Genomic DNA, 57,671 nt, shown 5'->3' on the forward strand with positions numbered 1-57,671 from the left:
CGTTCGAGTTCGTCTTCCCATCCCGGCATGGTCAGCCCTCCAAGAGCCGACCACCCATGAATCATTGAAAAATCGATTCGGGAATCCTATAAAACGCGACAAAATCAAATAATCTGCCAAAGTAGTGTTAGGACGCGGACTCATTAAGGCGCAGCCACAACCGGATTGACGCGAGTTGAACAAATGCAAGGTAGTTGGCGGCGAGCCTGTCGTAGCGTGTCGCCACCCGACGGCATTGCTTGATCCTGTTGAAGAACCGTTCGACTTGATTGCGAGCGCGGTAGAGGTACGGGCTAAAGCAGATCGGATTGTTGCGATTGCTTTTCGGCGGGATGTTGGCCCACGCGCCCTTCTTCATGGCAAGCTCCCTGATCCAGTCGGCGTCATAGCCTCGGTCGGCGAGCAGCATTGATCCGGATTTAAGACGAGACAGCAGTTTTCCGGCCAGTCGAACGTCGTGCGCCTCGCCGGGACTCAACGCCAGCCGTACAGGCAGACCATTGCCATCGACCACCGCGTGGATTTTGCTCGTCAAGCCGCCGCGTGACCTTCCCATCGATTGGCGCTGGTTCCTTGTGATGCAGGCCCCATGTTGATGTACGCGAACAATAGACGTGTCGATCATCTGCACGGCAGCATCATGAGCGCCAGCCAGTGCACTCATGAGCTTCGCCCACACGCCCGCCCGTCGCCAGCGAACGAACCGATTGTAGCAGGTCGTGTACGGACCGAAGCTTTCTGGCAGGTCGCGCCATGGTGCTCCAGAGCGCAAGACCCAGAAGATGCCATTGAGGACACGACGGTCATTCACTCGAAGGTGCGTCCGGCGGCTAGTCCACCTTTTAACTCCATGGCGATCATGCCCCCGAAGGAACGCATCTGGCGGCTCGCCAGCATCTTCTGCGGATGGCTATCGAGACCAGGAAAATAGACTCGCTCCACGGACGGATGGCCTTCAAGGTCATGGGCGAGCTTAAGGGCAGTTTCGCAATGGGGGTCCATGCGCAGGGTTAGAGTCTTCAATCCGCGCAGGATCAGGAACGCATCAAAGGCCGAGATACAAGCACCGTTCATCTCTTTGATTCCCACGAACCGGAACTGATCGATATGCTCCTTGCGCGCAACAATGGCGCCGGCGAGTAGATCCCCATGCCCGCCAAGATATTTCGTCGCCGAATGCACGACGATGTCCGCGCCGAGCGTGATCGGCTTCTGGAGGTAAGGTGTACAATACGTGTTGTCGACGACGAGCAAGACACCCACCCGACGGCAGATTTGTGCGATCGCGGCAATGTCGACCACGCGCATGTTGGGATTGGACGGCGTCTCGGTAATTACCATCCGAGTTTTGGTCGTTAGGACGGCAGCGAGGTTCTCCGGATCGGTGAGGTGAGCAAACCGTGTGACGATACCAAAACGCTCGATCTGGTGATGCAGCAGCCCAAAGGTGCATCCGTAAAGGGTCTTCGGCGCGCATCACCTCAACCGCAAGCTACAAATGCTTGGCCACGACGCTCGCCTGTTGCCGGCGAAATACGTGCGCCCCTACTCGAAGGGACAGAAGAATAACTTCCGAGATGCGGAAGCCATCGCTGAGGCTGTCCAACGCCCGACCATGAAATTCGTCGCAACCAAGACAGCCGATCAGCTCGACCTTCAGGCGCTGCACCGCGTCCGCGATCGATTGGTCGGTCAGCGTACCGGCGTCATCAATCAGATCCGTGCGCTTCTGCTGGAGCGTGGCATCGCCGTACGCCAAGGCCTGCATTCCCTGCGGTCCGAGTTGCCGGGTATCCTCGCGACGCGCACCGATGTGCTCTCGCCTCGCATGTTACGCATCATCGAGGATCTGGCGGGAGACTGGCGCCGGCCGGATGCGCGTATCGAGGGGCTCTAGCGAGATCGAAACGCTGGCCCGTCAAGATAAGGCCTGCGAGCGACTGATGACGGTGCCCGGCATTGGCCCGCTTATCTCCAGTGCAATGGTGGCCGCGATCGGCACTGGAGACGTGTTCTCGAAAGGGCGCGACTTCGGCGCCTGGCTTGGACTGGTGCCGAAGCAGGATCGACCGGCGACCGCACGATCCTCGGAAATATATCAAGGCGCGGCAATCGCTACCTACGCGCGCTGTTCGTCCAAGCCGCATGGGTCGTGTTGGTCAAGGTCAAGTGCTGGGAGCGCTACGGCCTCAAATCCTGGATCGAAGCCGCCAAGAAGCGATTGCATCACAACGTGCTGGCGATTGCGCTCGCCAACAAGCTCGCCCGCATCGCTTGGGCGGTTCTCAACAAGGGACGCGCCTTCGAGTGTGTCAAGACTGAGGAGACGGCGTCCTGACCTGGCCGATCCTCGCGCCGTGCTCAGGGCCGTCAAGGCGCGGCCTGGCAGCGGCAGAGCAAGAACGTCAGGACAGCACGACGGCCGGCCTTGACGGCCCCTTGCGCGCGGCGCGTCTGCGCGCGCAGGCCGGGACGAAGGAACGAGCGCCAGGCACGAACAAAGGAACAGCGCGAAGTGAGGAGCTATCGAGATGACGTAACCAACATCCCTTACCCGCCGAGGTCTGCGAGAGGATGAGACAACAATGGAGGATCGGTCTTCCCGGCGCATGCGAACACTGGTGACCCGAATGGCCCGATGAGGCCTGTCCGCTAACCAGCTCGAATGCGCGCTGATATCCAGGATGGCCGGGAGCACAGCACGCTCCAATCAGAGGCCGGATACATTGATGCAAGACCGCATCTGACAGGTTGACGAAACCTCTTGCAACGCGCGGCCGGACCATACATTCGGGTCAATCGCGTCGATTTGCCCGCGTCTTCTCGATGTCCGCTATGGCCCCAGCTGCCGGCGTGCCGGACACGATGGCAATGTTCGCCTTCGGGCCACTAGCGGTCCAGACTTTGCTTGTTAATCATTCCGCTCTATCTCGGGCTTGTCATGCAAAACAGCGTTCAACAGCGAATTATGAACTTCTATCTTTCCATTGTAGCTGATGAGTCCAAGTTTGCGGAACTTGTTCATGAAGAAGCTCACGCGGGATCGGGTCGTTCCGATCATCTCAGCCAATGTTTCCTGGCTGATATCCAATAGAATAGGCTGAGGTATACCTTCCTTTCCGAAATGTGCGAGCAGAAGGAGAAGGCGCGCGAGTCGCTTCTCGCTCGAATTAAAGAGCTGATCGATCAAATCTTCTTCAACTCGGCTGTTCCGGGTCAAGAGATACGCCATGAACAACTCCGAGAATTTCGGCTCGGTATGAAGGGTGGCAATCATCGCTTCTTTGGTGATTGAGGTAATCACACATTCTTCCATCGCCGTTGTGGTCGCGATGCGCAATGGATGACCATTGAGGCATCCCTCGCCGAAGAACTGACCCGGTTCTAGAATCCCGACTACCGCTTCCTTGCCTTGCTCGGATAGGACAGTGAGCTTGACCTTACCCTTTTGAATGTAAAAAACCGTATCCGCCGCGTCACCTTGCTCAAAGACGTGCCGATTTTTCTCCAATTTCAAGATCGTCTTGCCGGCCCCTACCTTGGCGAGAAAGGTTTGGGGATCGAACTCGTTATTGGCTGGCTTCCCCACAGGAGCCTCCTTTGCTCCGATGAACGGGCGCGGCCTCAAATTATAGCGGTTCCAACGCCGTAATGAAGCAGCTACTTTGGATAGTGAGGGGAATTTGACTGGCTGGAGGGAGTCCCGCAAGGGAAACCGGGACTCCTCGTGGGCCAGACGTCGGACTGGCGGCTTTGTTTCGGAAGCTGACCAATATTGACCAGCGGCTCCAGAGCCCGGAAGAGTATGCTGCTGCATCACCGCCCCGTATAGGCTTCTACCGGTGACTGAGAGTATCGCGCTCCCGCCTGATCCAAGGCGAGCATCATGCCATCCGTCCATCCCGATCCACTTTACAGCCGGGCCGAAATCGGAATCCTAGCGTGCCCTAAGTGCCACAAGCCAATGAGGCTGTCTTGCATCGAACCGGCCGCATCTGGCTATGATGTACGCACTTTCGAGTGTGCGAAGTGCGATTCCAGCGAGCGCTTTCTGGTCGCCATCTAATCGCGACCGCCGTGCTGGCGCGGAATAAACCGACACCTTGCTACTGGCGCGGTGGTCGTCCCGACGGAGGAAAGAGAACATCTGATCAGCTAGATGGGAGCCACGGAGTAATTCGGGCTTCACCAAGTCTTGATGTGCAAGCGCCGGGAACAGGTTAGATGTAAGCGCGTACCGATGCGTTGATGTTGGGCCTCTGACAGGAGATTTCAATGCATAAAGAGGGAAGACAAATAGTAGAGACGGCGGTCGAGGCGAGAGGCGGTCTTTTAGGCAGGCCGGTTCTCCTGGTGCTGCTCGTTAGCTGCGTTCTGGCAGTTGCCGCACTTATCGTTACGTATTCGGGCGCGTGAAAAAAGCCTTTTGAAGAACGCAATTCTCAAACGCGTCCGATACAATAGCTCGACCATTGCCCGGGAGCTTTGCTGCAAAGCAGGCGTCTCGCCGGCTATCAAAATATCTCACAGGCCGAAACCAGTCCTCAAGACAAGGATACCCTCGTGATGGGGCGGCGCCACTATTTCCCCTCGAGGAGGTGCCCGAGAGCCTTTAACGGGCGCAATCTATCAGAAATGATCTTCAGGATAGCCAACATGGGGACGGCCAAGATCGCGCCAGGCACGCCCCACATCCAGAACCAGAACACCAGCGACAAGATGATCAACACCGGGTTCAGCGTGAAGCGCCGCGCAAGCAGCATGGGCGTCAGTGTTTCACCCTCGACGAGATGAATGCCAAAGTAGATGACCGGCGGCAGCAAGGCCCACCATAAGCTTTCGAAGCTCAGCATTCCGACCAGCACGAAAATTTCCATCAGGGTCTTCTCGGCCTGCGCGTCTACCGATCTGACACGCTCGTCGGCCCCCGAGAGCGACTCTTTGATATTCGACTCTTGCTGGAGCAATAGCAGCAATCGCTCGACCAGCATGCCTACTTCGATGTTAGACCGATCGATGCCTTTCGACTTCGCCAATTCGGCAATGAAGGCGCGTGCCCGCTCGCGCACGGTTTCTGACCAAACCTGGGCCTTGCGATCGAGGATGAGGTCCCGACAGGAGGCGCTGACCTTAAGGTCATCAAGCCTTCCGATCCTGACGATATCGATGGTGGGCTGTCGCCCCCGCACCCGATCGATGACGTTGTCCAGCGCCACGTGCGTTTGCGATGATAGAAGGACGCGATGCTGCGGGTTCCGGAGCAGATATTGGACAATGATCTCTTCGATCAGCCTCGTCTTTCCCGTGCCCGGAGGGCCTTGGATCGCTAAGATGTCCTGCAGCCCTAAGGCCCTCGACAAGATCTCCTGCTTTTCCAGATCGAACGAACCCGAGGTAGCGGGTGGGACGGTCAGGGCGGCCGCTGGTCGTGCCGCCAAGGGCTCAACCAGCAAGGACTTAAGCCTTGAGCTCGCCGCCCGATCGTAGTTGATGGAATCGAGCGCTCGGCGCTGCCGCTCAATGGCCTTTTCCGCTGCAATCGTGTTGAGCTCCAGGCGTCCCTGTCGTGGGATCAAACTCGAGTCGCCGAAAGTCGCTATGACCACGACTTCTTGAAGATTGACGTCAACGATGTCGCAGAAGACATGTGCGCCGGAAGCGATTTTGATCACGCGCGATTGGCCGATCAACTCGAGGCCTACCGGCAGTTCGGTCGACAGCGTCACCGCGTTATCTGTGCGCTTCGCGTCAGTGTAGACGATTGCGTTTTCGCGACTCTCCTCGTAATCGGCCTTGTTGCGAAGGAATGAATACCATAGCCGAAACACCCGCTCGCGCCGCTGGGTAATCGCCCGCTCTCTCCTCTCCTGCTCGAAGGCCTCTATCTGAAAGACGAGCTCCCGGACCTCCTCGGTTGCTTGCTCGACGTCCGGTGGTTCTCCGAAGGAGAACATGATGGGAGCGCGAAAGCACAGTTCCCGCTCGCGCTCGACGTTAGCTGCTCCCCCTTGCCATGCTCTTCGGATAGACCATCGCTCGCTGTTCTTAGACAACCTGCGCGCCTCGAACGTCCACGTCACCGCAGTAATACGGAGCAGCTCGTCGGTGCCCTCCTTCGCGGGGATATACTGCAACCCGACTTCCACCTCGTGCAATTCGTGGAGGACGAACGTCTCGGCATCTCCAGGATCATTCCGATCGATCTGCCGGAGAATGCGCTGCATGCACTCCGCTTCGAACCGGATGTAGCAAGTGAATTCTGGCCGAGATTTCGCTGCCGATACGGCGGCGATCGCATCAAGGTCCGCCAACAGGCCGCTCGCGAGGGGAGGCCGCTCGGAAGGGATGTGCGAGAGTGCCAGCTGCAACAACGATGAAGGGACCGAACTCTGGTCCAGACTGGCGAGCAGCTCAGACAGCTCGCCGTAATCGGCCGGCATCTTCCCGGAAAGAGAATATACCGCCACAGCAGCCCACGAGAAGCAATCCCGAGAACAGCTCCACTCTCCGCCGTCATCTTCGGGAGGGGTGAACGGAGCCGAACGGAACTGCGCGAAGGTTAATCCGAGGGACGGTCGCTCGAACTGCTTTGCTATACCGTAGTCGGAGAGTTTCGGTACGTCTTTATCATTGATGAGGATGTTCTGAGGCTTTATGTCACGATGGTTCCATCCTCGGTTCTGAGCATAGACCAACGCATCGAGTATGGGGCGGCCTATGGACGGATAGAACTCCCGCCATTCGAATGGCCCCCGGCGCGTAATGAGATCAACAAGATTGGTCGGTACCCATTCAAGGACCATGTAGAAGCCGGCCTCGTCGGCTCCGGCATCCAGCAGCTCCACGATATTTGGATGCTGGCAGAGTTCGTTCAGGGCGGCGTATTCTCGATTGAAGCTATCCTTGAAGCGGAGATCGGTGTCGCCCCCTCCTGCCTTCATTCTCTTGATTGCGCAAAACCTACTAGTATGCAGGTCGACCGCCTTGCTGACGGTCGACATGCCCCCGTGCCTGACAGGATCGTTGGTGAGAGCGTAGCGGCCATCAATGATGCGCGGCGCTGCGGCCTGATTGAAGCTCGAACTCAACTGCTGGAGGGCCCCCGAACCCGCCTGAAGGGAAAAAACTATCTCCGATTGTAACTCACTATTTCTCGCCTATTTTGAACCGCTCTACAAGTCACAGCAAAGCCTTTGTGACCAAAGTCTACGTACTAAGTCCGACCTGCGCGGAGCCATTTTCCTCATGTGGTGTTGCCCGATTATAGCTTTTCCACCAAATGAACCTCCACCGGAAACCCCATGAGTTGAATACGATCAGCAACGGATCGAAGACTGACCTTGCTGAAGAAGGGAATGCTGATGACGCCGGATTTCTTGTACCGGTCCCGCATGATCCCGAATACCACCGTAAACTCACTCGGCACAGGCTTCGAACGTCCATCAGGAAGAATAGCGTCAAAACCTGCCTTCTTGGATCTTGTCTGCCGCTTCTTGACCTCTTTCCGGAGATCGATCCGGAATTTTTCGTCACGCACGAAGGACTCGGCCGACACGACACCCTGATTCCACAGGTGGCTGATCGGCGCCGATGAGTGGCCGTCTTTGAGATGGATGAATTGCTTTGTCGTCGAGAGGAAATCACAGGGTTCGAGGTTGGCGCCCGGCGCGCTTGCAGGCGACAGCTTTACCTGATCCAGATTGAGTAGATTCTTATGCGCGTCGAGCTCAGTGATGAATTCGCGCTCGCTCTCGGTTTTGGTAGACGCGACAAATGGCTTTTTCGCCACCAGCTTGGCGAAGTCATTTTCTACAGCCGCGTGAAACGCCTTATCGACCACGAACCAGTCCCCCGCAAACAGGACATATGTATCGCTCTTATAGGTGAGTTCGTAGACAAAGCAGTCATACAGCTTTCGCCTCTGCTTCTTGTCGCCCTCGCCATCGGTGATCACACGTATCTCGTGGCTGCCGCGAAGTTCAGCCATATCGGCGATTTCCGCGATCTGTCCAGCCCTAAGCTCCTCGACGTAATCCTCAATCGCAATCTGCGTATAGACTTGCTTGCGCCCCGACTTTAACCCGATACCGAAATACCCAACCTCGGCACTCTCTTCGGGGCTTAGGATGTCCGGCAACGTGATGTGAAGGTCCGACGCATGCCCTTTTACCAATTCTTGCAGCTCCACAAAGGCTAGCGAGTCCAGTTGCTCGAGAAGATCCTGCTGCCGAACCGGAGATATGAAGTCGATAAAACCGAAATCCACCTTGTAGTCGGTGGCCTGATGGAGTTTGAGGGCCGTCTTGCATTTCTCGATGACGTCAGCAGGCGAGGTCTTCGTATGCAAGGTCAGAGCGTCTTTGCCAGCCAGCGACCTTGCGAAGGAATTGTCCTTCGGTGATCCGGCGGCCAGCCTCAATAGGTCCCGATCGACGTCAATTCCGAATCCTTGCAAATCGGCATCGCGACTTGCCTGAATGCGTTTCTGAAAAGTTGTGGCATCAAGCGTGGCGATATCCAGGCTGCGTAGATTTGAGCGAGCGACCGCATTCAGAACGACCTTCAAACCAAAACTTCGCTCAAGGGCGTCGGGATCGAGCGAATGATGGCCGGTCCCGAAAGTAAGAACCACAGTGCGCTTCGCAAATCGCTTGTCGTCGGGGATTACCTCCAAGAAGAGCACCGCAGCACAGCTTTGGTTTACAAGCCGACGGAGCCCTCCCGTTGCAAATCCGCTGACAAAATCGAACCAAGTCGGCGGTACCGCAGGCGCCTGGCCAACAAACAACCTTCCAGCTTCGGAAGGCCGTTCTTCAAGCTCATGGCCGTCCCGTAAGGAATCGTCGATGGTACGCCCACTTCGAAGAAGCCTTACGGAAAGGCTCATCGACTTGTTTGCTTTAACTCCCCCATCAGCCATTTGCGACCTCAGCCAATAAGCCTTTAGAGCGAACGGGCTTCAAAATAGTGACCGCCCCCGCCGTAACTAAGTCATTAGCAACCCACGGTTGGCAAGCCCCGAACTTGCTCAATCGATCATTGGACGGACTGTGGCCCTGCGTGCCGAGTCGCGGGCGCGGCAAGGCCCGAGAAGCCGCGGCGTACTGGGTGCCTCGCCTTCGTGGGGCGTGACGACAACATGGTGAAGCCTGCCTACTTCACCGACCGCACCAGTTTCGCACCACAAACGACACGAACAAACCACGACGAACGCGATCAAGTTCAAACAAAAACGCAGCAAAATCAACGAAGCTGGTCGATAGTCTGCCGCTCATAACGGTCTGGTTGCATGTTCGAACCGGCTGACCGACCAGTGGAATCTGCGCCGCCATGATGCGAGGGTTGGCTCGCCGCATCAGTCTTGCCCCCCGAAGGCGGCGGACAAATGTCCGACGTGTTAGCGCCGGGGACATCCTTTCCGTACTCCAAAGAAGCCGAATTCCCTACGCGCGGTGAGGAATGCTTTTCGCCTGTAGCTTTATCTGTTCATTTTGCTTCGCCAAGACTTCGCTCAAAAAGCCAAGAGTGGCGAGGCATTATGCGTTTGCGTCCCCAGAGCATGCAGCCACCCTATTCTTCGACCGAGGTCGCGGCAGCGATTGGCGTCTCTCTAGATACATTCTATCGCACGCGCCGCCTCAGGCACGAGCGCGATGGCTTGCCTTCGCCGATCAGCGAGCGAGGACCGCTGAAATGGGAACGTACCGGCTTCGATGCTTGGCTTACCCGATACCATCCTATGCGCCCAAAGACGATTGCTAATGACGCATTCACGCCACCGCCGGCAGCAAGCGACGAGGAACACCGCGAGCGGCTGCGCAGAGCCTACGGCCAGCACGACGCTTGACAGACTAGATCGCGCTAGATTCCAATGGGTGCCATCTCTCATTGGCACTCAGGCTCTTTATGGCCGATCCCAAGTTTCCCCATGTGAAGTGGCGTGATGGCCGTCCTCGCTCGTCGCACGGCGCTTATGCCAGGGCACTCGGCTTTGTCGATGCCGACCTGCGCCATCCGCCGTACGATGAAAAGGGACGTCCGGTCGGTGCGTGGTTCAATCTCCAAGAAGCCTCAGACTTTTCAGACAAACGAAAGTCGGAAATTGAGGCGGCTCGCCGTGCCGGTAAGCTGCCGAAGAAAATTACGATCCGGAAGCGTTCTACGATCGAAGATCTTCTGGACGATTGGAGCAAGTCGGTTGAGTTCAAGGCGTTGTCGTCCGCCTCACAATCTTCCTATCGAAAATGTATCTCCGCTATCTTGTACCGACCGCAATCACGCGAATCCGCGGCAAAGATGCGTGCCGAAATCCGTGCTGCCAAGCTGCTCGGCGTGGCCGAGCCCGCACGAGAGCTCGAGGCGATCGCGACTGCCACTCCGACATCGATCGGCAAACCGGAGTTCCGCGCCTTCTATAACTATGCGAAATCGGCTCGCGGCCATCATATGGCGCTCTCGATGATCGCCACGCTCTCAGCGGCATTCACTTGGGGGCAGGAAAGCGTCTTGTGGCGTCTCGGACCCAACCCGCGAGAAGGCATGGAGTTCGATCATCCAGACGGACGCATCGTACAGGTTGCGATGTCCGAATTTTCCGCGTGGGTCGCAGCAGCCGATGCGATCGAACGGCCTTCGGTCGGGGACAGCTTCCATCTGGCGTTGTTCACTGGGCAACGCCAGACTGACCGTTTAATTATGCGCAATGAGGGCGACGTCGAGGGCCGGCACGCGTTCCGGCAGAGCAAGACTGGCGAGCTTGTCGACATCAAGGAGGCGCCACAACTCAGCGCACGGCTAAATGCCTCGCGTGCACGGATAAAGGAACTCAAGCTTCGGCTTCAACTGGATAAGGTGCCACCCGAGCTCGTGGTCAACGAGGACAATGGTGAGCCTTATGACGAGAGTACCTATCGCCATTGGGTGTCGACCGCACGGGCCGTCGCTATCTTCGGCTTTCTCGCGCGCGACAACGCGCGCCAGGCAATTGTCCGCGCAGAGCGACTGAACGCCGAACTGATTAAAAACGTCGACAAGCTGTTCGCCCCCTTTCCTCTCGATGAGGAGAAAAAGGCGCAGCGCGCCCGAGCGGTCGATCAGCGCAAGCGCGCATTAGCGGAATGGCTGGATGCGCAGACCGCACGCGACAGCAATGGCCATGAGACAGCATGGCGTCTAAGGCCTTGCCCCGCGCTCATGTTCGTCAACGGCGCCGGCGAACTCGACCAAAAGCACGACCAAGACCTACGTGATACCTGCGTCATGCTTCTGGATCGGGCTGGCTGTGACTTGCTGACGATCTGCGACATCACTGGGCATTCATACCGAAGCGCGCAGACCATCGTGAAGCACTACCGCGCCCGCAATGCGGCTCGCGCCGATTTCGGTATCGACAGGCTTGAATTGCAGGTGCGGAAGGAAGGCATGAAGAGCTGAACGCGGACCGGTGGGTCTCGTGTTAGAGTGGTGGATGGGCTTCGGTCCTGTTTATCCGACTCGTCGCACGGCGTGCGACGTACGACCATTAAAAGCGTCGCATGAGACCCGGTTTGTTCTGTCGAGGAATTTAAAAAAGCCCTTGCGGGCCAATCGCTTGAGGGTGGTGGGCGCACCAGGGCTCGAACCTGGGACCCGCTGATTAAGAGTCAGCTGCTCTACCAACTGAGCTATGCGCCCGAAAGGCGGTCAAATGCCTTGCGAGGCCGGTCGTTTAGCAAAGCGATCCGGGGATGGCAAGCGATGCGGTGAAGGTTTTTCCACCATCCCCAAAAAGCGAAAAGCCGCTGGATTCCAGCGGCTTCGCCAAGGTTAACCTCCGGGTTGATCCCCGCAAAACCCCTGATCGCTCAGAGCCGACCCTCGCGATCCCGGTCCGGGCCGCCATCGCGGTCGAAACGATCGCCATGGAAGTGGTCCATGCCGCGCTCCATCATGCGATCCATGCCGCGTTCCATGAAGTGCCGGGGCGGGCCGTCCTCGCCGCCGCCGAACGGGCCGCGGTGGCGGGTCAGCACGGCGAGGCGCCGCTTCTGGCCCTCGTCCAGGGTCTTGTAGAGCGGATCGGCGGCATCGGCGATCTTCTTCAGGGCCGCGGAGGTCGCGCCCATGTCCTCGGCGCGCTCGCGCAGGCGGGCGACCGGATCCTCCGGCTTGTCCGCGCTACCGGGGCCGGCATTCATGCGCGCATTGGCGCGGTCGATGCGCAGCTTGGCGAAGTCGCGCACGGCGGCCTCGACCGGCGGCCACAGCTTCTCCTGGTCGGCATTGAGCTTGAGCCCGGCATGGACCGCGGCGATCCGCGCGTCGACGAAGGCGGCGCGGTCTTCCGGGTTCATGCGGATGTGGCGGAAGTGCTCCATCCACGGGTGATGATATTGGGCATAGACCGCGCCCGAGCCGGCGATGCTGAGCACGGCGATGGCGGCGATGGTGAACTTCCTCATAAGGACCTCCTCTGGAAGGATGCCGTGAAGATGAGCGCCAAGCGCCTTACGCGCAACTTACAACTTGGACAGGGAAGCCGTTCTGACAGAGATGTAACTGCCGTGAATGTCTGTTCAGATGCATACTGAAATGATTTGCAACAAAAAGGGCTTCCGTGCCGGCACGGAAGCCCTTTGTTCATGCATGATTTATCCATGCACGACGTGAGCTGGTTCGTCGTGCGGTTAATTCGTAGTGCGCTCAGTTCGTGGTGCTCTTGGCTTCCTTCTGGAACTCGTCGATCAGCGGCTGGCCGACGCGGCTTGCGGCGTCCTTGTAGACCGGCTCCATCGCCTTGCGCATCGCCTCGTCCTGCTCGGCCGTGAGCTTGATGATCTCGCTCTTGCCGCTCTTCTTGATCTCGGCAAGCGCGTCGTCGTTTTCCTTCTGCGACTGCGCGTTGTTGAAGTCGGTGGCTTCCTTCATCGCCTTCGAAAGCTGGTCGCGGATGTCGACCGGCAGATCGTCCCAGAACTTCTTGTTCACGATCACGACGTAGCCGATGTAACCGTGATTGGTCTCGGTGATGTACTTCTGCACCTCATGCATCTTCTGCGTATAGATGTTCGACCAGGTGTTCTCCTGCCCGTCGACGACGCCGGTCTGCAGCGCCTGATAGACTTCCGAGAACGCCATCACTTGCGGCAGCGAACCGAGCGCCTTGAACTGGGCCTGCAGCACGCGCGAGGACTGGATGCGGAACTTGACGCCCTGATAGTCAGCCGGCGTGATGAGCTTCTTGTTGGCGCTCATCTGCTTGAAGCCGTTGTCCCAATAGGCAAGGCCGGTGATGCCCTTGGAGTCCAAAAGCTTGAGCAGGCGGACGCCGAGCGGTCCCTCCGTCACCTTCCGCAGCGTCTTCAGGTCGGGAAGGATGTAGGGCAGATCGAACACCTCGAACTCGCGGATGCCGAGCGGGCCGAATTTGGAGTTGGACGGCGCCAGCATCTGCACGCTGCCGAGCTGAAGCGCCTCGAGCTCTTCCTTGTCCTTGTAGAGCGTCGAGTTCGGATAGACCTCGATCTTGACCTTGCCGCCGGTGTACTTCTCGGCGAGCTCCTTGAACTTCTCGGACGCCTTGCCCTTCGGCGTGTCGGTGGCGACGACATGGCTGAACTTGATGATGATGGGCGATTGGGCCGATGCCAGCCCAGTCAAGCCAAATGCCAGTACCGCGACGGACGCCGCGATCGCGAAGGTGCGCATAGTCTCTCCCTGTTGTTATTCTCTTGGGCTGCCCAATGCGGGCGCCTATCCAATAGCCGGGAGCATCAATAGCGGCTGGGACGCTGAGCCGCTATTGGCCGTTAGCAGGGCAGCTATTCATCATGAACGCCGCTGCGCCCCCTCTCCCGCATGCGGGAGAGGGTTGGGGAGAGGGTGTCTCCGCAATGGGACAATCCCAGTGAGGAAAGAACCCTCCCCCGCCACGCTCCGCGTGTCGGCCTCTCCCGCAAGCGGGAGAGGCGAAGTCAGCAGCGTCAGCTCGCCGCAGCCGTCGTCACGGTGTCGCGCTGGCGCTTCATGACGATTTTGTTGAGCGCGCCGAGATACGCCTTGGCCGAAGCCACCAGCGTATCCGGATCCGCCGCCCGCGCCGTCATCGCACGTCCCTCATGCGACAACCGCACCGAGACTTCCGCCTGAGCGTCGGTGCCTTCGGTCACCGCGTGGACCTGGTACAGCTCGAGCTTGGCCTCGTGCGGCACCAGCCGCTTGATGCAGTTGAACACCGCGTCGACCGGACCGTTGCCCTCGGCCTCCTCGATCTTGATCTGGCCGTCGACGTCGAGCTTCATGGTCGCGCGCTGCGGACCATGGGTACCGGCGATCACGGTCAGCGAGGTCAGCTTGATGCGGTCGTGCGACGCCGCCATCTCCTCGTCGACCAGCGCCTCGATGTCCTCGTCGTAGATGTCCTTCTTGCGGTCGGCGAGCGCCTTCATCCGCGTGAACGCATCTTCCAGCTGGTTCGGGCCGAGCTTGTAGCCCATCTCCTCCAGCTTGTGCACGAAGGCATGGCGGCCGGAATGTTTGCCCAGCACCAGCGAGGACTGCTTCAGGCCGACCATTTCGGGTCGCATGATCTCGTAGGTGGAGGCATCCTTCAGCACGCCGTCCTGGTGGATGCCGCTCTCATGCGCGAACGCGTTCCGGCCGACGATGGCCTTGTTGTACTGGACCGGAAACGAGGTCGCCGCCGACACCACCTTCGAGGCGCGGGTCAGCTGCGTGGTGTCGATCTTGTTCCAGTACGGGAATTTGTCGTTGCGGACGTTGATCGCCATCACGATCTCTTCCAGCGCAGCGTTGCCGGCGCGCTCGCCGATGCCGTTGATGGTGCATTCGACCTGGCGCGCGCCGCCGACCACGCCGGCCAGCGAGTTCGCCACCGCCATGCCGAGATCGTTATGGCAGTGCACCGAGAACACGGCCTTGTCGGAGTTCGGCACGCGCTCGATCAGCGTCTTCATGAAGTGGGTGTATTCGTCGGGCGTGGTGTAGCCGACGGTATCAGGAATGTTCACCGTGGTGGCGCCGGCCTTGATGACGGCTTCGACGATGCGGCACAGATAATCCATCTCGCTGCGGGTGCCGTCCTCGGCCGACCATTCGACGTCGTCGATCTGGTTGCGCGCGCGCGCGACCATCGCGACCGAGGTCTCGAGCACCTGCTCCGGCGTCTTGTTCAGCTTCACCCGCATATGCAGCGGCGAGGTCGCGATCACGGTGTGAACGCGGCCGCGTTTTGCGAACTTCACGGCTTCGGCGCAGCGGTCGATGTCGGCCGGATGCGCGCGCGACAGGCCGGCGATCACGGCGTTCTTGGAGCGGCGGGCAATTTCGCTGACCGCCTGGAAGTCGCCTTCGGAAGTGATGGGGAAGCCGGCTTCGATGACGTCGACGCCCATATCATCCAGCATCTCCGCAACCTCGAGCTTCTCCTCGAAGGTCATGGTGGCGCCGGGGCACTGCTCGCCGTCGCGCAGCGTGGTGTCGAAAATGATGACGCGGTCCTTCTCGGACTTGTTCGCGGTGGCCATTATCAGATTTCCTTTTGAGCTTTTGCGCCGTTCAGTGGTCTGGGCGCTTGAGGTGTCCGGTGATCTCGACCAACCCCTGAGCGCCCAGGCGCATGCGCCCAGCCGGCCCTCAGGGGCAGCTAAGAAGGAGCTCGCCAATAATAAGGGTGAGCAAGGACGCGGCCGGGATCGTGGCGGCGGCCAGAGCCACCTCCCCCGAAATCCCATCGATTTGGCCGCGAATCAGCATTGCCAGACCCTTTTGAGCCCTCAAATCCTCGGTCAAAACCGTTGACGGTTGGTTGCCGGGAGGCTCGATAGGCCCGTTTCTAGACGAGAAACGGGCACAACTGCAACGCCAAAAGATGGTCAGCAGAGGTGACCTGGTTGCAAGTCAGCACTTCCCGGTCCAGCGGGAAGCCTCTGATTTGATGCCCCCCGCGGGATCACCGCGGGGCGCTGCAAGCGCGTCAGGCGTGGGCCGCAAGTTGGTTCTGAACCTGCACGCCGGGGTCGGTGATCACGGTGCCGCCATGGCCGTCGCTCGACAGCGCGAAGTCGGCCGCCGTGTACTGGCCGAGCAGCGAGAGCGATACGGTGTGCGAACCGTCCGACACCTTCAGCTTGCCGCCACTGTTGCCGGCATTGGCGGTGTAGGCCACCGTCGTGCCCTGACCGAACTGGATGTCGGAAAGATCCAGGTGATTGCCGTCCTGCCAGCCGGAGATGAAGCCGCTGAAATCGGACGCGTGGTCCAGCACCAGCGTGGCGTCGCTCCCTGCGAAGGTCGCGTTGTGAACCGAGGCACCGCCGAAGGCATGGGCGGTGCCGCCGTTGCCGATCACCGTGCCGTAGGTGACACCGCCGGCTGCGACATACTGCGCACCGGACAGGATCACTGTGTCGGCGGCGGTGCCGTAGACGTATTGGTTGCCGCCGTCGATCGTGGTGGCGACTGCTGTGCCCCAGTCGATCTGGATGCCGCCGCTGTTCACAATGGTGCCGGTGGCGGTCGCAGCCTGGTAGACATTCTGCTCGCCGCCGCTGTTGACGACGGTGTCGGTCGCCCGGCCGTGGACGTTCTGGAGGCCGGCCGCGTCGATGACGGTGTCGTCGGCGGAGCCGAAGACGTCCTGGGTGCCACCCTCGATGGTGGTGCCATTGGCCGCGGCGCCCTCGACGACGTTCTGCTCGCCGCCGGCCCCGATCGTCGTGGCGGTTGCGATGCCACCGGCGTGGATGGCCTGCTCACCTAGCACAATAGTGTGGTCGGCGTGGCCGTAAACGAACAGTCCGGCCCCCTGCTCCACCGTCACGGTCGTGACAGCGCTGCGCACAGCGAGGCTCGCGCCGCTCTCGACCGTGACATTGCTATAGCTGGCATCGCTCTCGAAGGCCCAGGCACCGCTTTTCACGTCGACCTTCTCGATGCCGGTGCCCTTACCCAACGTTCCGTTTCCGGTGCCGGACAGGTTGATGGTGTCGTTGCCATCGCCACCGTCGATGATGCCGGTGATAGTCGAGCCGGTGACGAGGTTGATGCTGTCGTCGCCGGCGCCCAGCAGCACGTCGCCGGAGACGATGCCGCTGTTGGTGAAGCTGTCGTTGCCGTCGCCGAGATCGATCGCCGAGCCGCCGGTCGCCACCATCAGCCCACTGTTGGTCAGCGTGTCGTCGCCGCCGTCGGTCCTGACGCCGCCGAGGATGCCGCCGCTGTTCGTGATGGTGTCAGCATAGCTGCCGACGATGTTGATCGCCTCGCCACCGAGGATCCTGGCGTTCATCACCGCCGCGTCCTCGTCCGACACGCCGGTCGGGCCATGGCCGTCGCCGCGGATCTGGCCTTGGTTGTGGACGGTGGTCGCGCCGAGCGCCGGGCCGTTGGAGGAATTGTCGACCTGGATGGCGCGGCCGTAACCGTAGATCATGCCGCCCGCGTAGTTGTTGATCTCGCCGCCGCCCGCCGCGATACCCTCGGACACGTTGGCCTCGCCATCGTGGTAACCGTTGGCGCCGATGCCCTCGACCAGGCCGAAATTGTTCAGCTTGAGCAGGCCGTCGGCATCGATGGCGTCGCCGTCGCTGTCCTCGTATCCGGCCGAAGCACCGATGATGGTGCCACGGTTGGTGACGTAGACCGTGTTGGCTTCCGTCGCATCGTTGTCGATGTTGATGCCGGAGCCGTTGCGGCCGATCAGGGTCCCGGCGACTTCGTTGGTGATCGCCATGCCCTTCTTGTTGGTGATGGCGTGGCGGGACCCTTCGATCAGGCCGCCGTTGGTCACGATCCCGCCGGCGCTGCCGGCATAGTCGACCGCATCACCGCCATAGTAGCCGTTGGCAACGTCATCGGCAGCCGACTGGATTCTGCCGCCATTGTTGATCACCATATTGGGGCCGCCGCGGATCACGTCGGAATTGGCCCGGCTGTTGGTGATGATACCACCGGCGTTGCTGTTACCGTTGTTGGTGACCGTGACCGAGCTGACCTTGCCGATGTCGACGAAGTTCAGCGCATAGTTGAGACCGCCGTCGATCCGCCCGACATTGGTCACGGTGACCACCGACCCGGAGCCGAGGGATCTGAATCCGACGCTGCCGTAAATGATGCCGGTCGGGCCATTGTAGAGCCTGAACGAACCCGTCACGCCGGTACCGCTCACCGCCTGGTAGTTCGGGCTGTCGAGTCCGATGATCCCGGCATTGTCGACGATCGTCGTGCCGCCGGTCGACTGACCGCCCGACCACAGCAGCGCGCCGGTGAACGTGCCATCCTGCGGGTCGAAAACGGCAAGCTTCCCGCCCAGGTCGATGGTGAGATGGTCGCTCCCCCCGATGGTGAGCGTCGACGTGACCGTCTGGCTGACGCCGATGTGCAGCGGATCATCGTTGACGATGATGCCGGTCGCATCGGGGTAGGTGCTGACGATGGTCGTGCCATTGCTCGAAGTCGCATCGGTCAGATGCAGGCTGAAGCTGTCGTTGCCCTCGAGCACGTTGTCGCCTGACGTGGTGATGGTGACGGTGGCGGTGCTTTCACCGGCCTTGATCACGCCCGAGAATGTCAACGGCGCCGTGCCGCCGAAATCGGCCGCATCAGTGGAGCCGAGCGAGATCACGCCGCTGAACGAAAGATCCCCCGCGGTGCCCTTGGTGCGCTCCACCACGAAGGTGAAGGTCCTGACATCGCTAGCGTTGCCTTCCGATTGCGAAACCGTCACGGAGTTCTCGGCAAAGCCGAAGAACTGAACCGGCTCATCGTTGACGATGGTGGCGTCGACCGTCGCCTTGTCGCCGATATAGATGAGGCCGCTCTCGCTCGTGACAGTATCGAGGATGGCGTAGAAGTGCTCATCCGGCTCGTAGGTGGTGTCTCCGCTGATGTGGAACGTCACGGTCGTGGTCGAGGCGCCGTCGGCGAAACTGCCGCTGAACGTCGGCAACTTGCCGCCGAAATCGCCGGCGTCGGCGTAGCCGTACATGCCCGGCAGGTCGGCCACCGTGCCGGAGAAGGTGGTGACCCCCGAGGTCGAGCCGATGCGGTTCAGCGTCAGCGTCAGCACCGTGTCGCCGCTGTCGCCTTCGGCGACACTCACTGTTGCGGAGGCAAACTCGATCTTTTGCGCGGTTGGGTCGGTGGTGAAGGCCTGGTTCGAGAACGGGAGGTCGGGGGCCGTGCCGTCATGGCTCTGGTCGCCGTTACCGCCCTGGAGATTCCAGTTGGCCGCATCGTAGATATGGGCCTTGTAGTCCTCGATGCCGGCAAGGCTCGACCGGTCGCCGGTATAGACGGCGATGTCGGGGCTGCCGTTCAGCTGCTTGGCGTCGACGCCCTGGGTGAGGCCGGTGCCATTGAGCGTCCCGCGTCCGAGGCTGGCGTTGAAGATGGCATTGGTGATCGCGGTCAGGAACACCGGCGCGGTGGCATCGCCGGTATAAGCATAGACGACCTCGTTCGCGTCGGCGATGTCGCGCGCGTTGGCGGTGTCGAACGTCACGGATCCGACATTGGACGACGCCGAACCGCCGGCACCGAGGCCAGCCATGCTGATGATCGTGCCGGCCGCGACGTCGCTGGTCGCGGTCCAGCTCCAGGTGTTCTCGTCGGTCGCGAAGCTCGTGCCGCTCCATGCATTGTCGGTGAAATGGATGACGGTGCCGGCCTTGATGTCGGAGAACGAGACGAAGGCGATGCTGTCGTCCCCGTCCGCGTTGAAGCCGGTGAATGCGATCGAGCCGGCGGTGAGCGTGTCGGTCATGGTTGTTCTCCTTATTGCCGTCCTGCTCGTGGACGGGGGTTCAGTCGTCGCGAGGCTGGATTTTCAGGAGATCAGGCGGCCGCAACCGGGCACACGAATTCCGATTTTAGGAAAATTCACCTCGTATCATAACTTATGTTGCATAATGATATGTCTGTTACATGAAGGCGGGGGCGTTTTGCACCAGTTGCAAACGGAAAGCCCGCGACAAATGCGCGGCCCGGTGCCGGAATTCTCATCCCACGCAAGGCTGCATCGCGCTGCCTCGAAGAGAGGCGCTCCGAGGGATCGCGGCTAGGGGAAAAGACGGATTTGCGCGCTCCGCCGTTGCGGGCAGCGCCATGCGTCGAGCGACAACGGCGCGGCGACTACCCCGCGCGGCGGGCGCGGGCCCGGCTCTCCCAGCGGTCGAGCATCTGGCCAAGTTCGCCGGTGGCTGGAGGTGCCACCTCATTGGTGTTGGCGGGCGCATTGGCGCTGAGCCAATCCGGCTGCGCGTAGCCGCGCATGCGACGTGCTTCAGCACGGCGTTGGCGGGAGATGTAGTCGCGTGTGAAATAGCCGGCCGCGAACGCGATCCCGAGCAACACGATCAATATGACGCCACCCACGCTCAACTCCGAATTTGTCCGGGGAGAGTTGTGCGCAGCAATGAGGGCGGGGTCAAGGCATGACATGCGCCACCATTCTGACGCGAACGAACGGTGGTTCGCGGCCGTGGAACTGCCATGCGCGGGTTCGGGAGCGTCGTTTGGGACGGAGCTGCGACGAATTCGCGACATCTTTTCGGCATCGCGCAAAGGATGCGAATCCAACGCTCGCAACTCGTCGCGGACCGGACTAACCTCCGCGGTTGCTGAGCCGGATCAACCGGCTGGCCGAACATGACCGGGAGGACGCGAATGACACGCCAAGAGGCTCGTGACCACGAGCCGCGTGACCAGGATGCTGCGCTTTCACGACGAACACTTGTCCGGGGCCTCGCGCTCGGCGCCGCCGCCACGATGGCCGGCCCGGCACTGGCCCAGACCGGCCCTGCCGCACCGCCGACGACGATCACCACGCCACCGCGCGATTTCGGCCCCAATGGCGCGCCGACGACCTATTTCTGGGACCCCGACATCATCGCGGTCGATCCGTCCTTCAACGATCTCGCCCAGCCCAACACCGCGATCAAGCGCCTGCACACCGGTCTGTTGTGGGCCGAGGGCCCGGCGTGGAGCGCGCAAGGCCGCTATCTGCTCTGGAGCGACATCCCGAACAACCGGCAGCTGCGCTGGAGCGAGGATGACGGTCGCGTCAGCGTGTTCCGCTCGCCCTCCAATAATTCCAACGGCAACTCGTTCGACTTCCAGGGCCGCCAGCTTTCCTGCGAGCACCTCACTCGCCGGGTGACGCGCTATGAGCACGACGGCACCGCTACGGTGCTCGCAGACTCCTACCAAGGCAAGCGGCTGAACTCGCCGAACGACATCGCAGCCCATCCCGACGGCAGCTACTGGTTCACCGATCCGCCCTATGGCGGCCAGCTCTATGAAGGCGAGCCCGACGGTCCGGGCGGCCCGAGCAATGCGCCCGGCAAGCTCAATCCGCGGATCGGACAGCCGGCCGGCTTCGCACCTGGCAAGCGTGAGCTGCCGACCAACTGCTATCGCATCGATCCCAGCGGCCGCATCGACCTCGTCGTCACCGAAGAGCAGGTGCCGGATCCGAACGGCCTGTGCTTCTCGCCCGATTTCAAGAAGCTCTATGTCGTCTCGACCGGCAAGGGACCGGGCGACACCGGCCCCGGCGGCAACGGCGAGATCTTCGTGTTCGACGTCGGCACGGACAACAAGCTGTCCAACGGAAAGCGCTTCTCCGACTGCACGATCGACGGCGTGAAGTGCGGACCGGACGGCGTGCGCTGCGACGTCAACGGCAATGTCTGGGCCTCCAGCAATGCCGGCCGCGCCGTCGGCTACAGCGGCGTCACCGTGTGGTCGCCGGAGGGCAAGCTGCTCGGTCGCATCCGCCTGCCGGAGGTCTGCGGCAACATCTGCTTCGGCGGCCCCAAGCGCAACCGCCTGTTCATGGCCGCGAGCCAGTCGCTCTACGCCGTCTACACGGCGACACAGGGCGCGGGGCCGGGCTGAGCGGCACGAGCTCAAATGCGAAGACGGCGCCGGCGTGCCTCGCCGGCGCCGACTTGTTTTGGTCGCTTTACCCGAGCCGGAGCAACAGAGGTGACTTCCGGACAAAGCGCGTGATAATTGAACCATGGTAGACAAAATTCGCGTTGTTGTTCTCTATGGCGGCAGGTCCGGTGAGCATGAGGTCTCGCTGAAATCGGCGGCCTCCGTGCTCCATCATCTCGACCGCACCCGCTTCGAGGTGATCCCGGTCTCGATCGACAAGGAGGGCCGGTGGCAATGGAACGATCTTCACACGCTCGATCAGGCGAACGCGGCATCCTTGACGATCCTGGCGGGCGCGCCCGAGATGCGGCTCGCCAGAGGAGCTGACGGGCGCGGCGTGCTCATGCCGATCGCGCCGGGAGACCCGATCGAGATCGACGTCGTCTTTCCGGTCATGCATGGGCCGCTCTGCGAGGACGGCGCCGTACAGGGCCTGCTGGAATTGGCCGATGTCGCCTATGTCGGCTCCGGCGTTCTCGCCTCCGCCGTCAGCATGGACAAGGATGTGGCCAAGCGGCTCGCTGAATTCGCCGGCATTCCGGTCGCGCCCTACCGCGTGCTGACCCGCAAGGCCTTCGTTCAGGACCGGTCCGCATCGCTTGCGAAGGCGGTCGAGGGCCTGAGCCTGCCGGTGTTCGTCAAGCCGTGCAACATGGGCTCCAGCGTCGGCATCCACAAGGTGAAGACATGGGATGCGCTCGGCGCGGCACTCGACGATGCGTTTCGCTATGACGTCAAGGTGCTGGTCGAGCAAGGCATCGACGCGCGCGAAATCGAGGTCGCGGTGCTCGAGGGCGAGACGCTGTTCGCGAGCGTCGCCAGCGAGCTGAACCCCAACGCCCATCACGAGTTCTATTCCTACGAGGCAAAATATCTCGATCCCGACGGCGCCCGGGTCGACCTGCCGGCCCGGCTCGATGCGCCACAGATGGAGCGCGTGCGATCGCTGGCGACGCAGGTATTCGCGGCGCTCGAATGCAGCGGCTTCGCGCGCGTCGACTTTTTCCTCGACCGGCAAACCGGAAAATTCTGCTTCAACGAGATCAACACCCTGCCCGGCTTCACCTCGATCAGCATGTATCCGAAGATGATGGAAGCCTCGGGCGTGCCCTATGCAGAGTTGCTGACGCGCCTCGTCGATCTGGCGCTGGACCGGCACCGACAGCGGCAATTGCTGGAACGGGGTTACGCGAGCTAGAGCACCATGACATTTGGTCATACGGGCATCGGAGGACCCATCCAGCGATTTGCTGGTTAGTCTCTCGCCGAAACTGCCCGTGCGGCAAAGACGTGCTACGCCGCTCCCCCGCGGGGCCGGAGGAGCCAGATGGACGATCGACCAAGACAAATCGATAGCCTGATGCAGGACGACGGCTTCGTCCGGGTCCGGGGCGCGCGCGAGCACAACCTCAAAAACGTCGACGTCAGAATTCCGCGCAATGCCCTGGTCGTGTTCACGGGTGTGTCGGGCTCCGGGAAATCCTCGCTCGCCTTTGGAACGATCTACGCCGAGGCGCAGCGGCGCTATCTGGAATCGGTGTCGCCCTACGCGCGGCGCCTTTTCCACCAGATGCAGATTCCCGAAGTCGACGACATCGAGGGCTTGCCGCCGGCGGTTGCGCTCCAGCAGCAGCGCGGCGCGCCGACAACGCGGTCGTCCGTTGGTAGTGTAACAACCATCTCCAACCTGCTCAGAATGCTCTACTCCCGGGCCGGCGACTATCCGCGGGGACAGCCGATGCTCTATGCGGAATCGTTTTCTCCTAACACGCCGGAAGGCGCCTGCCCGACCTGCCACGGCATCGGCAGGATGCTCGATGTCACCGAGAAATCCATGGTGCCCGACGACACCAAGACGATTCGCGAGCGTGCCGTCGCGGCCTGGCCGAGCGCCTGGCAGGGACAGAACCTCCGGGACATCCTGACGACGCTGGGCTACGATGTCGACAAGCCCTGGCGCGAGCTCCCGAAGAAGGACCGCGACTGGATCCTGTTCACGGAGGAGCAGCCCACCGTTCCGGTCTATGCCGGTTACGACGCAGCCGAAGTCAAACGGGCCCTGCGCCGCAAGGAGGAGCCGAGTTACCAAGGTACGTTCACCGGCGCGAAGCGCTACGTGATGCAGACCTACGCGAAGTCCGAGAGCGCGATGATGAAGCGCCGGGTCGCTCAATTCCTGATCACCCGGGACTGCCCGACCTGCCACGGCACGCGGCTGAAGCCCGAGGCGCTCAAGGTCAAATTCGCCGGTCTCAATATCGCCGAGATGTCGCACCTCCCGCTCAAGCAGCTGCAAGAGTTGATGAAGCCGTTCGCAACGGCGCATGGAGCATCAGAGAAGGTCGTCGTCGCCCGGCGCATCTGCGAGGATTTATCGGCGCGACTGAACGTCCTGCTCGATCTCGGCCTCGGCTATCTCGCCTGCGAACGCAGCACGCCAACGCTGTCGCCCGGCGAATTGCAGCGGTTGCGTCTGGCGACGCAGGTCCGCTCGAACCTGTTCGGCGTCGTCTACGTGCTCGACGAGCCGTCTGCCGGCCTGCATCCTGCCGACACCGAAGCGTTGCTGCGAGCGCTGGACCGGCTCAAGCACGCGGGAAATTCGATCTTCGTCGTCGAACACGAGATCGAGGTGATCAGGCATGCCGATTGGTTGGTGGACGTCGGGCCTGACGCCGGCGAAGGCGGCGGAAACATCCTCTATAGCGGACCGCCCGCAGGGCTCGGCGAGATCGAGCAATCGCGGACCGCCCATTATCTTGCCCATCCGCGAAACAAGCTGCGGACGGTCCGTCGCGAGGCGAAGGGGCATCTCAAGGTCAGAGGCGTGAGCCGCAACAACCTTCACGGCCTCGACGTCGATATCCCGCTGGGTGTCATCGCCAGCGTCACCGGCGTGTCGGGCTCCGGCAAATCGAGCCTGATCAGCCAGTTCCTCGTCGATGCCGTGGCCGGCCATCTCGGCCACACGCTTCCCATTGACGCGGACGACGACAGCCTGGCGCCCACGGTCGAGACATTGGGCGGCAAGATCGTCGCCGGCCTCGACGAGGTCGATCGCCTCGTGGTGGTGGATCAGAAGTCGATCGGCCGCACGCCGCGATCGAACCTTGCGACCTATACCGGCCTGTTCGATCATGTGCGGCGCCTGTTCGCGGCAACGCCGCAGGCGAAGTCCCGTCGCTACGATGCAGGGCGCTTCTCGTTCAATGTCGCGAAGGGCCGCTGCGCGACCTGCGAGGGCGAAGGTTTCGTCTGCGTCGAGCTTCTATTCCTGCCCAGCGTCTATGCGCCCTGCCCGACCTGCAAGGGTGCACGCTACAACGACAAGACGCTCGAGGTGAAGATTCGCGGAAAATCGATCGCGGATGTTCTGGCCATGCGCGTCGATGAGGCCTTCGACTTCTTCCGCGACGAGTCCACATTGAACCGGTCGCTGTCCGTGGTCCGCGAGGTCGGCCTCGGCTATATCCGCCTCGGTCAATCCGCCACCGAATTGTCCGGTGGCGAAGCCCAGCGCATCAAGCTGGCGACCGAACTGATGCGCCCGCAACGCGGACACACGCTCTATGTCCTGGACGAGCCGACCACAGGCCTTCACCCGCGCGATGTCGAGCGGCTGATCGCCCAGCTCGAGCGGATCGTGGACGCGGGCAACAGCGTCGTCGTGGTCGAGCATGACATGGATGTCGTCTCTCATAGCGACTGGATCATTGATCTCGGCCCCGGCGCTGGCGACGAGGGCGGCCATATCGTCGCCTCGGGGACGCCGCATGAGGTCGCCAAAAGTGGCGGCAAGGCCGGTGGGAAGACGGCGCGCTATCTTGCCCGCCGCTTGACCCAGTGACGAACCTGATCCCAGGTCATACAGCCACCCATTTCGCAATTGCGTTCCGGGCCGCGGAGGACGGACCCAGACTTTCGCGTTGTTGACTTTCGGGTTCCCGCTCCCAATACTTCGCGAAAAATAACTGGACCGATCAACAGACGGTTTTGAGGGAGGATAGGATGCCGACTTCACGCAGGCAGCTGCTGAAGAGCTCGGCGGCTGCCGCCGCTGCGCTCAGCCTCGATTGGACACGGGCGCAGGCGCAGGCCGAGAATTTGCGCATCGGCCTGATCTACGACCTCACCGGGCCGTTTGCCGCCGGCGGCTCGGTCGCCTCCTCGATCGGTGCACAGATCGCCATCGATCTCGCCAACGAGAAGGGCGGGATCGGAGGCAAGACCAAAATCGTGCCGGTCGCCGCCGACTCCCAGAGCAAGCCGGATGTCGCGATCAACGAGGCCGAGCGCCTGATCAGCCAGGAAAAGATCGACATCATCAATGGCGTCTATGCGAGCTCGCACGCCGTGCCGCTCGCCGCCAAGGTCGAGCAGCAGAAGAAGATCCTCTGGATCACGACCGCGGTCTCGACCGCCGTGTTCAAGGACAAGAACCTGCAATATGTGTTTCGCGCGCAGATCCATTCCGACCAGTACGGCCAGGCTTTTGCGGGCTTCCTCGCCGAGCACGCCAAGGGCAAGCTCGGCATGGAGCCGGGCGAGGTCAAGGTCGCATTGATCCACGAGGATGGGCCTTATGGCGTCGGCGTTGCCGCGGCGGACGAGGCCTATGCCAAGCAGGCCGGCATCCAGGTGGTGATGCGCGAGGGCTACTCGGCGTCCGCACCCGACCTCTCGGTGCTCGTGACCAAGCTCAAGCGCGCCAAGGTCGATGTGATCTCGCATGCCGGCTACAACCCCGACATCACCCTGTTCCTGCGCCAGGCCCGCGAGAGCGGCCTGCGCTTCAAGATGCTGTTCGGGGCAGGCGCCGGCTACAGCCAGCTCGACAAGCTGCGCGCGACCTTCGGTCCTGACATCGACAATTTCTGCAACATCGATCCGGTGCCGGCGCAGCTGCTCGATCCCGCGAAGCTCGCGCCGGGCATCGGCGACCTCACCAACGCCATGGTCACGCGCTACAAGGCCAAGACCGGCGCGACCGACGTCCCCCCACATTGCTCGATGGGTTTTAACCAGACCTGGGTGCTGCTCAGCAACGTGCTCCCCGTCGCCAAGGAAAAGTATGGCAGCTTCGAGCCCGAGGCCATCCGCAAGGCTGCACTCGACGTCGACATTCCCGCCGGCGGCACCATCCAGGGCTATGGCGTCAAATTCTTCCCGCCGGGCACGCCGATGTCAGGCCAGAACGAGCGCTCGACCCCGGTCGTGATGCAGAACGCCGGCGAGCACATCTCCGTGGTGTGGCCGACCAACATCCGCACGCAGGACCCGGTATTCCCGCTGCCGAAGGGATCGACCTACGGGGCGTAGTGCGAGCTACGAGCAACGCTGCGCTCCCTCGCCCCGTTCTTACGGGGAGAGGGTTGGGGTGAGGGGCTGTCTCGGCGTTGACGGTGAGAGACGGACTCGCGGAGAGCCCCCTCACCCGAAAGCTTCGCTTTCGACCTCTCCCCGCAAGCGGGGCGAGGTGAACTACGGCGGAGACCACGCCCTCACAACACCACCCGCCGCCCCTCCTCCGCCGCCCAATAGCCGGCGTAGTTCACCTTGATCGTCTCATACGCCAGCGCGAGGTCCGACAGCGGCTGCCGTCCCGTCGCCGCGCATTCCATGAAATCCTGGATCTCCTGCAAATAGCCGCGCGTCCATTCCTCTTCGAGGCAGACATATTGCCAGCCGGTTTTGCGGTCGACCTTTTCGGTGATGTAGACGCTGGCGAGCTTTTCTTCGCTGGTCTGGTAGCTCATCAGATGGTTGTTCGGCGTGATGTTGGCGAACAGCGAACCGCCGCTCGTATAGGTCTCGACCAGATTGCGCACGCCGCCCATGATCATGTCGCCGGAGAGCACGGTCGCCTTGGTGCCGTCGGAGAAGGTCGCCGTCAGCGTGCCCCAATCCTCGACATCGACCGGATTGGCCTTGATGTAGGTGCGCTCTTCCGGCTTCAGGCTAGCCGTGACGTTGCCGACATCGCCGGTGACGCTGGCAACGCGGATGGTCTCGCCGCGGGCCTTCGCCTCGACCTGCTTGAGATAGAGGATCGCCGAAAGCGGATGGCAGCCCATGCGGATCAGCGAGCCGCCGCCGGTCATCGCCCATTGCGCGGCATGGGCTGCGTGCGAGCCGGAATGGCTCTCCTCGCCCTTCATGAACAGGATTTTGTCCTTCGTCGCCCTGATGATCTCGGCGGTCTTGGTCACCGCCGGCGCGTAGATCCAGTCCTCGGCATACATGAAGAGTTTTCCGGTATGCTCGATCGCGCCGCGGGTCGCGTCCATCTCCTCCAGCACGCGTTCATACATCAGCGCCTTCGGCACGTACTTGCCGATCGGCTGTGCGTCGCCCTCGCGGCCGAAATAGCCGGCGAAGGGTTTTTCGCAGATGACGTGCTTGCCGGCCTGCATAGCGGCGACGATCATCTCGGCATGAAGATTGGGCGGCGTGCAGATGTCGATGACATCGAGCTCGCGGTCCGCGATCAGTTCGGCAAAGCTGCGATAGACCTTCGGTATCCCGTGATGCCTTGCGAAATCGACGACGCGATCGCCGCGCGCGGCCACCGCCGCGACCTCGACGTCCACCCCATAGACGCGCCGGAACGCATACATGTGCAGCTCCGACACGAAGCCGCAGCCGACGAGTCCCACACGAATCCTGGCCATAGCGCCCCCCTTGCCTTGGGCGGCACTATAGCGCGCTCGCGGGCCTAATCCACCGAGACCCGCACCACGCCGGCGCTCATCATGCCGAGCGCGCGGGCAGCAGGCACCGAGAGATCGACGATCCGACCACGGATGAACGGGCCGCGATCATTGACGCGGCACTGAATCGTGCGCCCGCTATAGGAGACCCTGAGCACGCTGCCGAAGGGCCGTGTCCGGTGAGCGCAGGTCAGCTCCCCTTTGCCGGCTTTTCCGTATCCGTAATATGAGGCAAGGCCGCTTTCGGCATTTGCAACGGAGATGAAGGCGAGAGATGAAGTCGTCAAACAAAGCAATAAAGTCGTCTGCGCTCGCACGGCACCGCTCCCGGTTGGCCCGGCCCCGCGCCGCAAACGTCGCGTTGTTCCCTTAAGTTCCAGGAACTGCCGGGCGGCGCCCGGCAGTGCCATCACACTTTGTTACTGTTTGTGGAACACCAGCGCGCGGATCTCGATGCTCTCGCGCGGCGCTGCATCAGCCGGGGTGGTCGGGTCGACGAAGGCCGTGTGCGGTCCGAAGCGGGTGCGGCCGTCGGTTGCGGAATCATAGCACTTGAGCAGCAGAGCCTCATCCGGCGTCATCTCGGGGAAATAGAACCAGCGATGGTTCGGATTGTATTTCACCGAATAGGTCTCGCCGCGGCGGTTGGGATAGATCAGGTCGGACGCGACCAGATCGTCAGGCTTAACCGTGCTGCCGTCAGCCATCGCCAACGGTGAATCACGCAGGGGCCCACGGATCGGCCGCCAGAGATTGATCACCTGTACGCGTCCCCTAAGCAACGCGTCAGCTTCATCAGGCAGATGCTCGCGCACGCGGTTGGCGCCGGAGACGGCGGTCTGGTCGACGTGGACGCGCGTCGCGGGCTGGCGCGGGCCACCGTCGCGAATATCCGGAGCGCCCGCGACGCGCCTGCGTACGGTGTGGTCGAAGATGAAGACCCGGTCGGCCTTCAATGTCGCCCGCAAGAAGGCTTCGACGGCGGGATAATAGACCGCCTTGATTTCCGCCTCGTTGTAAAAGTCCTTCACCTGGTTCGGATGGCGCACCAGCGCAAAGCCTTCGCGATCGAGCGAGAAATTTTGCGCGATCAGTCGCGCGTCGAAGATCGGCACCTGATGCGGCTCCGGCAGCAATGTGCTCTTCGGTTCGCCCGGCGGCGGATCGAAGGCGTAGGTGCGCGGCTTGCCTGATGTCGGCGCGAGGTAGTTGAGTTCGGCGGTGACGAAGGGAAGCGATTCGATTTTTGTTTCTTGCAGGCCCATGGCCGGTCTCCCGATGTGGTCGTCTGAATGATTTTTGCGGCGGCGAGACGCAGTGCAAGAGGCGCGATGCAAATAGCAATGGTGGTGTTGTCGAAGGCTGAGAAAGCAGAAGGAACGTTTCGCGGAAGGCGATTGCGCTGGAACGCGTCTTCCTGCTTCACAGATGCTTGAGCGCTTGTGAGGTCTCGTGCCCCGGACGCAGCGCATCACGAAGTGGTGCGCTGCAGAGCCGGGGCCCATCTAACGGAGAGCATTCCGTGCGGCATGGGTCCCGGCTCTGCGCAGCAGCGTTGCACGCTGCAGCGCGTCCGGGACACGAGAGTGCCGCTACAATCCCGCCTTCGCGATCGCATCCGCAAACGAGCGATCGACGATCTCGGCCGCATCGAGCTTCTGCTTGATCAAACCCCAGCGGAAATAGAGATCGATCGTGCTCTGCTCGTCCGCGACCACGCCGTCGTCGATCGGCGCGATCCGGATTTTTGCACGCGACAGCCAGTTCAGCGGCACGGCGGTCGGGATGTTCATCAGCCTGCCCCACGTCGCGGCATAGCTGTCGATATTGTTCAGCGACCACGCCCGCGCTGCTGTGAGCCGGCGGATGAAGTCCGTCAGCTCCGCGCGTTTGTCGCGGATGGCGTCGGGCCGTGCCACCTGAAAGCTCAGACCCGGCGTCAGGCCCTCCGAATTGATGATGCGGCGCGACTTGAACAGCACCTCTTCCTGGCTCACATACGGCTCCCAGGTCGACCAGGCGTCGACCGAGCCTTGCGTGTAGGCGATCTTGGCATCGGATGGCGCGAGAAACGCGATCTGCACGTCGCTCGCAGCCCAGCCGTTCTTCTCGAGCGCGGCGAGGATGAGCTGATGGCCGATCGAACCGCGGCCAGTGGCGATCTTCTTGCCGCGCAGATCGGCAAAACTCTTGATCGGCGAAGTCTCCGGCACGAGGATCGCGAGCCCCTCGCGCGTCTGGCGGATCGCGGCGATCGCCTTCACCGGCGCGCCGGAGGCGGCGGCGAAGGTGAAGGGCGCGTCGCCCACGAGTCCGGTCTCGATCGCGCCGGCACTGAGCGCCTCCAGCAGAGGCGCCGCCGCCGGAAACTCCTTCCACTCGATCTTGTAAGGGATGTCTTTCAGCACACCCGCCGCTTCCATCACGGCCTGCGCATTGCCCTTCTGGTCGCCGACGCGCAGCGTGGTTTGCGCTGCCGCCAGTTCCAGCGAACCGAACAGCAGCGCGCCGGCCAGCATGAGACGGATCATTCCGCCGCCTCGCCGCGAACGCCTTGACGCTCCGCGATCAGCTTGCGCGTCAGCGGGATCAGCTCGCGGCCATAGTCGATGGCATCGGGCAGCGGATCGAAGCCGCGGATCAGGAAATGGCTGACGCCGAGGTCGTAATAGTCGGCAAAAACCTCGGCGACCTGCTCGGGCGTGCCGACCAAAGCGGTGGTGTTGCTGTTGGCGCCGGTGAGCTTTGCGATCTCGGTCCACAGCCGCTTGTCGATGCGCGCGCCCTGGTCGGCCGCCGCCAGCAGCCGCTTGGCGCCCTCGGTCGCGTGATTGGGCCGGCGATAGCCGGTCTGGTCCTGCAGCGCGGTGGCGCGTTCGAGGATCCCTTCGGCCTTCTGCCAGGCCTTCTCCTCGGTATCGGCGAGGATCGGCCGCACCGACAGGCTGAAGCGCGGGCTGGGACGCCCATGCTTCGCGGCTGCGGCGCGCACACGCCCGGTGACATCGCGCACCTGGGCGTAGGATTCGCCCCACAGCGCAAAGGTGTCGGCATGCTTGCCCGAGACCTCGATCGCAGCATCGGAGCCGCCGCCGACGAAGGTGTAGATGCCGCCCTTCTGGAGCGGCTTCACCTGCGAAAAACCATTCTCGACGTTGTAGTACTTGCCGCTGTAGTTGAACGGCTTCTCGCTGGTCCATTCCAGCCGCACGATGTCGAGGAACTCGCTGGTGCGGGCGTAGCGCTCGTCCTTGTCGTCGAGCGTGTTGCCGTCCTGCCTGAGCTCGATCGCGTTGCCGCCGGTGATGACGTGCAGCGAGACGCGGCCCTCATAAAGCTGGTCGAGCGTGGCGAGCTGGCGCGCGAGCAGCGTCGGCGCGGTGAAGCCAGGGCGCTGCGCGATCATCACCTTGAGCTTTTTGGTGATCGTCAGCACGTGCTGGGCAATCTGGAGCGCATCCGGCGTGGTCGAATGGAACGCCAGCAGTGCGCGGTCGAAGCCGGCAAGTTCGTGCGCCTTCGCCACCGTCTCGATATACGCGGGATCGAGCACCGGACCCTGGCGCACGATGGTCTCGGAAGCATTGCTGTTTGCGATAAAGCCGATGAACTCGACCGACATCGGGAACTCCTTGTAAGTGATGAGTCAGACGCCCAGCGCTGCGCGCCCGGCTGTGATTTTGGTGGTGTCGTCCTGCGGGGTGTGGACGCGGCCGCAGAGCACGTCGCGGTAATGCCGCTCCAGCGGATTTTTGCGCGACAGACCGTGATTGCTGGTCAGCGACAAGGCCTCCTCCACTGCGGCTACGGCGTTATTGGTCACCGTCAGCTTGATGATGTTGGACTCGATCGCGCTCAGCTGCAAGCCGTCGTCGAAATCGGAGGCGAAGCTGTCGATCAAACGTGCGTTGATCGCGAGCCGCGCCTCGATGCCGCCGAGGATCTCCTGGGCGCGCGGCAAGGTCGCCAGCGGCGCGCCGAGACTGCCCGGCACCCGCGTCTTCAGGAAGGTAACCAGCCAGTCCCGCGCCGCACGCGCGATGCCGTCATAGATCGCGGCGACGAAGAGAGTGTGGACGGTCGCCTGCGCGACGTCCGGCGCGCGCCAGTCAGCAGGCTTGCGGACATCGATCTCGGCGTCGAGCGCGATCACGACGTCGTCGAAAATGACGTCGTGGCTGCCGCTGGCACGCAGGCCGTGGTGGTCCCAGGTCTCGACGATGCGCGTGCCCGGCAGGCCCGCCGGCACCAGGAACTGGCCGACGCGCGGCTCGGCTTCGTCGGTGCGGGCCCAGACCAGATACCATTTCAGGATCGGCGAACCCGTCGAATAGACCTTGTGTCCGGAGAGGCGCCAGCCGGTCTCGGTGCGGCGCGCGATCGTCGCCGGCAGACCGCCGCGCGCGGGCGAGCCGAGTTCCGGCTCGACACGGAGCGCATTGATCAGCGCAAGGCCCTCCACGGTTTCCTGTGCGAGCTTGCGCGACAGCCGCACCGGCCAGCTCGGGCTGCGTGCCATCACGAAATGATTGATGTAGTGCATCGACAGCACCAGCGCCGTCGATGAGCAGGCCTTGCCGACGATGCCGAGAACACGTGCGGCGTACCTCGCACCGGCACCGGCGCCGCCAAAGGCGGCCGGTACCGTCAGCGACAACAAGCCCGCTTCGGAGAGCTCGCGAAAATTCTCGAAGGGAAAGCTGCCGGTGCGATCGTGCTCGGCCGCCCGCGCCGCAAAGCCTTCGGCCAGCGCCTCGGCGCGCGCGATGTAATCAGGTTCGCTATGGGGCGTGCGCCCCTTGGCTATGGAAGTCACCATGTGGCGTCTAACCCCAACAGACCAAGGATCTGCCGGCGCAGATCCGCAAGATATGGATCGCCGCGATGGCGCGGATAGGGCCGGTCGACCCGAATGTCTGCCTTCACGCGCGCCGGACGATCGCTGAACACGATGACACGGTTGGCCAGCACAAGCGCTTCCTCGGCGTCATGCGTGACGAGGAGCGTGGTAAAGCCCTTGCGTTGCCAGAGCGACACGAGCTCGGCCTGCATGGTGATGCGGGTGAGCGAATCGAGCTTGCCCAGCGGCTCGTCGAGGATCAGGATTTTTGGATCGTTGACGAGCGCACGCGCCAGCGCGACGCGCTGCGCCATGCCGCCGGAGAGCTGGTGCGGATAGGCGGTGCGGAAGTCCGACAGCCCGACGAGATCGAGCGCGGCATCGACGCGATGGCGCTGGCTCTTCAAAATGCCCTGCGCTTCCAGCCCCAGCGCGACGTTGTCCCAGACCGAGCGCCAGGGAAACAGGGTCGGATCCTGGAACACGACCACGCGCGAGGGATGCGGCGCCCTGATGCGGCTCTCGTCCTCGCGTAGCGTTCCCGACTTGGGCTTGTCGAGGCCTGCGACGAGGCGCAGCAGCGTGGACTTCCCGCAGCCGGAGGGGCCGAGCAACGCGACGAACTCGCCAGGCTCGACGGAAATGCTGACATCGTCGAGCACCGGCAATTCGGCGCCGTCGATGTCGAAGGCGTGGCTGACCTGCTCGATGTCGAGCGCGGCGCCGGCCGCCGCAGGAGCGGCGACTTCGGCCAGTGCGGCTGCGGCTACCATTTGACGGTCCCCTTCTGCCAGACCAGCAGGCGGTCGCGGATCGCAAACAGCAGCGTGATCGCGCCGGAGCAGAGCAGCGACATCACGATCAGCGCCGCATACATGTTGGCGTAAGCCGCCCAGCCCTGCGCCCATTGCAGATACCAGCCGAGGCCGGCCTTGACGCCGATCATCTCGGCGACGACGAGCACGGCAAAGGACGCGCCGAGCCCCATGAACAGGCCGACGAAGACGTGTGGCAGCGCGGCGGGAATCGCGACCTTCAGCACCAGGAAGGACGGCTTTGCGCCCAGCGTGCGCGCGACGTCGTAATAGGCATTGCTGACGCTCGCGACACCGGACCATGTCAGCACGGTGACGGGGAAGCCGGTCGCGAGCGCGATCAGGAAGGTCGAGGCGCTCCAGCTCGACGGGAAGGTGAAGAAGGCGATCGGCAGCCAGGCGGTCGCCGGCAGCGGGCCGATGAAGCGCAGCACCGGATGCGCCCAATAGCCAACGGCACGCGACCAGCCGATCGAGACGCCGGAGACGAAGCCGACCGTTGCGCCGATCAGACAGCCGCCGAGCTGAAGCTTGACCGAAGCGAACACGCTGTCGAGCAGCTTTGGCAGGTCATCGGTGTAGACCTCGATGATCGACTGCGGCGGCGGAAAGAACGGCAGCGGCAGCCAGGCGAACTTTGCGGTGGCGACCTCCCAGAGCGTCAGGAACGCGCCGAGCGCCACGAGCCATGGCGCACGCTGGCGCAAGCCGCGGCCCGCCGATCCCAGATAGTCGGCCCCGACCGTCCCGAGCAGGGCGATCGCCGCGATGATGAAGGCTGCAATGCCGAGCGAATGCGTGCGCGACCAGTCGCCGAGATCCTGCCACCACAGGCAGGAGAAACCGAAGGCGATCCAGGCGATGCTGGCGAGAACGCCGACGCCGGACTCCCGGATCCAGGTCGCGAGCCACGGCGCGCGCGAGGTCCGCGGCGCGCCAGAGGCGAGGCCGTCAGACAGCGAATACGTCGACATAGATGCGCTCCGCGAATTTGGCGGTATCGGTGCTCTGCTTGAAGACCTGCACACTCTTGAGGTCGTCGGCATAGGCCTTGAGTTCGCGCTTCAGCACCTCGCCGACGGGATGATGATGGTGAGTGTGGTAACGCACCATGCCCTCGATATCGGCGAGCGACGCCGTCTTCGGCGCGTAAGGCTGGAACGATTTTGCCGTCACGGCCGGATTCTGCGCGGTCAACATCGCGGCATCGAGCAGCGCCTGCGTCAGCGCGCGCGCGACCTGCGGCTCCTCGCGCACGAGCGAGCCGCGCAGGCCGAGGATGCAGCAGCTCTTGTCGCGATACTCGCCATCGAGATTGGAGGCGACCTCCTTGTACTGGCTGTCCTTGAGCCAGAGATAACCGAGAGGGTCGGACGACAGGAACGCCTGCACCTCGCCCTTCTCCACGGCGACGTTGAGGAGGTTGCCGGGATAGGCGCGCCAGTCGACGTCCTTGTTGGGATCGATGCCGAGCTTGGCGAGCTGAACGGAGAAGAAGTTCTTGTCGGGACCGCCGAGATCGCCGACCGCGACGATCTTGCCCTTGAGGTCGGCGAGCTTCGTCACGCTGGAATCGGCGCGGGTCAGCACGCGCATGCAGCCGCCATGGGTGCCGGCGGCGATCTTGACGTCAAAGCCCTGCTCCAGCGGCTTCAGCCAGCGCAGCGCCATGCCGAGCCCGGCATCGCTCTTTCCGGTCGCGATCGCCTCGAGCAGCTGGTCGGTCGAGCCGGAATAATTGATGAGCTCGACGTCGAGATTGTGCTTCTGGAAGAAGCCGTGCTCGATGGCGACCGGCACCGGCGCAAGGCACACCGCGCCGGCATTCCACGACAGCTTCAGCTTGCGCGGGGCGCCGGTCAGCGCGGGTGCGTCCGAGGCCGTCCGGCATAGCGGAAACTCCGAGAGGTCGACGCCCGGCGCGATCGCCTGCGGCGCGAAGGCCTGTGCTGCGCCAAAGGCACCGAGCGGCGCGGCGAACGCCGCCGCCAACCCCGCCTGGAGCAAATGACGCCGGTCGAGGCTCGATCCACCGCTCTTGTTGTCGTTGCCCATCAGTCCCCACTCCTGCGCTGGCACAACGCCACCGTTCGCGCATCGCTTCGCGTTGCGCATATTCCATGTGGAGCTGCGTTGAGAGAATAATCTCCGCCGGCGCTTACACGCCGCTTTGATGCGATGCGCAAATCATGCGGCGCGCCCGCCGCATCGTCAATGAAATGGAATTTCGAATGTGACGCGAAGCGAAGTCATTCTCTCCTTCGGCGTGTGCCGGGACGATGAAACGATTTTCGCCGATGCATCCGTTGGCAGAGCCCGCCGCGACTCCCACCCCTGCTTCATTCTTGCGCAGCATCGGCCGCGCACGCCGCACGTTCTCGAAAGCACCGCCTCGCTGAAACGTCCTTGCCCGCCGCAGCCGCAATACGAATTGCCATTTCATTGACTGCGTACCGCGCGATCATAGACTTCATCGTCTCGCTGCATCGTTTGCTCACGCGTTGTGAGCCAAAGTAACAAGCAGGCAACAAGACAGGCCAATGAGCATCAACTCCGACGATCATTCCATCACCCGCCGGCTTGCGGCATCGCTGCTCGCCGCAGCCATTACGCTATCGACCGCGGCCGCCGCGTTCGCGGCCGACACCGTCGTGCTGCGCGTCGGCGACCAGAAGGGCGGCAACCGCTCGCTGCTGGAGATTTCAGGCTACGCGAAGGACCTGCCCTACAAGATCGAATGGTCGGAATTCCCCGCCGCTGCGCCGATCCTGGAAGCACTCAACGCCGGCGCGCTCGACGTCGGCTACACCGGCGACCTCTCCTTCCTCTCGGTCTACGCTGCCGGCGCGCCGATCAAGGCGATCGGCGGAACGCGCTCGGATGCAAGGACGCAAGCGATCCTGGTGCGCCAGGATTCGCCGATCAAGTCGGCCGCCGACCTCAAGGGCAAGCGGCTCGCCGGCACGCGCGGCGGCTGGGGCCAGTTTTTGATCGACGCGACGCTGGAGAAGGCGCAGATCAAGCTGGAGGATGCCACCTTCGCCCCGCTTGGCCCGGTCGATGCCAAGATCGCGCTGGTGGCGGGTTCGATCGACGCCTGGGCGGTGTGGGAGCCCTACGTCTCGTTCGCGACGCTGAAGGACAAGGCCCGCGTGATCGCCGACGGCGAAGGCCTGACACCGACCATCACTTTCATCGTCGCCTCCGACAACGCCATCGCCACCAAGCGCGCGGCGGTGCAGGACCTCGTGCAGCGGCTCAACAAGGCGCGGCTGTGGTCGCTCGACCACCTCGGCGAATACGCCAAAAGCACGGCCGAATTAACAAAACTGCCCGAGGACGTGCTGCTGTCGGCCTACACCGCGCAACGCACCAGCCCGATCGTAATCGACGAGAACGTCGTGAAGGAGGTGCAGGCGGCATCAGACCGTTCGACGCGCTACGGCATCCTGCCGAAGACGCTCGACGTCGGCAAAGCCGTCGACCGCAGCTTCACCGCCGCGGCCGCGGGATCGAATTAGCCGGACGCGGCGACATGCGCACATCTCGGCTCAAGGCCGGCCCGCTGCATCTCGCCGCGATCGTGCTCGCGCATTTCGCCTGCATGAGCCTGATCGTGTGGCTCTCGCTCTAGCCGCGCAGGATCACCAATATCCGCGATAGTAGTGCCGGTAATACGGCCGGTAGTAGCCGTAGCGATAGCCGTAATACGGACGGTAAGGCCGATAGTATCGCGGATAGGCATAGGCTGGCCCGCCATAACCATAATAGGCTGGCGCATAGCCGTACCCGTAGCCATAACCCGGATATCCGTAGCCACCGTAATACGGGCCGCCGCCATAGTAGCCATAAGAGCTGCTGGCGATGGCACCGCCGATGATGGCGCCGGCCGCGAGACCTCCAAGGCCCCATCCCCAACCACCGCCGCGCCAATGCACCTGCGTGACATCGTCGCCGGCCGCGGCCTTCATGGTCGCGACATTGGTCGGCATCGGACCCGCTGAGGCCTGCCCGATTTGGCCGGCGATGACCGCGCCAGCGAGCGAACAGGCAATTGCCGTTTTCCAGATCCTCATCGTCTTACTCCCTGTCTGACGTCTCGTTTGGAAATGGATCGCAGCGCCATGATCGGTCATCCTTGCGCCAAGTCAAAGTCTCGAATTCGGCCTCGACTTTGCGTGCACCGCACAAGACGCATGCCTCCATTCTGACCAGCCGGTTTGCGACGGGGCTCGACGGCCCCTCCGCATGTGACACCGGCACGACGGTGGCTGAGGCCCGGTCCCCCCGGCAAAGCATTAAGCTTCCCGTGCATTCGCAACCAACAACCACCTTCCTGATTTACTATTCGTGCCATTACTATCGGTTCCAATGTGCGCGGGCCGGGAGGCTTCTCGCGAAGCGCCACGTTTGTGGGAGGAAGACATGAGTGCCGCGAGACCCGAGCCGCTTGCCCGTCAGGCGCTGGCGTTCGTCCTGGCCGGCGGACGCGGCAGCCGGCTCCTGGAGCTGACCGACCGGCGCGCCAAGCCCGCCGTGTATTTCGGCGGAAAGTCCCGCATCATCGATTTCGCGCTCTCGAACGCGGTGAATTCGGGCATTCGCCGCATCGCGGTCGCCACCCAGTACAAGGCGCACAGCCTGATCCGGCATCTCCAGATGGGCTGGAACTTCTTCCGCCCCGAGCGCAACGAGAGCTTTGACATCCTGCCCGCCAGCCAGCGCGTGTCGGAGAACATGTGGTATGTCGGCACGGCGGATGCGATCTACCAGAACATCGACATCATCGAGTCCCATGCCTGCCGCTTCATCGTCGTGCTCGCCGGCGACCATATCTATAAAATGGACTACGAGGTGATGCTGCGCCAGCACGTCGACAGCGGCGCCGACGTCACCGTCGGCTGCCTCGAAATGCCGCGCCAGGAATCGTCCGGCTTCGGCATCATGCATATCGACGAGAACGGTTGGATCCAGGAGTTCCTGGAGAAGCCGAAGGATCCGCCGCCGATGCCCGGCAAGCCCGACGTCTCGCTCGCCAGCATGGGCATCTACGTGTTCAACGCGAACTTCCTGTTCGACCAGCTCAAACGCGACGCGGAGGACCCGAACTCCAACCACGATTTCGGCAAAGACATTATCCCCTACCTCGTCAAGAACGGCCGGGCGATGGCACACCAGTATTCGACCTCGTGCGTGCGCTCCGGCAGCGATCCGCGCGCCTATTGGCGCGATGTCGGCACGGTCGACGCCTATTGGGCTGCCAATATCGACCTCACCGACGTGGTGCCGGAGCTCGATCTGTTCGACCGCGCCTGGCCGATCTGGTCTTACGCCGAAATCACGCCGCCTGCGAAATTCGTCCATGACGAGGAGAGCCGGCGCGGCCAGGCGGTGAGTTCGCTGGTCTCGGGCGGCTGCATCATCTCCGGCGCCTCGCTGCGCCGCTCGTTGCTGTTCACCGGCGTGCGCATCAACTCCTACGCCAATGTCGAGAACGCGGTGATCATGCCCTACGTGACTGTCGGCCGCGGCGCACGGCTGAAGAACGTCGTGATCGACCGCGGCATCGAGATCCCCGAGGGCCTCGTCGTGGGCGAAGATCCCGAGCTCGATGCCAAACGCTTCCGCACCACCGAGCAGGGCATCTCCCTCATCACCCAACCGATGATCGACAGGCTCAATACATGATGCCTGTTCGCGTCCTCGCGGTCGCCTCTGAAGTCTATCCCATCGTCAAGACCGGCGGCCTCGCGGATGTCGCCGGCGCGCTGCCGAGCGCGCTGAAGGCGCACGGCGTCGAGATGCGCACGCTGATGCCGGGTTATCCCGACGTGATGCGGCGGGTTTCCGGAGCAGAAGAAATCCGGCACTGGCCGGATTATTTCGGCGGCCCCGGGCGGCTGCTCGCAGGCTCCCATGAGGGCCTCGATCTGTTCGTGCTCGACGTGCCGCATCTCTATGCACGACCGGGCAACCCCTATGTCACGCCTGAGGGCCTCGACTGGCCGGACAATGGCGTGCGCTTCGCTGCGCTATCGCGCGTCGCCGCCGACATCGGCCACGGCCTCGTTCCGGCCTTCGTGCCTGACGTCGTGCACGCCCATGACTGGCAGGCAGGGCTCGCGCCAGCCTATCTGCACTATGACGGCGGGGCGCGGCCGGGCACCGTGATGACCATTCACAACATGGCCTATCAGGGCAAGTTCGCATCCGAGCTGGTCGGATCGATCGGGCTGCCCTGGCACTCGTTCAACGTCAACGATCTCGAATATTTTGGCGGGATCAGTTTCCTGAAGGCAGGCCTGCAATTCGCTGATCGCATCACGACGGTGTCACCGACCTACGCGCAGGAGATCCAGACCGATGAAGGCGGCATGGGGTTCGGCGGCTTGCTGCGCGCGCGCGCCGACGCATTGAGCGGCATCCTCAACGGCATCGACATCGAGGTCTGGAATCCGCAAACGGACCCGCACATCGCCTATCGCTTCGGCGCGGACGAACTGACGTTTCGGGCCGCGAACAAGGCGGTGCTTCAGCAGCAGTTTAATCTCGACTCCTCCGACGAAGCCCCGCTGCTCGGCGTCATCAGCCGCCTGTCCTGGCAGAAGGGTCTCGATCTCCTGCTGGAGACGATCCCGATGATCCTCGAGCAAGGCATGCAGCTCGCACTGCTCGGCAGCGGCGATCGCGATCTCCAGGATCGCTATCAGGCCGCGGCCCGCGCGAATCCCGGCCGCATCGGGGTCCTGATCGGCTACGACGAGATCCTGGCACATCTGATCCAGGCCGGCTCGGACGCGCTGATCGTGCCGTCGCGGTTCGAGCCGTGCGGCCTCACCCAACTCTGCGCACTGCGCTATGGCGCTGTCCCGATCGTCTCCCGCGTCGGCGGGCTGGAAGATACCATTGTCGATATCGGCGAGGCCGACCGCGACGCCACCGGTTTCAAGTTCGGTCCGGTCTCCGCGGATGCGCTCGCCTGGACGCTGCGCAAGGCCAACACCACCTTCCATAACAAATCGGCTTGGCGGCGGCTGCAACTGAATGGCCTTGCCACGGACGTCTCCTGGCGCAACCGCGCCGGCGACTATGCTACGCTCTACCGCAATCTCATGGCGGCGCGCCGCCCGGCGTGACCATCGTCGAATCCATGCTATAGAGCCGGCATGGACCCCCTCGCAATCAAGCTGATCGGCTTTGCCGCCGCCACCTGCACCACCGTCGCCTACGCGCCGCAGGTCATCAAGGTCTGGAAGACCCGCTCGGCGCGCGACATCTCGCTCGGCATGTTCCTGATCATGGTGCTGGGCCTGGCGCTCTGGCTCGTCTACGGCCTGCTCTCGGGCGACGCGCCACTGATCGCCTCGAACGCCGTCACCATGCTGCTCGCCGGCGGCATTCTGGTGATGAAGCTGAAATACGGGTGAGGTTGTCGCTGCGTAGGGTGGATTAGCCGAAGGCGTAATCCACCATCGAGCCGCAATGAAAGGGGTGGATTACGCTTCGCTAATCCACCCTACGATTCACCAAACACATACGACGCCATCGCGACGTTCGCGACCTCGTCGACGAAAACGCGCTTGCCCACATCACGACCAGCGGCACCAGCCGCGACCATCAGCGGCAGCAGATGGTCCTCACGCGGATGCGCAAGGCGGGCGCTCGGCGCGCTCTCCCAGTCGACCAGCATCGCGTTGCGGCGCGCAGGATCCGGATTGCCGATCGCCTCGTTCAGATAGGCCTCGAAATCATAGGAAACCGGCTTGGACTCCGCACGCCCGAAGCCGCGCATGTTGTGATAGGTCAGCCCGCTGCCGACGATCAAAATGCCTTCGTCCCGCAACGAGGCGATCGCCTGCCCGACCTTGATGTGCTCGGCCGCATCGTAAGTCGACTTCAGCGACAGCAGCACGATCGGCATGTCCGCGTTCGGATACATCAGGCCGAGCGGCACGAAGGTGCCGTGATCAAAACCCTGATTGGGATCCTCCCGGCAATCGAGGCCCGCGTGCTTGAGCAGCGCCCTCACCTCCGCGGCGAGCTCAGGCTGGCCCGGCGCCGGATATTTCAGGTGATAGGTATGCTCGGGGAAACCGTAATAATCGTACACCATCGGCGGATGCGCCGATGTGGACACGGTGAAGGCGTCGGCCTCCCAATGTCCTGATATGACGAGCACGGCCTTCGGTCTTTCGGGCAGAAGCTGCGGCAGCCGGCCGAACTCCGCGGCGGTTTTGGCATATTGCACCCGCCGGTCCTCCATGAACGGCCAGGGGCCGCCGCCATGCGACAGGAACAGGGTCGGAAATCGCGTCATGGGCGAAGGCTCATCTCAAAGGCAACATGCGCGTGTAGCTGTCCGCGCGATCGGCGGCGAGCATAGGCAAAGTCGTATGGTTAGCAAGTCGTTAACGATTTGCCGCCCACAATCGCAGCCGTGGCCGAAGGAGTCGGCCTGAAGACATGCGAGACGTGAGATGAAGAAGTTTGCGCTGGGGGACGTCGTCAACAGTGACAAGGGCCGCCGCGGCGTCGTTCGCGCCGCCTACCGGTCGAAGGAAGGCCAGCAGTTCTACGCCGTCGAGAAGGATGGCGCGATGGACCACCTCGAGGAACACCGGCTGACGCCGGCCCCACGCGTCGAGCTCGCGGCCTAGATCCAACTCCTTATCGTCGCGCTAGCGCGCGAGCCGGTCGAGATGCTCCGCAAAGGGATCGTCGCCGCTCGCGATGCGCTCGTTCGCGATCAGCAGCAGGCGATCGCCGCCTGCGGTCGCATCCCAATGCGGCAGATCCGGGCCGTTGGGATCACCGCTCTTTGCAAAATTGATCCAGTAGGCGCGCATGCGGTTCGCGACCTCGCGGTCGTGCCGTGAAAAGATGCCCGCGCCGGGTACGCCTTCCACGCCGAAGATGAATTGCAATTCCCGCCCGTGACCGCCTTCCGGATTTGCGCGCCGCGCCTCGGGCACATAGGCGAAGCGATAGCGGAAGACCGGCGCGCCGCTCGCAGTATGCAGCCGCGCGAGCAGCCTCACCGGTTCGGAGAAGACCTTGTCGGTATAGAACCTTGCCATCAGGTCCGAAGCTTTCGTGACATCAGGATAGAGCTTGCGCAATTCATCGATCGCGATGCCGGACGACGCGAGCTCCTTCGCGATGTCGGGTTCGCTGTCGAAATCCGTTTCGTCATCGTTGCAGCCGATGATCAGCGCAATCCGGCTTTCATGTCCGGCCGCAAAGCCTGTCGCGATATCTTCCGTCACATGAACCCGATCGATCGCCGGCGCAAAACCGTGCGGTGATGTCGCGAGCAGCTTCTGTTCGGCAGCCAACAGACGTCTCGGCACGGCTGCGCGCAAATCTGCGGGACGTCCGAGTTCAGTCACAAATTGCAGGCCCGCAGCCTCGGCCTCTTGCCGCGAGCGCAAGTGGACGCGGCCGGGCACCGATTGCAAAATGGCTTTCTGGAACAGACCGCGCGCCTCGTCGCACAGCATCAACAGCGCGATCGACGTCGCACCCGCGCCGCTGCCGAACAGGGTGACGTTATTGGGATCGCCGCCGAACGCCGCGATATTGTCGTGGACCCAATGCAGCGCCGCGATCTGGTCCATCAGCCCGTAATTTCCGGAGCCGCCTTCCGACAGCGCGGGATGGCTGAGCCAGCCGAGGGCGCCGAGGCGATAATTCACGGTCACGACGATGAGGCCGGCCTGCGCCAGCCTGGCGCCGTCGAACAGCGGGTCGTTCGCGGTACCGCTGACGAAAGCGCCGTCGTGGATGAACACCATCACCGGCAGCGGGCCGTCGACCCCGAAGGGGCGGAACACGTTCAGTGTCAGGCAATCCTCGCTCGCGTCCGCCAGCGACGGCTGGAGACAAGGCGCGCCGTAATCATAGGCCGTTCGCATCTCGGAACTCTCGGCCGTTGCCTGCGGCGGGCGCCAGCGCAGCTCGCCGACCGGCGGGGCTGCGTAAGCAAGCCCCTTGAAGAACGCCACCTCGCCTTCGACGGCGCCAAGCATCTGGCCTTCACGCGTCAGCGCAAACGGGAACTGCCCGACCGGCTGGGCGATGGCCGGGCCGGCGAGGCAAAGGACAACGGAAGCCGCAATGAGCGCAAGCAGGGACCGCATCTCTGGGGAGCTCGATGCGCGGAGAGGTTCCCGGCAGGTTACGTCCGCGGCCCGCAACGAGGCAAGCTAGTTGCCCTTGGCGATGATCTCCGCCAGCGCCCGCCTTGCGATGATGCCGAGCTCACCGAGCGTGGAGTGTCCGGCCCGCGCCGCTTCGATCAGGCGCTCGGCGATGAACCTGCGGCTGTCGTGATCGCCGCCGTGCGGCAGTTGGCGGCACGTCTCCTCAAGGACGACGTCCATGTTGGCTTTGGTTCGCTCACTCAACTCTGTCATGACGCCCTGGGCACGCGTGGCTTGTAGCCGCAAGCATACACAGACGGATGTGGTCTGATTAGCCCGGACTATCCCGGCGATTGTGCATCGCGGTGCGTGTGCCGCCACAACCTTCGCGCGATCGCGACGACCCCGCAAACGACTACCGAAGATTGCACTTGTTCTGGTGACAAGCCGAGCCTGCAGCGTTAGCCTGCCGGCAAACAAACAAATACACGGGAGGAATGCCATGCCGGACGCAATGGTTGCCGCACGTGAGTCCAACGCGGCGGGTGGAACCCAACAGGTCGACGTCGCCGTGGTCGGCGCCGGATTTGCCGGCCTTTATCTTCTCCATCGCCTGCGCAAGGCAGGCCTCTCGGCCGTCGGCCTCGAAGAGGCTCGCGATGTCGGCGGCACCTGGTACTGGAACCGCTATGCCGGCGCGCGCTGCGATATCCAGACCATCGATTACAGCTACACCTTCGATCCGGAACTCGAGACGGCCTGGACCTGGTCGGAGAAATACGCGACCCAACCCGAGATCCTGCGCTATCTCGGCTTCGTCGCCGACCGCTACGATCTGCGCCGCGACATCCGCTTCAAGACCAGGGTCACCGAAGCCAGATGGGACGAGAAAGCCGAACGCTGGCAGCTCACCACCGACAACGGTGCGCGGGTCTCCTGCCGCCATTACATCATGGCGACCGGATGCCTCTCCGCGCCAAAGCCGCCGGAGATCGACGGCGTCAAGGAATTTGAGGGCAAGGTCTATTTCACCGGCCGCTGGCCGCATGACGGCGTCAACCTCGCGGGAAAGCGCGTCGCCGTGATCGGCACGGGATCGTCGGCGATCCAGTCGATCCCGCTGATCGCCGAGCAGGCCGCGCATCTGACCGTGTTCCAGCGCACGCCGAACTTCGCGCTGCCCGCGGGTAACGGTCCGGCGCCGGAGGATCGCAGGACCTTCTTCGAAAGCGACCGCGCTGCCTATCGCGAGCAGGCGCGCCAATCGATGACGGGCGTGCCGTATCCGCAGCAGACGGTGGTGAGCTGGCAGTTGAGCGATGCCGAGCGTCGCGAGCGCTTCGAACGCGCCTGGGCCGCCGGCGACCTCGTCCACATCCTGACCCAGCTCTGGGCCGACCAGGGCGTGGATGTCGATGGCAATGCGCTGATCTGCGAGCTGATCCGCGAGAAGATCGCCGCGGCCGTCAAGGATCCGGAAACAGCGGCGGCGCTGATGCCGCACGACCATCCTTTCGGCGCCAAGCGTCCCTGTCTCGATACCAATTACTACGCGACCTACAACCGGCCGAACGTTGCGCTGGTCAATCTGCGCCAGGAGCCGATCAAGGCGATTACCGCAAGCGGTATCACCACAACCAAACGCAGCGTAGACGTCGACGTCATCGTGTTCGCGACCGGCTTCGACGCCATGACCGGCGCGATCCGCGCGGTGCACCCGATCACCGGGCGCGGCGGAAAATCCCTCACCGATGTCTGGGCGCAGGGGCCGCAAACCTATCTCGGGCTTACAGTCGAAGGCTTCCCGAACTTCTTCATGATCACCGGACCCGGCAGCCCGTCGGTGCTGTCGAACATGGCGGTGTCGATCGAGCAGCATGTCGACTGGGTCGTTGACCGCCTCGCCGCGCTACGCGACGCCGGCTTCACCACGATCGAGCCGACCGAGACGGCGCAGGCCGGCTGGAACAGGCACATGGCGGACTGCTCGATGGTGACGCTGCACCGGCTCGCCAACACCTGGTACACGGGCGCCAACGTGCCCGGCAAGGTGCAGGGCCTGATGCCCTATACCGGTGGCGTCGGCCCCTATCGCAGCATCTGCGACGAGGTGACCAGCCGCGGCATGCTCGGCTTCAAACTCACCGGCCCCGACGTCGCCGCGCAATGCAATGACGGTGAGGTGGTGCGGCTCCAGCCGGATGTGCGGCTGGTGCTGAACTTTCTCGCATCGCTGAACCTGCCGCCGATCGAGTCGATGGGCGCGCAGGGCGCGTGCGCCTTCGTCGACGAGTTCAACAAGGGCCGACCTGCCGGACGGCCGATCGGCGACATTGTCGACGGCACGCTGCCGGGCACCGACGGTCCGCTGCCCTATCGCGTCTACAAGCCGGCAACGCCGGGGCCGCATCCGGTCGTGGTCTATTTCCACGGCGGCGGTTGGGTGCTCGGCGACGAGCAGTCGGATGAGCCGTTCTGCCGCGACATGGTGCGGCGGACCGGCATGATGTTCGTCAGCGTCGGCTATCGCCATGCGCCGGAGCATCGCTTCCCGACCGCGGCCGAAGACGGCTATGCGGCGACGCGCTGGATCGCCGAGCATGCAACCGAGCTCGGCGGCAGACCGGGCCCGGTGCTGGTTGCCGGCTGGAGCGCCGGCGGCAACATCGCCGCGGTCACCTGCCAGCTGGCGCGCGACCGCGGCGGGCCGGAGATCGCCGGCCAGTTGCTGGTGTGCCCGGTGACGGACTGCACATTCGATCGTCCCTCCTACAACGACAACGCGACCGGCTACTTCCTGACGCGCTCGCTGATGTACTGGTTCTGGGACCTCTACTGCTCGCCGGCCGACCGCACCGATCCGCGCGTCTCGCCGCTGCGCGGCAAGGTCTCAGGCCTGCCGCCGGCCTTCGTCGTCACCTGCGAGTTCGATCCGCTGCGCGACGAGGGCATTGCCTATGCCGAGGCGATGGCGGCCGCGGGCGTGACGGTCGAGCAGCTCAAGGCGCGCGGCCATTTCCACTCGTCCTTTGCGATGGTGGACGTGATCATCACCGGCGCGCCGGGCCGGGTGCAGATGGCGCAAGCCTTGCGGCGCTTCGCCGGGCTTCCGCCGGAGGTCAGCCGCGACGACGCGCACAGCCACGGTCATGTCAGCCCGGGGCACCGGATCGCAGCGGCCGCGAGCTGAGCGGCGGCGGACCGGCCGGGCCGATCCGGTGATTGGTGTGGTCCCGATATCCACGCTCATTGGGCGTCGGGCGCGACGGCGCTGAGCCGGCCGGCGTTGTCAGCTGAGCAGCTGTGGCTGGTCCGGCAACAACGTCGAGGCCGCGATGAGGCCGCTTGCGGATGCAACAGCCGCAAGAAGCCAGGGCCATGCGTAGCCGGCAGCGGTGGCCTCATACGGCAGCGACGCACCGAGCGTCGCGATGCCCAGTGCGAAGCCGGCCTGGCGCATGACCACAGTCACTGCCGAAGCCATGCCGGTCTGGTCCGGAGGCACCAAGGCGACGACAGCACCCGACAGTTGCGGGTGCGCAAGCACCGCGCCAAGCCCTATCAACAGCATCGCGGTCGCCGCCGCGGCGAGAAGTACGCCCGTGTTCGGGAGCCAGCCACTCGCGACCAGCATCAAAGTGAGATTGCCCGCCAGCAGCACCAGCATCGCGGTCGCGAACAGCCGACGCCAGCCCCAGTGTTTTGCCAAACGGGCACCATAGGGCGGCAGCAGAAGCATCGGCAACGTCGCGCAGAGCAACGCGAAGCCGACCGATGAGCCTGTCCAGCCAAACGCTGCGCCCAGGAACGGCGGCAGGTAGACGAGGACGGCCCAGTATCCGATCGAGAGGGCAATCAGCAACGACGAAATTCCGATCATGACCGGCCGGCCGAATACAGCCGGGTCGAACATCGGCGCAGGCCGGCGCCGCTGCTGCATCGCGAACATGGCGAGCAAACACACACTTGCCCCGAGACCGACCGCAACCCGGACCGGTGCCGCACGCCCCATCAACAGGCTCTCGATCGCAAGACCAAGAGCAAACGTGAGAAGAATGACGCCGCTCCAATCCAGCGGACGATCGGCAGGACCGCGCGATTCCGCGACCAGCCGCGGGACGGCCAGAATAGCGAGCAGGCAAAGTGGGATATTGGCCAGGAAAATCCAGCGCCACCCGATCCAGGTCGAGACGAGCCCACCGAGCGTCGGCCCGAGAGCCATGGCTGTCCCCGAGATCACCCCCATCAGCGCGAATGCGCGGGCACGCTCGTCAGGCCGGGTATAGGTGCTCGCGAGCAGCGCGATGCCTCCGGTGATGACGAACGCTGCACCAAGCCCTTGAACTGCACGAGCTGCCCACAGCCCCGGGCCTCCCGTCGCAAAGCCGCAAGCGACCGAGCCCACCAGGAACACGATGTTGCCGCCGAGCAGGGCACGTCGTCGCCCATACCTGTCGGCAAGCGCACCGGCGGCCAGCAGTCCCCCGGTAAAGGCCAGACTGTAGGCATCCATGACCCAGGCATAGGCGGCGACGCCGAAACCGAGCTCGGTCGCCATGGCCGGCATGGCGACGACGACCGCCGTCACGTCGAATTGCGTCAAGAAGGCCGCCATGCCGAGCACCGCCGCCGGCAGCAGGTCGCGCCAACAGCACAGCGGCTGCGCATGGAGTTCGATCCCGGCCATCGTTTTCCAATCGTGAAAGCGTCTTCTGCCGATATGCACGCCAGCGCGGGCTGCACGCCAATGCGAGCTGTTCACATCGCCATGAAATTCATTCATGATGATGCAATGCGCTCATTTCCTCCTTTCGATGGCCTGATCGCGTTCGAGGCCGCCCTGCGACATGCGAGTGTCACACGCGCCTCGGCAGAGCTCGGGCTGACACAGAGCGCCGTCAGTCATCGCCTTCGCAAGCTCGAAGACTTCGTCGGCATGCCTCTGCTCATCCGACAACCAAGCGGCTTGAGCGCCACACCCGCCGGGATAGCCCTGTCGAACGAGTTGGCCGGCTTGCTCGAGCGGATGGCCGACTTGCGCGCGCTGTGCCGCGCTGCCGCGCCGCCTCCCGCCTTGAAAGTGGGCGTCGGCGCAGCGCTGGCCGACTACTGGCTCGTGCGCCGTTTGCCCCATTTCGCGGAAGCGCATCCCGGCATACCGGTCGAGCTTGCCATTCTCCAGGGTGACGCAGCCGCGAGGTCGGCAGATCTCGACGTCACGGTGCTGTGGCAACCGGCGGCAGGCTTGAGAGCAACGTCGACCCAGCGCTTGTTATTCCGTGAGCACGTGTACCCCGTCTGCCACCCCCGCCTGCTGCCAGGTCGGCGACCACTGGCCGACGTCACGCGGCTGAAATCCTTGCCGCTCTTGCACAAGGGCCGGGCGGGCGAAGACAGTGGGGCCGAGTGGTCCTGGACGACCTGGTTCGAGCGATTGGGGCTCGGCCGCCCTCCACCTGCGGAGATCCGTTTTGCAACAATAGCTACCGCCATAGCCGCCGCCCTCGCGGGCAACGGAATCGTGCTCGCACGCTCGCTGCTGGTTCAGGATGCGCTCAAGGACGGGAGGCTCGTGCGCGTGCTGCCGCAGTCGTGGGATTTGCCTTCGAACAAGACCCAGCTCGTGCGCTGGCCCGCGGCAATGGCCCAGGATCGCCGCGTGAAGGCGTTCGTCGACTGGGTCTTGCGGATTCCGAAAATTCCCGGCGGTTGAGCCTGACGCCGTGGCGGATTGGCGGGGAACAAATTCCCGGCCGGCGCGTTAGGGGGCTCGTGGCATTGAGATGCAGCGATAGGTGCGGGCCCCGGCACGCAGATCCACGTGCCGGGGCATTTTTGTATGAGTGAGGCAGGGCGATGGGGGATTTGGTTGCAGATTCAAAAGTCGATTTCGGTGCGCTTGCGGCCCTACATAAATGGCCGTCGCTTGCGAACCAGCGCCAGCCTGACCGGGAGGCCTACCAGATCAGCGAAGGGACGCTCGACGAGTGCATCTCGGCTTTCATGGCCAAGCCGGCGGCAACCCGGCACCTCTATGAGATCCACACAGTGGCCCAGCCGCCGCTGGTGACGGATATCCTCTCACCCGAGCACGTCATCGAACTGGCGCGGCTGAGAGAATTTCTCTGATTGCGTGCAGACTCCGTCTTCTGCAAACGCACGACAAGCTTCTCACCAATACAGGAACCTTCTTCCGGATTTTCCCGTTAACGGGGATCGGAAGCCAAGGCGTGAGTGTCTGAGATGCTTGAAGCTGGCGTACCATCCCCGGTCGTGCCCTATGGGGCAGACCAGACCCTGTTCGTGGTGATCGACCGCCGCGACCAGGCGACTGAAATCCGCATCGAGCGGAGCGATCTCGAAACCACGATCGGCGAGCTCGTTGCCGGCTGCTTCAACGATCCGATCAAGGTCATCTCGTTCAACACGCTCGAGCATTGGACGAAGGATATCTCGACCGATGTCGCCGGCGAGATCCGGGCGCGTTGCGACATCGATGGCGTGACGTTACCGGACTATCTCAGCGACTTCGTCGAGAGCCACACCTGATCGCACGTCGTTTGCTCTCAATCGCAGGCAACAAAAAAGCGCCGCTTCCGCGGCGCTTTTCGTGTGGCAACCTCAATGATGCCAGAACAATGCCAGCAGCAAAACGATCGGCAGCGGCACGCCAAGCAACCAAAGCAAAGCACCTCGTCCAAAGCCCATGATGTCCTCCTCATGCACTGCGAAGATGACGCAGGAGACGAGAGGAAGTTCCGCGCTTTGCAGCGAGGGCGAATGCGTTCAGTGCATGGTTTACGGGAGTTATGCCCGCCGCCTGCCGGCGATAACCTCGATCTCGCGGCGGCGTTCGCCGGCAAAAGTCAGGAGCTTTTCGATCGTCAGCGTATCCGTGATCCGTTTGGCGAGCCGCTCTGCACGCGCAGCCTGATCTTCGAGATACTGGATCGTGTTCAAGCGCCCGTCTCCCCAAAAGCCCCGAATTGTTTGGGTAGCCATGGTGCGCGAGAAGCGCCTAACAGCCGGTTAAGCGGCAACGTCTCAGGCCGACGAATTCAGCCTATCGCACGACATCGAGCCTGACATTGGTGACGCCCTTGTCGACCATGCCGAGCGCCTCGGCCGCGGAGGGCGAGATGTCGACCACGCGCCCGCGAACATAGGGCCCGCGATCGTTGACCCTGACGGTCACGAAGCGGCCGGAGGAGACATCAGTAACGCGCAGCTTTGTGCCGAACGGCAGCGAAGGATGGGCCGCGGTCAATTCGTTCTTGTCGAACCTCTCACCGCTCGCGGTCTCCGTATCCGAGTAGAAGCTGGCGACACCATGCGCGGCGGTCTGCTTTGCCTCATCGGCGGGGATGCGCGCCCGGCTGATCGGCCGCGGATGCAGCGCCGCGACCCGATGATGAGGTCGCTCGACCACCGCCTGCCTGTTGGTGCCGAGATCGGCCTTCTGGCGACCCACCGGCGATTGCGCGCACGCGGCGAGCGAGGCGGCAGCGATGACAGCGAGCAGCAATCGGCTCGAGCTTGCCAGCGCGATCCCTGCAGTTTCGGCACTTGCAAAGCGAGACATGATGCGCCCTCCGAACAACCCCAAGTTTCGGTGGGCAATCAGGGCAGAACCTTGGCTGAAGGAAAGCGGGGTTAGGGCCGCAGCCGTTTCGGGGCCGGCTGTGGCGATTCCACCACAGTCGATGTCCTGAATCGGGACAGACTCGCGAACAGATCAGCCCGATACGCCGCGCCAGGCGATCGGGCGCGGGCCCGGCTGATCCTCGCCAGGCTCGGCCTCACCCCTCAGAAGCCGTATCAGCTCACGCCGATAGAGCCGTCGCCAGCCGGTTTTCAGGCTGGCGAGAAAGTCGAGCTCTCGTTGTGTCAGTGTGCACATCATGAACCCGATCCGGTTGCGAGCGCCACGCCGTCAGCCGACGAGGCCCCCCATCGGTTTGACGTCGGCGCTGCCAGGGAAGACCGTCTCGGCCAGAATCTTCTCGTCGACGCGCAAATGATCCCTGAGCAGCCCCTTCAGCACGGCGCGCAGATCTGTGGTTGGCTTGAGATCGCGATCCTCGAACAGCTGCGCCGGCTTGAGGCCCGGCCAGTCCGCGATCACGCGGCCGCCGGTGAGCCCGCCGCCGATCAGGAACGCGACCGTGCCGGTGCCGTGGTCGGTGCCCTGCGTGCCGTTGATGCGCGCGGTGCGGCCAAACTCGGTGACGACGGCGACCACCGTCTCGTGCCACACCTCGCTCATGTTGCTTTCGATCGCGGCAAACGCACCGTCGAGCGCGCCGAGCAGATTGTAGAGCTGGCCTGAGGCCGCGCCTTCGGCGATGTGCGTGTCCCAGCCGACAAAACCCATCGCGCCGACGCGCGGCCCGTCGGGCTTGGCGAGGTAGCGCGCGGCGGTGCCCGCCGCCTCGGCAAAGTAAGCGCGCACGCGCGCGATGCCCGGAGGCATCAGCGTCGGATCGTCCAACATCGGATCGCCGGTGCCCATCGCGCCGTCGAGCGAGGCGAGCTTCATGCGGGCCTGGAGCACGGTCGCAAGCTTCGGATCGGTGTGCTGGTAGAGATCGAGCAGGCGGTTCTGCGTGTCCTGGCTCGCCGGCAAGAGCTTTTGCGGCACCCATGTCATGACCGGCGCAGAGCCGCGCACCACCAGCGGCGTCACCGAGCCGATGCCGAGCGCGCGGCTGCCGCGCGGGTCGACACGGCCGCCCGATTCCATCGCGAGCAGCGCGCGGTTGAGCCATCCCGAGCTGGTCATGCCGGGCTTGACGAGCCCGCTCTCCAGCACGTCCTGGCCGTCGAAATGCGAGCGCTCGCGATAGGGCGTCGCGGCGGCGTGGACGATCGCGGCCTTGCCGTTCCTGTAGAGCCGGTGCAGGTTCGGCATCGCCGGGTTGAGCGCGAAGAAAGAATCGAGCGGCAGTGCCGGCGGCTTGCCGTCCAACAGCAGCGCGCGATCCCCGCGCAACGAAACCCAGTCGGGGTCGCCGACCGGCGCGACTGCACCGAGGCCGTCGAGCGCGCCGCGCAGGATGACGACGAGCAGCCGCGGATCGCGTCCCTCGGCGCGCGCGATCCGCGGCATCTGGCTCCATGCGAGCAGCGCACCGGAGCCGACCAGAAGTTCGCGCCGCGTGGGCAGATGATTGTCAAAGCCCATGCTCACCTCCTCTGAAAATCCGCCGACATGAACAGCAGCGCGAGCGCCTGCTGCCGGCTCTCCGCGCGGCCGACCGCCTGCTTCACCTCGGGTGCGATCTCGGACGCGAAGACGTCCTCGATGATCGCTTGAGGATCAGCAGTGGCCGCCACGCGCTCGGCAAAATTGTTGGCGATGTCGAGCCGCCGGCCGACGCCGTCGATCCAGCTCGCCTCGTCATCCGGATAGCCCTTGGGCGCCGACGGCCGCCAAAGCCCCTCGCCGAGCAGCTGCTGGCCCGCTGTGAAACGCGCGGGGTCGACGACCGTGATCCCGGTCGCGCGCACCATGCCAACGCCCCATTCGCTCGGACGCTTCAGTTTCGACGGCGGCCCGCGCCACGCATCGTCCGAGGACACCATGGTGATCGCGACCTGCTTGAGATCGCCCTCGGCATCGTGGAAGGTCTTCGCCATCTGCTCGACCAGCCCCGGTGGTGGCTCGTCGGCCACGAAATGCCGTGCGAGCTTGGTCGCGACATGGGTCGCGGTGGCCGGATGCGCGGCGAGATCGCGCAGCACGGCGCGGCCCTGCTCGGCGTCCTCCTGTTCGTAGCGCTTGCCGAGCACGGTCTGCCCACCGGGTTCGTGTAGCCGTGGATTGAAGACGAATTCGCCGCCGTGCTCGGGATTGTCGCCGGGCGGAACAAGCGTCCATCCCGTCAACACATTGGCGAAGCTGATCACGTCGTCCTGGGTGTAGCCGGTGCGCACACCGAGGGTGTGCAGCTCCATGATCTCGCGCGCGATGTTCTCGTTGAGGCCGCGGCTGCGATTGATTCCCGCGGTCGAATTCGCGCCCATCGATTCCAGATTGTCGAGATAGAACAGCATCGCCGGATGGCCTTCGACGGCCAAGAGAAGATCGACGAAGCGGCCGAGCGTATTGGCGCGAACGGCTTCGCGCTCATAGGCGCCGGACATGCTCTGGATCTTGTTGGCCGAGATGCAGAAATGGTTGGACCAGAACCACACCAGCCGCTCGGCAAAGCCGATGTCGGCGGCAAGGGCTGCTTCCGTGCGTAGCTTGGCTTCCTGCAAATAGATCGGACGCCCGGGATCGGGAACGGCTTCGGCCGCCTGCTTGGCCGCCATCTCGGCGGCGTCCTTGTCCTGACCTTGAGCCTGGCCTTGCCCTTGCGTTTGATCTTCGGGCATGACGGGCGCCGCAGCCATCTGCTGCTTCTTGGCCTGCTGCTGCGCCTGCTTCGCACGCGCCGCACGCCGCGCATTGGCGTCGGCAACAGTACGATACGCCTTGGCACTCGCGGGAAGGACGGCGGCGGCGGTCAGCGTGAGCGGCCGGTCGAGTTCGGCGATCAGCGCACCGCGCGGGTCGGTGCCGACAGCGGCAATCGATCCCGGCCGTGGCCCCATGCCGAAGCGATGAAGCGCCAGCACAGCTTCGGCCTTTGCAGAATTGCTCATGGCGAACGCCCAACTCTCTCGAGCCTGCCGGCGCCAAGCCGGATTAGGCTACGAACCGTAATGCTACATAACGTAGCACTCAGAGCCCGCCCCTGCAAGCGGAGATTGAGGCATCTCCGTGCGGTATCGCGAGCCGCCCGTCCGGTGCGACGGACGGGCGGCCGCAACGATCCTAGAAGTTGGGCCCGAGCGCGATCTTGGTGATCGTGCCGTTCCTGACACCGATCCGCCATTCCGCCGAGCCGTTGGCAAACTGGGCGATGTAAATGTCGCTGTCGAGCGCGGTGACGCCGCGGAATGACATCGCGCGCAGCGCGCCAAGCTTCGCCAAGATCGCCTGGTCGAACGGAAGCTGCTGGCGCGTGATGTCGGCGACTTCCGACGTCATGTGCTCGTAATCGGGTTGTCCCTTGCCGACGCCCTCGATATAGCGGCGCAGCATCTCCTCGCCATTGGCGATCGGAACGGCGCGGCGTGCCGCGCGTCCCGGCTTTGCACCGAGGCTCATAGCCTCGACATTGTGGAAGCGGGTCTGCCGGCCCGGCACCAACACTTCAAGGCACCGCCCTGACTTGTCGGCAATCACCCAGGCATTGTTCACGGAGGTCGTGACAGCCCAGCTCATGTTGGGCCTGACGACGCTCTCGGCCTTGCGATTGCCGTCGGCGTCGAGATTGAAGACGCGGATGTCGTCGCCCATCTCGTTGTAGACCATGATCCGGATCGGCGAGGTGCCGGCGCGGCCGCGCATAGTCGCCTCATCGGCGCAAGGCACGATGCCGCCGAGCTCGTCATTGCCATCGGCCCGGAACAGGACGTCGCCGGCCTTGCCGTCGGGCTCGAGCAGCAGGCGGAATTCGGCCGTGCCGTTCTCGAACTTGGCACCATAGATGTCGTAGCCACCGGGGCCGACGCCGCGGAAGAAGATTGACTCGACCGCGCCGAGCGCCACGAATGTCGCCTGCGCATCATCGAGCTGGCGGTGGATCTTGGCAGCCAGCGGCGCGCTCATGCGATCGTAGTTCGGCGTGCCCCGGCGCATATCCTCGATCCCGCGCAGAATCAGTTCCTTGCCGCCGATCATCGGGACCTGCTCCCGGAAGCGATCCGGAACTTCCGCGACACGGCGCGCGAAATCGGCCTCGATCGCCTGCGCCTGCGCCGCGTCGATCCGCGGCGCGAGACGGGCGCCGAACATCGCGTTCTGGACCAGCACGCGCGAGACCCTGGCTTGCTCGTCGCGCAGGAAGATCAGGAGATTGTCACCATGGATCGAGAAGACGTCGGCGCCCTCGGCGAGCAGCGCCGCCCGGCCCTGCACGGTCTCCTGCACCTGAAGCCGATCCCCGTCGCGGCGCACGGTGAGCACGCGGTTCGGCGCGACCCGGTACCAGCCGACATACTGGTCGAGCGATCCGGAATCGGCGGCCGACGTCGGCATCTCGGCCACGCGCACCGCGCGGATGTCGCGGCCGTTCATGTGCAGCATCAGCCCGGCGGAGCGGCGCTCCGCATCGGCTGAGAACGTGATCTCGCCGGACGAGGCCGTGTAGGACGCGATACCGTCACTGCCCACCGTCAGGCGCAATTTGCGCTGCCCGGTGAGCTGGCCATAGACCTCGTCACCCTCGCGGAAGATCGCGAACACCGAGGCCGGGCCCATGGCGTAGAAATTGACGAACGGGCGGTAATGCTGAGCCGGCACCTCGCCAAGGTCCGCGACGCCAGGCGCGGGGTCCGGCGTGCGATAGGCGATCATGCCGGCGGACACGATCACGACCGGAACGATCGCGGCCGCGATCCACATCCGCTTGCGCCAGCCGACCGCGACGGGCATCGCGGCAGCCGCGATGATGCGCTCGACGCGTGCGCGCACGGTCGAGGCCCGCGCCATCGCGAGCTCGACGGGGCGCGGCTTCACGCTGCTGGCAAAATCGAGCAGGATTTCCGCGTAGGACAGCCGGTCGTCGATGACCTCGATCGCCTGCGCATCGCTGATGATCTCGGCGAGCTCGGCAAGACGCGCGAGCTGCCACCACGAGAACGGGCTGAACCAGAACACAGCGCGGTTCAGCGCTGCGAGCAGGAGGATGTAGAAATCGCGGTTGGCGACATGAGCGCCTTCATGCGCGAGCACCGCGAGACGCTTCTTGGCGTCCCAGCCGAAAAATTGCGGCGGCACCAGAATGGTCGAGCCGAAAGTGACGGGGCCGCCGACATCGCGGCTGACCCGCACGTCGGCGTCGATCATCTGCGGGCCCCTCATCGGCTTCGCCGCGCGCGCCAGGCGCCAGGTCAGGCCGAGGCCGATCGCAAGCCGCAGCAGCAACAGGCCGGCAACACCGGCATAGACCACCGTGGCTAACAGCCACCAGTTGACCGAGACGACGCTTTTCACCGGCGGCGCAACGGCCGCGCCGGGCGGAATCGGCAGCGCTGGCTGCGATGTCTCCAGCATCGAGATGTCAGCCGGCAGAAAATCATCCGGCATGGAGACGGGCAACGGCAGCCGGGTGATCGTGAGCGTCGGCCAATGCATCACGAAGGGCATCGCCAGCGACGCGAACAGCACAAC

44 protein-coding genes, 1 tRNA gene and 4 pseudogenes (1 of these 49 running past the window's edge) are annotated in these 57,671 nt (G+C 63.4%); 16 read left to right on the forward strand and 33 right to left on the reverse strand.

The genetic code is table 11. From position 1 onward, the window contains the following. Positions 1-127: 127 nt before the first annotated feature. Together B5V03_RS21660 and B5V03_RS21665 are read right to left on the reverse strand one after the other, a co-directional pair. Positions 128-814, reverse strand: a pseudogene (locus B5V03_RS21660) (IS5 family transposase); the annotation flags it as partial. Next, positions 808-1,440: a trans-sulfuration enzyme family protein gene (locus B5V03_RS21665; protein WP_349643398.1), complete on the reverse strand. Its 633-nt coding sequence runs from the start codon at positions 1,438-1,440 to the stop codon at positions 808-810. The gene B5V03_RS21665 and the pseudogene B5V03_RS21660, both read right to left, overlap by 7 nt. 28 nt (positions 1,441-1,468) lie before the next feature. Here B5V03_RS21665 and B5V03_RS21670 point away from each other — a divergent pair. Further along, positions 1,469-2,338: pseudogene (locus tag B5V03_RS21670) on the forward strand (IS110 family transposase); the annotation flags it as partial. A 573-nt stretch (positions 2,339-2,911) separates the two neighbouring features. On the opposite strand, the gene B5V03_RS21675 reads toward B5V03_RS21670, so the two are convergent. The 4 genes and pseudogenes from B5V03_RS21675 to B5V03_RS21685 all read right to left on the reverse strand — a co-directional run bounded on the left by B5V03_RS21675 (position 2,912) and on the right by B5V03_RS21685 (position 8,920). After that, positions 2,912-3,589 (reverse strand): Crp/Fnr family transcriptional regulator, encoded by a 678-nt coding sequence (locus B5V03_RS21675; protein ID WP_129272427.1) that lies wholly within the window; start codon positions 3,587-3,589, stop codon positions 2,912-2,914. Between the two features lie 991 nt (positions 3,590-4,580). Next, positions 4,581-4,871, reverse strand: a pseudogene (locus B5V03_RS42400) (AI-2E family transporter); the annotation flags it as partial. 111 nt (positions 4,872-4,982) lie between these two features. Then, positions 4,983-7,001: pseudogene (locus B5V03_RS21680) on the reverse strand (protein kinase domain-containing protein); the annotation flags it as partial. Between the two features lie 260 nt (positions 7,002-7,261). Further along, the gene (locus B5V03_RS21685) at positions 7,262-8,920 is read right to left on the reverse strand and encodes a DUF6119 family protein (RefSeq protein ID WP_164988189.1); all 1,659 of its coding nucleotides are present in this window, start codon (positions 8,918-8,920) and stop codon (positions 7,262-7,264) included. A gap of 465 nt (positions 8,921-9,385) precedes the next feature. On the opposite strand from B5V03_RS21685, the gene B5V03_RS21690 reads away from it, so the two are divergent. Continuing rightward, positions 9,386-9,847 carry a hypothetical protein gene (locus B5V03_RS21690; RefSeq protein WP_129272429.1) on the forward strand — a complete coding sequence of 154 codons (462 nt, stop codon included), beginning with the start codon at positions 9,386-9,388 and terminating at the stop codon, positions 9,845-9,847. 59 nt (positions 9,848-9,906) lie between these two features. Beyond that, positions 9,907-11,433 carry a hypothetical protein gene (locus B5V03_RS21695; protein ID WP_129272430.1) on the forward strand — a complete coding sequence of 509 codons (1,527 nt, stop codon included), beginning with the start codon at positions 9,907-9,909 and terminating at the stop codon, positions 11,431-11,433. 164 nt (positions 11,434-11,597) lie between these two features. Here B5V03_RS21695 and B5V03_RS21700 read toward each other — a convergent pair. The 6 genes from B5V03_RS21700 to B5V03_RS21725 form a co-directional block, all read right to left on the reverse strand. Continuing rightward, positions 11,598-11,673 (reverse strand) — tRNA-Lys (locus B5V03_RS21700). A gap of 170 nt (positions 11,674-11,843) precedes the next feature. After that, positions 11,844-12,440 (reverse strand): Spy/CpxP family protein refolding chaperone, encoded by a 597-nt coding sequence (locus B5V03_RS21705; protein ID WP_129272431.1) that lies wholly within the window; start codon positions 12,438-12,440, stop codon positions 11,844-11,846. A 241-nt stretch (positions 12,441-12,681) separates the two neighbouring features. Next, complete coding sequence (locus B5V03_RS21710; RefSeq protein ID WP_129272432.1) at positions 12,682-13,686, reverse strand: TRAP transporter substrate-binding protein; 1,005 nt, start codon at positions 13,684-13,686, stop codon at positions 12,682-12,684. A 275-nt stretch (positions 13,687-13,961) separates the two neighbouring features. Then, positions 13,962-15,524, reverse strand: coding sequence for a 2-isopropylmalate synthase (locus B5V03_RS21715; RefSeq protein WP_129272433.1), 1,563 nt, complete (start codon positions 15,522-15,524; stop codon positions 13,962-13,964). Between the two features lie 449 nt (positions 15,525-15,973). Further along, the gene (locus B5V03_RS21720; protein WP_129272434.1) at positions 15,974-19,762 is read right to left on the reverse strand and encodes a beta strand repeat-containing protein; all 3,789 of its coding nucleotides are present in this window, start codon (positions 19,760-19,762) and stop codon (positions 15,974-15,976) included. Positions 19,763-20,130: 368 nt separating this feature from the next. Continuing rightward, the gene (locus tag B5V03_RS21725; RefSeq protein WP_129272435.1) at positions 20,131-20,373 is read right to left on the reverse strand and encodes a hypothetical protein; all 243 of its coding nucleotides are present in this window, start codon (positions 20,371-20,373) and stop codon (positions 20,131-20,133) included. A gap of 291 nt (positions 20,374-20,664) precedes the next feature. Between B5V03_RS21725 and B5V03_RS21730 the strand changes: the two genes are divergently transcribed. From B5V03_RS21730 to B5V03_RS21745, 4 genes are all read left to right on the forward strand, one after another. Further along, positions 20,665-21,897: an SMP-30/gluconolactonase/LRE family protein gene (locus B5V03_RS21730; protein ID WP_129272436.1), complete on the forward strand. Its 1,233-nt coding sequence runs from the start codon at positions 20,665-20,667 to the stop codon at positions 21,895-21,897. Positions 21,898-22,021: 124 nt separating this feature from the next. After that, positions 22,022-23,137, forward strand: coding sequence for a D-alanine--D-alanine ligase family protein (locus B5V03_RS21735; RefSeq protein WP_129272437.1), 1,116 nt, complete (start codon positions 22,022-22,024; stop codon positions 23,135-23,137). 129 nt (positions 23,138-23,266) lie between these two features. Next, positions 23,267-25,786, forward strand: a complete 2,520-nt coding sequence (uvrA, locus tag B5V03_RS21740; protein WP_129272438.1) for an excinuclease ABC subunit UvrA — start codon at positions 23,267-23,269, stop codon at positions 25,784-25,786. Between the two features lie 161 nt (positions 25,787-25,947). Next, on the forward strand, positions 25,948-27,258 hold the full coding sequence (locus B5V03_RS21745) for an ABC transporter substrate-binding protein (protein ID WP_129272439.1): 1,311 nt from the start codon (positions 25,948-25,950) through the stop codon (positions 27,256-27,258). Positions 27,259-27,440: 182 nt separating this feature from the next. On the opposite strand, the gene B5V03_RS21750 is transcribed toward B5V03_RS21745, so the two are convergent. From B5V03_RS21750 to B5V03_RS21795, 10 genes are all read right to left on the reverse strand, one after another. Further along, on the reverse strand, positions 27,441-28,610 hold the full coding sequence (locus B5V03_RS21750) for a Gfo/Idh/MocA family protein (RefSeq protein WP_129272440.1): 1,170 nt from the start codon (positions 28,608-28,610) through the stop codon (positions 27,441-27,443). Between the two features lie 44 nt (positions 28,611-28,654). After that, entirely contained in the window at positions 28,655-28,966 is a 312-nt protein-coding gene (locus B5V03_RS21755; protein WP_129272441.1) for a septal ring lytic transglycosylase RlpA family protein, read from the reverse strand. Between the two features lie 102 nt (positions 28,967-29,068). Further along, entirely contained in the window at positions 29,069-29,914 is an 846-nt protein-coding gene (locus tag B5V03_RS21760) for a CmcJ/NvfI family oxidoreductase (RefSeq protein WP_129272442.1), read from the reverse strand. A 327-nt stretch (positions 29,915-30,241) separates the two neighbouring features. After that, positions 30,242-31,180 (reverse strand): ABC transporter substrate-binding protein, encoded by a 939-nt coding sequence (locus tag B5V03_RS21765; RefSeq protein ID WP_129272443.1) that lies wholly within the window; start codon positions 31,178-31,180, stop codon positions 30,242-30,244. After that, on the reverse strand, positions 31,177-32,271 hold the full coding sequence (locus B5V03_RS21770; protein ID WP_129272444.1) for an LLM class flavin-dependent oxidoreductase: 1,095 nt from the start codon (positions 32,269-32,271) through the stop codon (positions 31,177-31,179). The genes B5V03_RS21765 and B5V03_RS21770 overlap by 4 nt, the downstream gene beginning before the upstream one ends. A gap of 24 nt (positions 32,272-32,295) precedes the next feature. Continuing rightward, the gene (locus B5V03_RS21775) at positions 32,296-33,468 is read right to left on the reverse strand and encodes an acyl-CoA dehydrogenase family protein (RefSeq protein ID WP_129272445.1); all 1,173 of its coding nucleotides are present in this window, start codon (positions 33,466-33,468) and stop codon (positions 32,296-32,298) included. Beyond that, positions 33,462-34,262 (reverse strand): ABC transporter ATP-binding protein, encoded by an 801-nt coding sequence (locus B5V03_RS21780; protein ID WP_129272446.1) that lies wholly within the window; start codon positions 34,260-34,262, stop codon positions 33,462-33,464. Before B5V03_RS21780 ends, B5V03_RS21775 begins: the two co-directional genes overlap by 7 nt. Beyond that, complete coding sequence (locus B5V03_RS21785; protein WP_129272447.1) at positions 34,256-35,278, reverse strand: ABC transporter permease; 1,023 nt, start codon at positions 35,276-35,278, stop codon at positions 34,256-34,258. Before B5V03_RS21785 ends, B5V03_RS21780 begins: the two co-directional genes overlap by 7 nt. After that, positions 35,256-36,359: an ABC transporter substrate-binding protein gene (locus B5V03_RS21790; protein WP_129272448.1), complete on the reverse strand. Its 1,104-nt coding sequence runs from the start codon at positions 36,357-36,359 to the stop codon at positions 35,256-35,258. The genes B5V03_RS21785 and B5V03_RS21790 overlap by 23 nt, the downstream gene beginning before the upstream one ends. Before the next feature lie 103 nt (positions 36,360-36,462). Continuing rightward, the gene (locus B5V03_RS21795) at positions 36,463-36,747 is read right to left on the reverse strand and encodes a hypothetical protein (protein ID WP_129272449.1); all 285 of its coding nucleotides are present in this window, start codon (positions 36,745-36,747) and stop codon (positions 36,463-36,465) included. 97 nt (positions 36,748-36,844) lie between these two features. On the opposite strand from B5V03_RS21795, the gene B5V03_RS21800 reads away from it, so the two are divergent. Beyond that, the gene (locus B5V03_RS21800; protein ID WP_129272450.1) at positions 36,845-37,825 is read left to right on the forward strand and encodes an ABC transporter substrate-binding protein; all 981 of its coding nucleotides are present in this window, start codon (positions 36,845-36,847) and stop codon (positions 37,823-37,825) included. A gap of 123 nt (positions 37,826-37,948) precedes the next feature. On the opposite strand, the gene B5V03_RS21805 is transcribed toward B5V03_RS21800, so the two are convergent. After that, positions 37,949-38,380 (reverse strand): hypothetical protein, encoded by a 432-nt coding sequence (locus B5V03_RS21805; protein WP_129272451.1) that lies wholly within the window; start codon positions 38,378-38,380, stop codon positions 37,949-37,951. Between the two features lie 349 nt (positions 38,381-38,729). Between B5V03_RS21805 and glgC the strand changes: the two genes are divergently transcribed. From glgC to B5V03_RS21820, 3 genes are read left to right on the forward strand one after another with little or no spacing between them, the layout of a single operon-like run. Continuing rightward, positions 38,730-39,992, forward strand: coding sequence for a glucose-1-phosphate adenylyltransferase (gene glgC / locus B5V03_RS21810; protein WP_129272452.1), 1,263 nt, complete (start codon positions 38,730-38,732; stop codon positions 39,990-39,992). After that, the gene (gene glgA / locus B5V03_RS21815) at positions 39,989-41,440 is read left to right on the forward strand and encodes a glycogen synthase GlgA (RefSeq protein ID WP_129272453.1); all 1,452 of its coding nucleotides are present in this window, start codon (positions 39,989-39,991) and stop codon (positions 41,438-41,440) included. Before glgC ends, glgA begins: the two co-directional genes overlap by 4 nt. Before the next feature lie 30 nt (positions 41,441-41,470). Continuing rightward, positions 41,471-41,731 (forward strand): SemiSWEET transporter, encoded by a 261-nt coding sequence (locus tag B5V03_RS21820; RefSeq protein WP_129272454.1) that lies wholly within the window; start codon positions 41,471-41,473, stop codon positions 41,729-41,731. Positions 41,732-41,820: 89 nt separating this feature from the next. On the opposite strand, the gene B5V03_RS21825 is transcribed toward B5V03_RS21820, so the two are convergent. Further along, positions 41,821-42,621 carry a DODA-type extradiol aromatic ring-opening family dioxygenase gene (locus B5V03_RS21825; protein ID WP_129272455.1) on the reverse strand — a complete coding sequence of 267 codons (801 nt, stop codon included), beginning with the start codon at positions 42,619-42,621 and terminating at the stop codon, positions 41,821-41,823. A 160-nt stretch (positions 42,622-42,781) separates the two neighbouring features. Between B5V03_RS21825 and B5V03_RS21830 the strand changes: the two genes are divergently transcribed. Then, positions 42,782-42,961 (forward strand): hypothetical protein, encoded by a 180-nt coding sequence (locus tag B5V03_RS21830; protein ID WP_129272456.1) that lies wholly within the window; start codon positions 42,782-42,784, stop codon positions 42,959-42,961. A gap of 21 nt (positions 42,962-42,982) precedes the next feature. On the opposite strand, the gene B5V03_RS21835 is transcribed toward B5V03_RS21830, so the two are convergent. Together B5V03_RS21835 and B5V03_RS21840 are read right to left on the reverse strand one after the other, a co-directional pair. Then, positions 42,983-44,443, reverse strand: a complete 1,461-nt coding sequence (locus tag B5V03_RS21835; RefSeq protein WP_129272457.1) for a carboxylesterase/lipase family protein — start codon at positions 44,441-44,443, stop codon at positions 42,983-42,985. Positions 44,444-44,509: 66 nt separating this feature from the next. Further along, positions 44,510-44,719, reverse strand: coding sequence for a hypothetical protein (locus B5V03_RS21840; RefSeq protein ID WP_129272458.1), 210 nt, complete (start codon positions 44,717-44,719; stop codon positions 44,510-44,512). 229 nt (positions 44,720-44,948) lie between these two features. Between B5V03_RS21840 and B5V03_RS21845 the strand changes: the two genes are divergently transcribed. Beyond that, on the forward strand, positions 44,949-47,636 hold the full coding sequence (locus tag B5V03_RS21845) for a flavin-containing monooxygenase (RefSeq protein ID WP_129272459.1): 2,688 nt from the start codon (positions 44,949-44,951) through the stop codon (positions 47,634-47,636). A 99-nt stretch (positions 47,637-47,735) separates the two neighbouring features. On the opposite strand, the gene B5V03_RS21850 is transcribed toward B5V03_RS21845, so the two are convergent. Then, positions 47,736-49,133 carry an MFS transporter gene (locus tag B5V03_RS21850; protein WP_129272460.1) on the reverse strand — a complete coding sequence of 466 codons (1,398 nt, stop codon included), beginning with the start codon at positions 49,131-49,133 and terminating at the stop codon, positions 47,736-47,738. On the opposite strand from B5V03_RS21850, the gene B5V03_RS21855 reads away from it, so the two are divergent. The 3 genes from B5V03_RS21855 to B5V03_RS41565 all read left to right on the forward strand — a co-directional run bounded on the left by B5V03_RS21855 (position 49,113) and on the right by B5V03_RS41565 (position 50,995). Then, the gene (locus tag B5V03_RS21855) at positions 49,113-50,159 is read left to right on the forward strand and encodes a LysR substrate-binding domain-containing protein (RefSeq protein ID WP_245502290.1); all 1,047 of its coding nucleotides are present in this window, start codon (positions 49,113-49,115) and stop codon (positions 50,157-50,159) included. The two genes, B5V03_RS21850 and B5V03_RS21855, sit on opposite strands and share 21 nt — an antisense overlap. Before the next feature lie 143 nt (positions 50,160-50,302). Continuing rightward, the gene (locus B5V03_RS21860) at positions 50,303-50,575 is read left to right on the forward strand and encodes a hypothetical protein (RefSeq protein WP_129272461.1); all 273 of its coding nucleotides are present in this window, start codon (positions 50,303-50,305) and stop codon (positions 50,573-50,575) included. A 114-nt stretch (positions 50,576-50,689) separates the two neighbouring features. Further along, entirely contained in the window at positions 50,690-50,995 is a 306-nt protein-coding gene (locus B5V03_RS41565) for a hypothetical protein (protein WP_164988190.1), read from the forward strand. A gap of 258 nt (positions 50,996-51,253) precedes the next feature. Here B5V03_RS41565 and B5V03_RS41570 read toward each other — a convergent pair whose 3' ends face one another. The 6 genes from B5V03_RS41570 to B5V03_RS21885 all read right to left on the reverse strand — a co-directional run. Continuing rightward, positions 51,254-51,406 (reverse strand): hypothetical protein, encoded by a 153-nt coding sequence (locus B5V03_RS41570; protein ID WP_164988191.1) that lies wholly within the window; start codon positions 51,404-51,406, stop codon positions 51,254-51,256. Positions 51,407-51,509: 103 nt separating this feature from the next. Next, positions 51,510-52,028, reverse strand: a complete 519-nt coding sequence (locus B5V03_RS21870; protein WP_129272462.1) for a septal ring lytic transglycosylase RlpA family protein — start codon at positions 52,026-52,028, stop codon at positions 51,510-51,512. Positions 52,029-52,181: 153 nt separating this feature from the next. Next, the gene (locus B5V03_RS41575) at positions 52,182-52,349 is read right to left on the reverse strand and encodes a hypothetical protein (protein WP_164988192.1); all 168 of its coding nucleotides are present in this window, start codon (positions 52,347-52,349) and stop codon (positions 52,182-52,184) included. A gap of 30 nt (positions 52,350-52,379) precedes the next feature. Then, on the reverse strand, positions 52,380-53,630 hold the full coding sequence (locus B5V03_RS21875; RefSeq protein WP_129272463.1) for a DUF1501 domain-containing protein: 1,251 nt from the start codon (positions 53,628-53,630) through the stop codon (positions 52,380-52,382). 2 nt (positions 53,631-53,632) lie between these two features. Next, complete coding sequence (locus B5V03_RS21880) at positions 53,633-55,096, reverse strand: DUF1800 domain-containing protein (RefSeq protein ID WP_129272464.1); 1,464 nt, start codon at positions 55,094-55,096, stop codon at positions 53,633-53,635. Between the two features lie 172 nt (positions 55,097-55,268). Next, positions 55,269-57,671 carry the 3' portion of a M56 family metallopeptidase gene (locus tag B5V03_RS21885; protein ID WP_129272465.1) on the reverse strand. 117 nt of this gene lie beyond the right edge of the window, so only the last 2,403 of its 2,520 coding nucleotides appear in the window; the start codon falls outside the window, past its right edge; the stop codon is at positions 55,269-55,271.

Origin of the sequence: Bradyrhizobium betae (assembly GCF_004123905.1) — a bacterium.
Lineage (GTDB): Bacteria > Pseudomonadota > Alphaproteobacteria > Rhizobiales > Xanthobacteraceae > Bradyrhizobium > Bradyrhizobium betae_A.

Excerpts from the sequence above, each read along its gene's own strand:
- B5V03_RS21695 (WP_129272430.1), top strand. The coding sequence starts at position 9,907 with ATGGCCGATCCCAAGTTTCCCCATGTGAAGTGGCGTGATGGCCGTCCT.
- B5V03_RS21840 (WP_129272458.1), bottom strand. The coding sequence starts at position 44,719 with ATGACAGAGTTGAGTGAGCGAACCAAAGCCAACATGGACGTCGTCCTT.
- B5V03_RS21835 (WP_129272457.1), bottom strand. The coding sequence starts at position 44,443 with ATGCGGTCCCTGCTTGCGCTCATTGCGGCTTCCGTTGTCCTTTGCCTC.
- B5V03_RS21830 (WP_129272456.1), top strand. The coding sequence starts at position 42,782 with ATGAAGAAGTTTGCGCTGGGGGACGTCGTCAACAGTGACAAGGGCCGC.
- B5V03_RS21845 (WP_129272459.1), top strand. The coding sequence starts at position 44,949 with ATGCCGGACGCAATGGTTGCCGCACGTGAGTCCAACGCGGCGGGTGGA.
- B5V03_RS21710 (WP_129272432.1), bottom strand. The coding sequence starts at position 13,686 with ATGCGCACCTTCGCGATCGCGGCGTCCGTCGCGGTACTGGCATTTGGC.
- B5V03_RS21860 (WP_129272461.1), top strand. The coding sequence starts at position 50,303 with ATGGGGGATTTGGTTGCAGATTCAAAAGTCGATTTCGGTGCGCTTGCG.
- B5V03_RS21715 (WP_129272433.1), bottom strand. The coding sequence starts at position 15,524 with ATGGCCACCGCGAACAAGTCCGAGAAGGACCGCGTCATCATTTTCGAC.
- B5V03_RS21790 (WP_129272448.1), bottom strand. The coding sequence starts at position 36,359 with ATGGGCAACGACAACAAGAGCGGTGGATCGAGCCTCGACCGGCGTCAT.
- B5V03_RS41565 (WP_164988190.1), top strand. The coding sequence starts at position 50,690 with ATGCTTGAAGCTGGCGTACCATCCCCGGTCGTGCCCTATGGGGCAGAC.
- B5V03_RS21780 (WP_129272446.1), bottom strand. The coding sequence starts at position 34,262 with ATGGTAGCCGCAGCCGCACTGGCCGAAGTCGCCGCTCCTGCGGCGGCC.
- B5V03_RS21785 (WP_129272447.1), bottom strand. The coding sequence starts at position 35,278 with ATGTCGACGTATTCGCTGTCTGACGGCCTCGCCTCTGGCGCGCCGCGG.
- B5V03_RS21775 (WP_129272445.1), bottom strand. The coding sequence starts at position 33,468 with ATGGTGACTTCCATAGCCAAGGGGCGCACGCCCCATAGCGAACCTGAT.
- B5V03_RS21760 (WP_129272442.1), bottom strand. The coding sequence starts at position 29,914 with ATGGGCCTGCAAGAAACAAAAATCGAATCGCTTCCCTTCGTCACCGCC.
- B5V03_RS21825 (WP_129272455.1), bottom strand. The coding sequence starts at position 42,621 with ATGACGCGATTTCCGACCCTGTTCCTGTCGCATGGCGGCGGCCCCTGG.
- B5V03_RS21745 (WP_129272439.1), top strand. The coding sequence starts at position 25,948 with ATGCCGACTTCACGCAGGCAGCTGCTGAAGAGCTCGGCGGCTGCCGCC.
- B5V03_RS21750 (WP_129272440.1), bottom strand. The coding sequence starts at position 28,610 with ATGGCCAGGATTCGTGTGGGACTCGTCGGCTGCGGCTTCGTGTCGGAG.
- B5V03_RS21720 (WP_129272434.1), bottom strand. The coding sequence starts at position 19,762 with ATGACCGACACGCTCACCGCCGGCTCGATCGCATTCACCGGCTTCAAC.
- B5V03_RS21870 (WP_129272462.1), bottom strand. The coding sequence starts at position 52,028 with ATGTCTCGCTTTGCAAGTGCCGAAACTGCAGGGATCGCGCTGGCAAGC.
- glgA (WP_129272453.1), top strand. The coding sequence starts at position 39,989 with ATGATGCCTGTTCGCGTCCTCGCGGTCGCCTCTGAAGTCTATCCCATC.
- B5V03_RS21770 (WP_129272444.1), bottom strand. The coding sequence starts at position 32,271 with ATGTCGGTCGAGTTCATCGGCTTTATCGCAAACAGCAATGCTTCCGAG.
- B5V03_RS21875 (WP_129272463.1), bottom strand. The coding sequence starts at position 53,630 with ATGGGCTTTGACAATCATCTGCCCACGCGGCGCGAACTTCTGGTCGGC.
- B5V03_RS21705 (WP_129272431.1), bottom strand. The coding sequence starts at position 12,440 with ATGAGGAAGTTCACCATCGCCGCCATCGCCGTGCTCAGCATCGCCGGC.
- B5V03_RS21690 (WP_129272429.1), top strand. The coding sequence starts at position 9,386 with ATGTCCGACGTGTTAGCGCCGGGGACATCCTTTCCGTACTCCAAAGAA.
- B5V03_RS21730 (WP_129272436.1), top strand. The coding sequence starts at position 20,665 with ATGACACGCCAAGAGGCTCGTGACCACGAGCCGCGTGACCAGGATGCT.
- B5V03_RS21820 (WP_129272454.1), top strand. The coding sequence starts at position 41,471 with ATGGACCCCCTCGCAATCAAGCTGATCGGCTTTGCCGCCGCCACCTGC.
- B5V03_RS21795 (WP_129272449.1), bottom strand. The coding sequence starts at position 36,747 with ATGAAATGGCAATTCGTATTGCGGCTGCGGCGGGCAAGGACGTTTCAG.
- B5V03_RS21850 (WP_129272460.1), bottom strand. The coding sequence starts at position 49,133 with ATGGCCGGGATCGAACTCCATGCGCAGCCGCTGTGCTGTTGGCGCGAC.
- B5V03_RS21855 (WP_245502290.1), top strand. The coding sequence starts at position 49,113 with ATGGAGTTCGATCCCGGCCATCGTTTTCCAATCGTGAAAGCGTCTTCT.
- B5V03_RS21880 (WP_129272464.1), bottom strand. The coding sequence starts at position 55,096 with ATGAGCAATTCTGCAAAGGCCGAAGCTGTGCTGGCGCTTCATCGCTTC.
- uvrA (WP_129272438.1), top strand. The coding sequence starts at position 23,267 with ATGGACGATCGACCAAGACAAATCGATAGCCTGATGCAGGACGACGGC.
- B5V03_RS21800 (WP_129272450.1), top strand. The coding sequence starts at position 36,845 with ATGAGCATCAACTCCGACGATCATTCCATCACCCGCCGGCTTGCGGCA.
- B5V03_RS41575 (WP_164988192.1), bottom strand. The coding sequence starts at position 52,349 with ATGATGTGCACACTGACACAACGAGAGCTCGACTTTCTCGCCAGCCTG.
- B5V03_RS21805 (WP_129272451.1), bottom strand. The coding sequence starts at position 38,380 with ATGAGGATCTGGAAAACGGCAATTGCCTGTTCGCTCGCTGGCGCGGTC.
- glgC (WP_129272452.1), top strand. The coding sequence starts at position 38,730 with ATGAGTGCCGCGAGACCCGAGCCGCTTGCCCGTCAGGCGCTGGCGTTC.
- B5V03_RS21735 (WP_129272437.1), top strand. The coding sequence starts at position 22,022 with ATGGTAGACAAAATTCGCGTTGTTGTTCTCTATGGCGGCAGGTCCGGT.
- B5V03_RS21685 (WP_164988189.1), bottom strand. The coding sequence starts at position 8,920 with ATGGCTGATGGGGGAGTTAAAGCAAACAAGTCGATGAGCCTTTCCGTA.
- B5V03_RS21765 (WP_129272443.1), bottom strand. The coding sequence starts at position 31,180 with ATGATCCGTCTCATGCTGGCCGGCGCGCTGCTGTTCGGTTCGCTGGAA.